This is a genomic window from Mesorhizobium sp. M0410 (assembly GCF_040321435.1).
Lineage (GTDB): Bacteria > Pseudomonadota > Alphaproteobacteria > Rhizobiales > Rhizobiaceae > Mesorhizobium.
The window spans coordinates 1-56,214 of the sequence record NZ_JAMYRN010000024.1 but is presented as its reverse complement, the minus strand read 5'-3'; the positions used below and the strand labels follow the sequence as shown (position 1 = coordinate 56,214).

General features: G+C 62.6%; 53 protein-coding genes, 1 other RNA gene and 3 pseudogenes. 39 read left to right on the top strand and 18 right to left on the bottom strand.

Annotation, left to right across the window (positions count from 1 at the left end):
- Positions 1-155 precede the first annotated feature (155 nt).
- A complete protein-coding gene (locus NKI63_RS25925; protein ID WP_352466944.1) occupies positions 156-353 on the bottom strand; it encodes a hypothetical protein in 198 nt (65 codons plus the stop codon).
- Between the two features lie 164 nt (positions 354-517).
- Positions 518-1,003 (bottom strand): thioesterase family protein, encoded by a 486-nt coding sequence (locus NKI63_RS25920; protein ID WP_352644658.1) that lies wholly within the window; start codon positions 1,001-1,003, stop codon positions 518-520.
- Positions 1,004-1,122: 119 nt separating this feature from the next.
- On the opposite strand from NKI63_RS25920, the gene NKI63_RS25915 reads away from it, so the two are divergent.
- Together NKI63_RS25915 and NKI63_RS25910 are read left to right on the top strand one after the other, a co-directional pair.
- Positions 1,123-2,538, top strand: coding sequence for an FAD-binding oxidoreductase (locus NKI63_RS25915; RefSeq protein ID WP_352752505.1), 1,416 nt, complete (start codon positions 1,123-1,125; stop codon positions 2,536-2,538).
- Positions 2,539-2,634: 96 nt separating this feature from the next.
- Positions 2,635-6,747, top strand: coding sequence for an AsmA family protein (locus tag NKI63_RS25910; protein ID WP_352823881.1), 4,113 nt, complete (start codon positions 2,635-2,637; stop codon positions 6,745-6,747).
- Between the two features lie 11 nt (positions 6,748-6,758).
- On the opposite strand, the gene NKI63_RS25905 is transcribed toward NKI63_RS25910, so the two are convergent.
- Complete coding sequence (locus tag NKI63_RS25905; RefSeq protein ID WP_352687624.1) at positions 6,759-7,196, bottom strand: MarR family winged helix-turn-helix transcriptional regulator; 438 nt, start codon at positions 7,194-7,196, stop codon at positions 6,759-6,761.
- A gap of 154 nt (positions 7,197-7,350) precedes the next feature.
- Between NKI63_RS25905 and NKI63_RS25900 the strand changes: the two genes are divergently transcribed.
- A complete protein-coding gene (locus tag NKI63_RS25900; RefSeq protein WP_352753563.1) occupies positions 7,351-9,144 on the top strand; it encodes a chloride channel protein in 1,794 nt (597 codons plus the stop codon).
- 3 nt (positions 9,145-9,147) lie between these two features.
- Here the strand turns inward: NKI63_RS25900 and NKI63_RS25895 are convergent, their stop codons facing one another.
- From NKI63_RS25895 to NKI63_RS25880, 4 genes are all read right to left on the bottom strand, one after another.
- Positions 9,148-9,369 (bottom strand): ribbon-helix-helix domain-containing protein, encoded by a 222-nt coding sequence (locus NKI63_RS25895; protein WP_254818946.1) that lies wholly within the window; start codon positions 9,367-9,369, stop codon positions 9,148-9,150.
- A 19-nt stretch (positions 9,370-9,388) separates the two neighbouring features.
- A complete protein-coding gene (locus NKI63_RS25890) occupies positions 9,389-9,592 on the bottom strand; it encodes a DUF4169 family protein (protein ID WP_352505635.1) in 204 nt (67 codons plus the stop codon).
- A gap of 18 nt (positions 9,593-9,610) precedes the next feature.
- Positions 9,611-10,147, bottom strand: a complete 537-nt coding sequence (locus NKI63_RS25885) for an SspB family protein (protein ID WP_254818944.1) — start codon at positions 10,145-10,147, stop codon at positions 9,611-9,613.
- Between the two features lie 134 nt (positions 10,148-10,281).
- Complete coding sequence (locus NKI63_RS25880; RefSeq protein WP_352752509.1) at positions 10,282-10,965, bottom strand: TetR/AcrR family transcriptional regulator; 684 nt, start codon at positions 10,963-10,965, stop codon at positions 10,282-10,284.
- Between the two features lie 167 nt (positions 10,966-11,132).
- Here NKI63_RS25880 and NKI63_RS25875 point away from each other — a divergent pair, with 167 nt between their 5' ends.
- Positions 11,133-12,338, top strand: a complete 1,206-nt coding sequence (locus tag NKI63_RS25875) for a multidrug effflux MFS transporter (protein ID WP_023676705.1) — start codon at positions 11,133-11,135, stop codon at positions 12,336-12,338.
- Positions 12,339-12,439: 101 nt separating this feature from the next.
- Positions 12,440-13,303 (top strand): annotated as a pseudogene (locus tag NKI63_RS25870) (LysR family transcriptional regulator); the annotation flags it as partial.
- 24 nt (positions 13,304-13,327) lie between these two features.
- On the opposite strand, the pseudogene NKI63_RS25865 reads toward NKI63_RS25870, so the two are convergent.
- Positions 13,328-14,067 (bottom strand): annotated as a pseudogene (locus NKI63_RS25865) (SDR family oxidoreductase).
- 311 nt (positions 14,068-14,378) lie between these two features.
- Positions 14,379-14,734, bottom strand: a transfer-messenger RNA (tmRNA) gene (gene ssrA, locus NKI63_RS25860).
- Positions 14,735-14,894: 160 nt separating this feature from the next.
- Between ssrA and NKI63_RS25855 the strand changes: the two genes are divergently transcribed.
- From NKI63_RS25855 to NKI63_RS25830, 6 genes are all read left to right on the top strand, one after another.
- A complete protein-coding gene (locus NKI63_RS25855) occupies positions 14,895-15,206 on the top strand; it encodes a DUF2853 family protein (protein WP_254818940.1) in 312 nt (103 codons plus the stop codon).
- A gap of 113 nt (positions 15,207-15,319) precedes the next feature.
- Positions 15,320-16,114 carry a thymidylate synthase gene (locus NKI63_RS25850; RefSeq protein WP_352505637.1) on the top strand — a complete coding sequence of 265 codons (795 nt, stop codon included), beginning with the start codon at positions 15,320-15,322 and terminating at the stop codon, positions 16,112-16,114.
- Positions 16,115-16,395: 281 nt separating this feature from the next.
- Positions 16,396-17,187 carry a molybdate ABC transporter substrate-binding protein gene (gene modA / locus NKI63_RS25845; protein ID WP_502896044.1) on the top strand — a complete coding sequence of 264 codons (792 nt, stop codon included), beginning with the start codon at positions 16,396-16,398 and terminating at the stop codon, positions 17,185-17,187.
- A gap of 16 nt (positions 17,188-17,203) precedes the next feature.
- A complete protein-coding gene (modB, locus tag NKI63_RS25840; protein WP_254818937.1) occupies positions 17,204-17,908 on the top strand; it encodes a molybdate ABC transporter permease subunit in 705 nt (234 codons plus the stop codon).
- Positions 17,905-19,017: a molybdenum ABC transporter ATP-binding protein gene (modC, locus tag NKI63_RS25835; protein WP_352505638.1), complete on the top strand. Its 1,113-nt coding sequence runs from the start codon at positions 17,905-17,907 to the stop codon at positions 19,015-19,017. Before modB ends, modC begins: the two co-directional genes overlap by 4 nt.
- An 81-nt stretch (positions 19,018-19,098) precedes the next feature.
- A complete protein-coding gene (locus NKI63_RS25830; RefSeq protein ID WP_023676697.1) occupies positions 19,099-19,440 on the top strand; it encodes a winged helix-turn-helix domain-containing protein in 342 nt (113 codons plus the stop codon).
- A gap of 33 nt (positions 19,441-19,473) precedes the next feature.
- Here NKI63_RS25830 and cobF read toward each other — a convergent pair whose 3' ends face one another.
- The gene (gene cobF, locus NKI63_RS25825; protein ID WP_352505639.1) at positions 19,474-20,247 is read right to left on the bottom strand and encodes a precorrin-6A synthase (deacetylating); all 774 of its coding nucleotides are present in this window, start codon (positions 20,245-20,247) and stop codon (positions 19,474-19,476) included.
- 141 nt (positions 20,248-20,388) lie between these two features.
- Between cobF and NKI63_RS25820 the strand changes: the two genes are divergently transcribed.
- The 5 genes from NKI63_RS25820 to NKI63_RS25800 all read left to right on the top strand — a co-directional run bounded on the left by NKI63_RS25820 (position 20,389) and on the right by NKI63_RS25800 (position 25,790).
- Entirely contained in the window at positions 20,389-21,399 is a 1,011-nt protein-coding gene (locus NKI63_RS25820; RefSeq protein WP_352505640.1) for a DUF4424 domain-containing protein, read from the top strand.
- Positions 21,399-21,917, top strand: a complete 519-nt coding sequence (locus NKI63_RS25815) for a dihydrofolate reductase (RefSeq protein ID WP_352505641.1) — start codon at positions 21,399-21,401, stop codon at positions 21,915-21,917. The genes NKI63_RS25820 and NKI63_RS25815 overlap by 1 nt, the downstream gene beginning before the upstream one ends.
- Before the next feature lie 161 nt (positions 21,918-22,078).
- The gene (gene hflK / locus NKI63_RS25810; protein ID WP_023676693.1) at positions 22,079-23,173 is read left to right on the top strand and encodes an FtsH protease activity modulator HflK; all 1,095 of its coding nucleotides are present in this window, start codon (positions 22,079-22,081) and stop codon (positions 23,171-23,173) included.
- The gene (hflC, locus tag NKI63_RS25805) at positions 23,173-24,129 is read left to right on the top strand and encodes a protease modulator HflC (protein WP_352505642.1); all 957 of its coding nucleotides are present in this window, start codon (positions 23,173-23,175) and stop codon (positions 24,127-24,129) included. The genes hflK and hflC overlap by 1 nt, the downstream gene beginning before the upstream one ends.
- 143 nt (positions 24,130-24,272) lie before the next feature.
- Positions 24,273-25,790 carry a DegQ family serine endoprotease gene (locus NKI63_RS25800; protein ID WP_352505643.1) on the top strand — a complete coding sequence of 506 codons (1,518 nt, stop codon included), beginning with the start codon at positions 24,273-24,275 and terminating at the stop codon, positions 25,788-25,790.
- Positions 25,791-25,836: 46 nt separating this feature from the next.
- Here NKI63_RS25800 and NKI63_RS25795 read toward each other — a convergent pair whose 3' ends face one another.
- Entirely contained in the window at positions 25,837-26,409 is a 573-nt protein-coding gene (locus NKI63_RS25795; protein WP_352505644.1) for a GNAT family N-acetyltransferase, read from the bottom strand.
- Positions 26,406-27,293: a phosphoserine phosphatase SerB gene (gene serB, locus NKI63_RS25790; protein WP_352505645.1), complete on the bottom strand. Its 888-nt coding sequence runs from the start codon at positions 27,291-27,293 to the stop codon at positions 26,406-26,408. Before serB ends, NKI63_RS25795 begins: the two co-directional genes overlap by 4 nt.
- Here serB and miaA point away from each other — a divergent pair.
- From miaA to NKI63_RS25775, 3 genes are all read left to right on the top strand, one after another.
- Positions 27,283-28,251 carry a tRNA (adenosine(37)-N6)-dimethylallyltransferase MiaA gene (gene miaA, locus NKI63_RS25785; protein WP_352823882.1) on the top strand — a complete coding sequence of 323 codons (969 nt, stop codon included), beginning with the start codon at positions 27,283-27,285 and terminating at the stop codon, positions 28,249-28,251. The genes serB and miaA overlap by 11 nt on opposite strands.
- Positions 28,252-28,355: 104 nt before the next feature.
- Positions 28,356-29,150 (top strand): GGDEF domain-containing protein, encoded by a 795-nt coding sequence (locus tag NKI63_RS25780; protein ID WP_352505646.1) that lies wholly within the window; start codon positions 28,356-28,358, stop codon positions 29,148-29,150.
- A 147-nt stretch (positions 29,151-29,297) separates the two neighbouring features.
- Positions 29,298-29,684, top strand: coding sequence for an ester cyclase (locus NKI63_RS25775; RefSeq protein WP_352703571.1), 387 nt, complete (start codon positions 29,298-29,300; stop codon positions 29,682-29,684).
- A gap of 36 nt (positions 29,685-29,720) precedes the next feature.
- On the opposite strand, the gene NKI63_RS25770 is transcribed toward NKI63_RS25775, so the two are convergent.
- Complete coding sequence (locus NKI63_RS25770; protein ID WP_352505648.1) at positions 29,721-31,547, bottom strand: ATP-binding protein; 1,827 nt, start codon at positions 31,545-31,547, stop codon at positions 29,721-29,723.
- A gap of 151 nt (positions 31,548-31,698) precedes the next feature.
- Between NKI63_RS25770 and NKI63_RS25765 the strand changes: the two genes are divergently transcribed.
- The 12 genes from NKI63_RS25765 (at position 31,699) to NKI63_RS25710 (ending at position 43,975) form a co-directional block, all read left to right on the top strand.
- Positions 31,699-32,265 carry a helix-turn-helix domain-containing protein gene (locus tag NKI63_RS25765; RefSeq protein WP_352823874.1) on the top strand — a complete coding sequence of 189 codons (567 nt, stop codon included), beginning with the start codon at positions 31,699-31,701 and terminating at the stop codon, positions 32,263-32,265.
- Position 32,266: 1 nt separating this feature from the next.
- The gene (locus NKI63_RS25760; protein ID WP_254818924.1) at positions 32,267-32,578 is read left to right on the top strand and encodes a hypothetical protein; all 312 of its coding nucleotides are present in this window, start codon (positions 32,267-32,269) and stop codon (positions 32,576-32,578) included.
- Between the two features lie 22 nt (positions 32,579-32,600).
- Complete coding sequence (locus tag NKI63_RS25755; RefSeq protein ID WP_352505650.1) at positions 32,601-33,125, top strand: GNAT family N-acetyltransferase; 525 nt, start codon at positions 32,601-32,603, stop codon at positions 33,123-33,125.
- Positions 33,126-33,416: 291 nt separating this feature from the next.
- Positions 33,417-35,168: an acetolactate synthase 3 large subunit gene (locus NKI63_RS25750; protein ID WP_352505651.1), complete on the top strand. Its 1,752-nt coding sequence runs from the start codon at positions 33,417-33,419 to the stop codon at positions 35,166-35,168.
- A gap of 66 nt (positions 35,169-35,234) precedes the next feature.
- Complete coding sequence (gene ilvN, locus NKI63_RS25745; protein ID WP_023676680.1) at positions 35,235-35,807, top strand: acetolactate synthase small subunit; 573 nt, start codon at positions 35,235-35,237, stop codon at positions 35,805-35,807.
- A gap of 61 nt (positions 35,808-35,868) precedes the next feature.
- Positions 35,869-36,465, top strand: a complete 597-nt coding sequence (locus tag NKI63_RS25740; RefSeq protein WP_352752521.1) for a LysE family translocator — start codon at positions 35,869-35,871, stop codon at positions 36,463-36,465.
- A gap of 168 nt (positions 36,466-36,633) precedes the next feature.
- Positions 36,634-37,881, top strand: a complete 1,248-nt coding sequence (locus NKI63_RS25735; RefSeq protein WP_352505652.1) for an efflux RND transporter periplasmic adaptor subunit — start codon at positions 36,634-36,636, stop codon at positions 37,879-37,881.
- Complete coding sequence (locus tag NKI63_RS25730; RefSeq protein ID WP_352505653.1) at positions 37,878-41,036, top strand: efflux RND transporter permease subunit; 3,159 nt, start codon at positions 37,878-37,880, stop codon at positions 41,034-41,036. The genes NKI63_RS25735 and NKI63_RS25730 overlap by 4 nt, the downstream gene beginning before the upstream one ends.
- Positions 41,037-41,092: 56 nt before the next feature.
- Positions 41,093-41,698 (top strand): nitrile hydratase subunit alpha, encoded by a 606-nt coding sequence (nthA, locus tag NKI63_RS25725; protein ID WP_352505654.1) that lies wholly within the window; start codon positions 41,093-41,095, stop codon positions 41,696-41,698.
- Positions 41,695-42,354, top strand: coding sequence for a nitrile hydratase subunit beta (gene nthB, locus NKI63_RS25720; RefSeq protein ID WP_352505655.1), 660 nt, complete (start codon positions 41,695-41,697; stop codon positions 42,352-42,354). The genes nthA and nthB overlap by 4 nt, the downstream gene beginning before the upstream one ends.
- A gap of 19 nt (positions 42,355-42,373) precedes the next feature.
- Positions 42,374-42,706, top strand: coding sequence for a nitrile hydratase accessory protein (locus NKI63_RS25715; RefSeq protein WP_352505674.1), 333 nt, complete (start codon positions 42,374-42,376; stop codon positions 42,704-42,706).
- Between the two features lie 141 nt (positions 42,707-42,847).
- Entirely contained in the window at positions 42,848-43,975 is a 1,128-nt protein-coding gene (locus NKI63_RS25710; RefSeq protein WP_023720791.1) for an ATP-dependent DNA helicase, read from the top strand.
- 6 nt (positions 43,976-43,981) lie between these two features.
- On the opposite strand, the gene NKI63_RS25705 is transcribed toward NKI63_RS25710, so the two are convergent.
- The gene (locus NKI63_RS25705) at positions 43,982-44,386 is read right to left on the bottom strand and encodes a SpoIIAA family protein (RefSeq protein WP_352505656.1); all 405 of its coding nucleotides are present in this window, start codon (positions 44,384-44,386) and stop codon (positions 43,982-43,984) included.
- A 115-nt stretch (positions 44,387-44,501) separates the two neighbouring features.
- Here NKI63_RS25705 and NKI63_RS25700 point away from each other — a divergent pair, with 115 nt between their 5' ends.
- The 3 genes from NKI63_RS25700 (at position 44,502) to NKI63_RS25690 (ending at position 49,329) form a co-directional block, all read left to right on the top strand.
- A complete protein-coding gene (locus NKI63_RS25700) occupies positions 44,502-45,242 on the top strand; it encodes a pyridoxine 5'-phosphate synthase (protein WP_352687644.1) in 741 nt (246 codons plus the stop codon).
- A 96-nt stretch (positions 45,243-45,338) separates the two neighbouring features.
- Complete coding sequence (locus tag NKI63_RS25695; RefSeq protein ID WP_352505658.1) at positions 45,339-47,252, top strand: potassium transporter Kup; 1,914 nt, start codon at positions 45,339-45,341, stop codon at positions 47,250-47,252.
- A 157-nt stretch (positions 47,253-47,409) separates the two neighbouring features.
- Complete coding sequence (locus NKI63_RS25690; protein WP_352620193.1) at positions 47,410-49,329, top strand: potassium transporter Kup; 1,920 nt, start codon at positions 47,410-47,412, stop codon at positions 49,327-49,329.
- A 43-nt stretch (positions 49,330-49,372) separates the two neighbouring features.
- Here NKI63_RS25690 and NKI63_RS25685 read toward each other — a convergent pair whose 3' ends face one another.
- Positions 49,373-50,263, bottom strand: coding sequence for an SDR family oxidoreductase (locus tag NKI63_RS25685; protein ID WP_352509621.1), 891 nt, complete (start codon positions 50,261-50,263; stop codon positions 49,373-49,375).
- Between the two features lie 137 nt (positions 50,264-50,400).
- Between NKI63_RS25685 and NKI63_RS25680 the strand changes: the two genes are divergently transcribed.
- Positions 50,401-50,811, top strand: coding sequence for a winged helix-turn-helix transcriptional regulator (locus NKI63_RS25680; protein WP_352466906.1), 411 nt, complete (start codon positions 50,401-50,403; stop codon positions 50,809-50,811).
- 74 nt (positions 50,812-50,885) lie between these two features.
- Positions 50,886-52,124: pseudogene (locus NKI63_RS25675) on the top strand (FAD-dependent oxidoreductase).
- Here the strand turns inward: NKI63_RS25675 and NKI63_RS25670 are convergent.
- Together NKI63_RS25670 and NKI63_RS25665 are read right to left on the bottom strand one after the other, a co-directional pair.
- Positions 52,072-52,797 carry a glutathione S-transferase family protein gene (locus tag NKI63_RS25670; protein WP_352509623.1) on the bottom strand — a complete coding sequence of 242 codons (726 nt, stop codon included), beginning with the start codon at positions 52,795-52,797 and terminating at the stop codon, positions 52,072-52,074. The pseudogene NKI63_RS25675 and the gene NKI63_RS25670 sit on opposite strands and share 53 nt — an antisense overlap.
- Position 52,798: 1 nt before the next feature.
- A complete protein-coding gene (locus tag NKI63_RS25665) occupies positions 52,799-53,104 on the bottom strand; it encodes a Rieske (2Fe-2S) protein (protein WP_352509625.1) in 306 nt (101 codons plus the stop codon).
- Between the two features lie 101 nt (positions 53,105-53,205).
- Between NKI63_RS25665 and NKI63_RS25660 the strand changes: the two genes are divergently transcribed.
- Complete coding sequence (locus NKI63_RS25660; protein ID WP_352509627.1) at positions 53,206-53,658, top strand: MarR family winged helix-turn-helix transcriptional regulator; 453 nt, start codon at positions 53,206-53,208, stop codon at positions 53,656-53,658.
- Positions 53,659-53,694: 36 nt separating this feature from the next.
- Here NKI63_RS25660 and NKI63_RS25655 read toward each other — a convergent pair whose 3' ends face one another.
- Complete coding sequence (locus NKI63_RS25655) at positions 53,695-54,123, bottom strand: anthrone oxygenase family protein (RefSeq protein WP_352509629.1); 429 nt, start codon at positions 54,121-54,123, stop codon at positions 53,695-53,697.
- A 156-nt stretch (positions 54,124-54,279) separates the two neighbouring features.
- Between NKI63_RS25655 and NKI63_RS25650 the strand changes: the two genes are divergently transcribed.
- Positions 54,280-54,933, top strand: a complete 654-nt coding sequence (locus NKI63_RS25650; protein WP_254820704.1) for a TetR/AcrR family transcriptional regulator — start codon at positions 54,280-54,282, stop codon at positions 54,931-54,933.
- 23 nt (positions 54,934-54,956) lie between these two features.
- On the top strand, positions 54,957-55,976 hold the full coding sequence (ilvC, locus tag NKI63_RS25645; protein ID WP_352691922.1) for a ketol-acid reductoisomerase: 1,020 nt from the start codon (positions 54,957-54,959) through the stop codon (positions 55,974-55,976).
- Positions 55,977-56,214 lie beyond the last annotated feature (238 nt).

The following is a 56,214-nucleotide window of genomic DNA, read 5'->3' as shown; positions in this document are numbered from 1 at the left end:
TCAATTGCCAGCGTTTGCTGAAAGAGCGCCGAGGCTGCGGCCAGCCCCTTCTCCCCGTCACTATACGCGGAGAAGATGGCGGCAGCCGGATAAGGGGCAGCGCAAACGTTCCAGAAATGCAAACCGGACGGCCGGTCTGTTTCTTCCCGCACCGTTCAGGCGTGGCCGCGTTTGATCCGCGCCTGCTTCAGGATGGCGCGCCAGCGGATCATGGCGAAGGGAATCGGCTCGTTGTTGTTGGCGATGTGGAAGATCTCGTTGTTGAGGTTCTTCAGCGAGCGCCAGAAATCATAGTCGGTGATGCGTGGATCAGCCGCCAGCCTGTCCGCCTCGACCTTGATGTCGGTTTTCATGCACGTTCCCCGAACCGCTGCTGCTCCGCCGCCCGTATCGCAATTCGATGCGGATGGTTTTCCAACGCCGCGCTGAGTCGTTCAACGTCTCAATTCGGCTTGTTCACGTTAAAACCTCGGTAAGGTTAACGGCGGTTGGCCCGTGGTTCAAGCGCTCTCTTGGTTCAAGCCGGCTTACGACGAATACCGATCGAGCGGCCGGCGCGCTCCGGCATCGGCAGGGCGGCATGGGCGGCGCGCATCGCTTCCACCCTGGCCAGGACGTCAGCGGGGAAGGGCGCGACCCTCGGGCCAGCCATGTCGACATGCAGCGACAGCGTTTCGGAGGTGGCGGCGAGCCAGCCGTCGAGATGGCGGATTTCCTGGTAGGCCCTCAGCCGCTTCTCGTCATGGTCCAGCAACTGGAACGAGACTGTGACCTTGTGGTCGAGATGCAATTCCTGGACGTAGCAGACATGGACTTCCGCGGTGTAGATGGTCAGCCGCCGTTCCCTTACATAGTCCGGCCCCATCCCCATCATCTCGAAGGCTTCGTCGGAGCACCGGTCGAACAGCACGTTGTAATAGGCCATGTTGAGATGGCCGTTGTAGTCGATCCAAGCCTCCTCGATGTCCATGGCGCGAGAGACGAAAGGGGCGGGGATGGGCATCGGAAACTTCCTTCTCGTCATGCCGGGATGAGCGTGGACTGGACAGAGCGTGGTTGGTGAGACTACGCATCCCTAGATGCAGAACAAGGGTGGACGCTGGTCCATTCGCGGAGGAATCGATGGCTCTAAGCGACCTCAATCCGGTCGAGCGCAACGAAGAAGGCATCGCCGCCGTGCTCGGCATCCTCAAGCAGCGGCTCGGCGAGCGATTCCAGACCGGCCAGGCGATCCGCGCCCAGCACGCGCACACCACGACCTATATTCCGACGCAGGCGCCGGACGGCGTCGCCTTTGCCGAGACCACGCAGGAGGTGCAGGAGATCGTGCGCGCGTGTGCGGCACATCGCGTGCCGGTGATCGCCTTCGGCATCGGCTCTTCGCTGGAAGGCCACACCAACGCGCCGGGCGGCGGCATCTCGCTCGATACGTCACGCATGAGCCGCATCATTGCAGTCAATCCGCAGGACCTCGATTGCACCGTCGAGCCCGGCGTGACGCGCGAGGACCTCAATCGGCATCTGCGCGACACCGGCCTGTTCTTTCCGATCGACCCGGGTGCCAACGCTTCGCTCGGCGGCATGGCGGCGACGCGGGCGTCGGGCACCAACGCCGTGCGCTACGGCACGATGCGCGAAAACGTGCTGTCGCTGACCGCGGTGATGGCCGACGGTGAGGCAGTGACGACCGGCAAGCGCGCCAAGAAAAGCTCGGCCGGCTACGATCTGACACGGCTGCTGATCGGCTCGGAAGGCACGCTCGGCATCATCACCCAGCTGACGTTGAAGCTGCAGGGCATTCCGCAGGCGATTTCGGGCGGCGTCTGCCCGTTCCCCAGTGTCGAGGCGGCGTGCAATGCGGTGATCGCGACCATCCAGATGGGCATTCCGGTGGCGCGCATCGAATTGGTCAACGCGCTGCAGATGCGGGCGATGAAGACCTATTCGAAGCTTGATTATCCCGAGAGCCCGTGCCTGTTCGTCGAGTTCCACGGCAGCGATGCCGGCGTCGCCGAGCAGGCCGAAACCTTCGGCATGATCGCCGAGGAAAATGGCGGCGGTCCGTTCCTATGGACCAGCGTCGCCGAAGAGCGGACGAAATTGTGGAAGGCCAGGCACGATGCCTACTGGTCGTCGCTGACGCTGCGGCCGGGTGCCAAGGGCCTCTCGACCGATGTCTGCGTGCCGATCTCACGCTTTGCCGAATGTGTCACCGAGACCGAGGCGGATATCACCGAGATGGGCCTGATCGCGCCGATCGTCGGCCATGCCGGCGACGGCAATTTCCATGTGCTGGTGCTGATGGACGTGGACGATCCGAAGGAGATCGCGCTGGCGGAAAAATTCGTGGCGCGGCTCAACATGCGCGCCATCGCCATGGACGGCACCTGCACCGGCGAGCATGGCATAGGGCAAGGCAAGATCGGCTTCCTGCGGCACGAGCTCGGCCATGGCGTCGACATCATGCGCACGATCAAGCAGGCGCTCGACCCGCTGAACATCATGAACCCGGGCAAGATATTGCCTGGAAAGGACTGATCCTCAGGCCGCTGCCGTGCCCCCATTTGCCTCTTTATCGACACGCTGATGCGGGTAGAGTGCCACTGACTTTCAACCAAAACTATCCAGGAGCTGATGCTCGCACGCCTGTTCGTGATCTTCGGTGGGCTTCTTGTGCTGGTGCTGTGTGCGGCGCTGGTGGTGCCGTACTTTGTCGACTGGACGGGTTACCGTGCCGATTTCGAGCGCGAGGCGAGTGCCGTCCTCGGCCGCAAGGTGACCGTGCAAGGCGATGCGACGGCAAGGCTGTTGCCGTTTCCCTCGGTGACCTTTTCCAACGTCGCCGTTGCCGGTGGCCCCAACGGCCAGCCGGCGATGACCGTCGAAACCTTTTCGATGGATGCAGAACTCGCGCCATTCCTGCGCGGTGAAGTGCTGATCTTCGACATGCGGCTGGTGCGGCCGAAGGCGACGATCGACATCGCCGCCGACGGCACGGTCGACTGGACTATACGGCCATCCTCGCCTTTCGATCCCGGCCAGATCTCCATCGAGAAGCTGACGGTGACGGAAGGACAGATCGCGCTCAGCCACGCCGCCGGCGGGCGCAGCCATCTTATTTCCGAGATCAACTCAACGATCTCAGCCAAGTCGCTGGCCGGCCCCTGGCGGCTGGACGGCTCACTGTTGCTGGACGGGTTGCGGACCACGATCGCCGCTTCCACCGGCAGGGCCGAACCGGACGGGCAAATGCGGCTCAGGCTCAAGGCCGATCCGGATGCCTATCCGCTGGTCATCGAGACCGACGGCAATGTGGGCCTCGTCGAGGGGGCCGCCGTCTATTCGGGCCAGTTCAAGATATCGGGTGCAGACCGGACCGCGGCGCGGCCGCGCGGCACCGGCGGCGAGGCGCTGAAGGTCCGCGCCGGCAAACCGGACCCGGGCTTCAGGCTGAACGGCAAGTTTTCGCTCGACCACCAGAAGCTCGGCGTCGACGAATTCCGCTTCGAGACCGGGCCGCTCGACAATCCCTACACCGCCGACGGCAAGGCTGCGGTCGACCTTGGGCTGAAGCCGCATTTCTCTATCGAGGCCAATGGCGCGCAGGTGCAGTTCGACGAGGCCGTCGGGGCGGCGGCCGGGGCCGGATTGACGCTGTCCGAACGGGTGGCGGCGCTCGAGCAGGCGCTGCTCGATCTGCCGAAGCCGACCATACCGGGCACGGTCGAGGTGAAACTGCCGGCGGTGGTCGCAGGCGACACCACGGTTCGCGACGTGCATCTGTCCGCCGAGCCGGCCGAAGGCGGCTGGGCGGTAAAATCGCTGGCCGCCACGCTGCCCGGCCGCGCCAAGCTGGAAGCCAATGGCATGGTCAGCGTCGAGGACCATTTCGGTTTCACCGGATCGCTGCTTCTGGCGGTGGCGCAGCCCTCCGGCTTTGCCGCTTGGCTGTCGAAGGACGTCGACGAGGCGATCCGCCGTTTGCCGGCCGCCGGCTTCAAGGCCAAGGTGGATTTGAGCGAAAAACACCAGGCCTTCAGCGATCTCGAACTCATCCTCGGCAAGGCGAAGTTCTCCGGCCGCATCGATTCCAACCAGCCCGACGAAACCCGTCCATCGGTGCTGATGCAACTCGAAGGTGGCGAACTCGACGTCGATGGGCTCGCTGCCTTCGCCTCGATCTTCGTCAGCGACAAGGGCGCCAACCGCTTTTCCGATCGCGACCTCGATTTCCAGATCAAGGCCGGGCCGGTCAGCGCCGGCGGCTTGACCGCCGATAGCGTCGATACTGCACTTAGATTGCGTGAGGGGCTGCTTGAGATCGACCGCCTGTCGGTCGGCGGACTTGCCGGCGCCTCGATCAGCGCCACCGGCCGGATCAAGGATTTCCCGGCGAGCCCGACCGGCAAGCTCGACGCCTCGGTGGTCGCCGTCGACCTCAAGCCGCTGATCGACGTCGCCGTCCAGCATTATCCAGACAATGCGGTGCTGAAGTGGCTGGCGGAGCGCGCTGCTGCCTATCCCGAACTGTTCCAGGATGCGCGTATCGACGCGGTCACGAGTGCCGCAGACAATGGCGATGGTACGACCGGACTGGCCATGAGCGCACAGGGCAAGGCCGGTGGCTCGGCCTTTTCGGCGTCGTTGTCCGGCAAAGGGGCGCTCGACCGGCCTCTCGAAGCGCCGGTGACGCTGACCTTCAACGCAAGGAACGCCGACGCCACCGCGCTTCTGGCGCTTTACGGTCTGCCGGCACTGCCGCTCGGCATGCTCGGCGAGGCGACCACCGACGTCTCGGCCAAAGGCACGCTTGGCGGCGGCCTGGCGACACGATTCAGCCTGGCCGGCAATGACTTCAAAGCTGGTTTCGACGGGACAATTGCCGACACGCCTCAGGGCGCGGCCGCCAAGGGCAAGGTCAGCCTTGAAACGGCCGACATCTCGCCATGGCTGATGACGACCGGCGTCGGCCTGCCCGGCATGGAGACCGGCATGTCGACGTCGCTTGCTGCCGATGCCGACTACGGCAATGGTCTCCTGGTGCTGAGCGGACTCAGCGGCGCCGTCAACGAAGCGGCGGTTTCCGGTGACGTAAATATCGACATCAAAGAGGGGCTGCCGCATCTTGCCGGCGCGCTGTCGCTGGACGAGCTGGACCTCGATCCGATGGCGGTGATGCTGTTCGGCGACCAGGCTTTCCTTGTCAATGACAGGACCTGGCCGACGGCACCGTTCAGCCAGAAATCCAGTCTGCCATTTACCGTCGATCTCGATCTGACGGCGGCGTCGCTTGCCGCTGGCCCGCTTGCCACCGCCTATGACGCTGCGCTTTCGCTGCAGCTCGACAAGGAGGGCATCCGTGTTTCCGACCTCAAGGCAAAATTCCTCGGGGGCGAGTTGAGTGGCCTGTTCGAGCTCAAGAACAATGACGGCACCGGGCTTTTCTCCGGTCAGATGAAACTCGCCGGCTCCGATTTGACAGCTGTGCTGCCGGAGGCCGGCATCAGCGGAAGCGGCGATTTCTCGACGGCGCTTTCGACCAGCGGCAAATCGGTCGACGCGATGGTCGCGGCGCTGTCCGGTTCCGGCACGGCGACGCTGAAGGGTATGACTATTGCCGGCTTTAATCCCGATGCCTTTGGCGCACTTATTGCCAAGGCCGACCCGATCGGGCGCGATATCGACGCATCGAAGACTGCCGGTTTTGTGCCGCAGATCGCCGCGGCGGGCAGTTTTCCGGCGCAGGACACCGATATTGCCTTCACCATCGCCGGCGGCACGCTGAGAGCACCGCCGGTCAAATTGGAAAGCCCGGGCGCGACGCTGTCCGCCGACATCACCGCCGATCTGAACACCAGCACCGTCGATGCCAAGGGCGAGATCGCCTATCGACCCGGCGATGAGGCGCTGGTCGGCTCCGAACCGATTTTGAATTTCAGCGTCGACGGTCCGTTCGGCGCCACCAAACGGCAGTTCGACAGCGAGCCGCTGGCCCAGTTCCTGACCCAGCGTGCGCTGGAAAAGGAGCAGCAGCGAGTCGAAGCCATGCAAGCCGCACTGCTCGAGAAACAAAGGCTGCGGCGTGAGGTGCGCTACTACGCTGCCTTGCAAACCGAGCGTGAAAGAGCGGCGGCGGAACGGCGCAAGCAGGAGGAGGAAGCGGCGCGGCTGAAGGCTGAGGCCGACGCCAGGGCAAAGGCCGAAGCCGAGGCTCAGGCCCAAGCCGAAGCGGAGGCGAGGGCGCAGGCTGAAGCCAAGGCGAAGGCTGAAGCGGACGCCAGGGCAAAGGCCGAAGCCGAGGCGCAGGCCCAAGCCGAAGCGGAGGCCAGGGCGCAGGCCGAAGCCAAGGCGAAGGCGGATGCAGCAGCGAAGGCCGAAGCCGAGGCGAGGGCGAAAGCCGAGGCGAAGGCGGATGCAGCAGCGAAGGCCGAAGCCGAGGCGAGGGCGAAAGCCGAGGCGGCTGCAAAGGCCAAAGCGGATGCTAAAGCCAAAGCCAAGGCGGCGCAACAGGCTGCCGAGGAAGCCGCGCAGGCCGAAGAACAGCAACGCCAAAGGGCGGAAGAGGCGTTGCGGATCGCCTCGGAAGAGAAGGCAAGGCTCGACGCCGAACGCAAGGCCGCGGCGGAGCGAGCGGAACGGGCGCCACCGGCCACAAATAACGTGCCACCGCCAGTGCAGCCCCCGCCAAAGCTCAAGTTCGATCCCTCGTCGATCGACGATCTGCTAAAATCGCTGAATGGCGGGTGACGGCGTATCCTTTATATATCGGGTCCAGCAAGCAAGCGCTTCAGCATCGGCTCGATCCGCCCGAGTTCGTCGAGATGAGCGGCTGACAGATCGGCGAGACTGTCGTCGGCGCGCTCGGTCAGCCGCAGCAGCACGCGGCGGTGGTCCTCCTCGTCGTGCTCCCTCGCGACGAGCCCGGCTTCGCAAAGACGGTTGACCAATTCCACTGCGCTGTGATGGCGGATGCGCAGGCGCTCCGCGAGGTCGCCAATGGTCACCGGCCCTCCGCCGGGAAACCCTTTGATCGCAAGCAGGGCCTGATGCTGGCGTGGTGTCAGGCCGGCTTCCTGCGCCTGGATTTGGCTGAATTCGAGAAAGCGGCGGATCAGGTAACGAAATTCGGACAGCCTCTGGTAATCGGCCGGCCCGATCGTTGCGCCGCGCTTTTGTGGCTTCGAAGTGTCTGCCATCGAATCCTTTCCGACAAAGCCGCAAACGGGCCTTGAACATTTATATCGTGTTACGATACAGAACGCACCAACATGGCTCGTGCCCGCCATCATCGGTGGCACGGCCGGCGACCCATCCGCAAGTCGGCATGCCGTCAGAAAGCAAGGTTTGCAAATGAAGTCCGATCACGCCAACCCGGGCCATCTGCGGGATTTTACCACCGATGCCCGGGTGCTGCTCATTGCCGGCATAGCGGTGGTGGTGGCGACGGTGGGGCTGTTTGCCGGCATTGCCCTTTTGAAGCTGATCCGGCTTGCCACGAACATCGCCTATTTTGGCCAGTTCACGCTCGCCGACCTGAAACTGCAGGATACGCCGTTTGGCTATGCCTCGGTATTTGTTCCGGTCATCGGGGCATTGATCATCGGTGTGATGGCTCGCTTCGGAAGCGACAAGATTCGCGGCCATGGCATTCCCGAAGCCATCGAGGCGATCCTGCTCGGACGCTCGCGGCTCGACGCCAAGGTGGCAATCCTGAAGCCGTTGTCGTCGGCAGTCTCGATCGGCACCGGTGGGCCATTCGGCGCGGAAGGGCCTATCATCATGACCGGCGGCGCCATCGGCTCGCTGATCGCGCAGATGCTGCCGGTCAGCGACAATGAACGCAAGACGCTGCTGGTGGCGGGTGCGGCGGCCGGCATGACCACCGTGTTCGGAACACCGATCGCTGCCATCATGCTTGCGGTGGAATTGCTGCTCTTCGAATGGACGCCGCGCAGCTTCATTCCCGTAGCGGTCGCCGCGGTTATTGCCGAGGTCGAGCGCACCATGCTGCACCTGCCGGGGCCGATCTTCCCGTTTCAGGGCGGCATGGAGGTTTCATTTCCAGCCCTTGCCGGCTGGGTGCTGGTCGGCATGGCAGCCGGGCTGCTATCGGGGTTGCTGACCCAGATGGTCTATGCCTGCGAGGACGGTTTCCAGAAGCTGCCCATCCACTGGATGTGGTGGCCGATGCTCGGCGGCCTGGTGGTCGGCATTGGCGGGCTGATCGAGCCGCAGGCGCTCGGCGTCGGCTATGACAATATCGCCGACATGCTGGATGGCCGCATCATAGCGACCACTGCGCTCACCCTGCTGGTGGTGAAGGCGATCATCTGGTCGGTCGCACTCGGCTCGGGAACGTCGGGAGGTGTGCTGGCGCCGCTGCTGATCATGGGCGGGGCGATGGGCGCGGTCCTCGCCGGCTTCCTGCCGGCCGCCGATCCGGGCTTCTGGGCGCTGCTGGCGATGGCGGCGACGATGGGCGGCACCATGCGTGCGCCGCTAACCGCCACCTTCTTTGCGGTCGAACTGACCGGCAACACCCATGTCCTGGTGCCGCTGATCGCGGCAACTGCCACTGCGCATGCGGTGACCGTGCTGTTGATGAAGCGTTCGATCCTCACCGAAAAAATCGCACGGCGAGGGCATCACATGATTCGCGAATACCGTGTCGATCCGTTCGCCCTGACCAGGGTGCGCGAGGTGATGACCAGCGAGGTCGAGAGTGTGCCGGCGACAATGACACTGCACGGCGCGGCCGCGTTCCTGACGGCGCCCGAGACACGGCATCCGAGCTTTCCGGTCGTCGATGAACAGGGCCACGTGCTCGGCGTCATCGACCCGCCGGCGATCCTGCGCTGGAGACGCGCCGGCAAGCACCGCACGACGACGCTTGGCGAACTGCTGGCCGGCAGCAAGGTCACGCTGGCCTATCCGGATGAGTATCTCGAGGGCCTCTCCGACAAGCTGCTGATGGCGAACGTGTCCCATTTGCCGGTCGTCACGCGAGAAAATGCCCGGCTTGTGGGCTATGTCGGCTGGAAGGACCTGATGCGCGTCAGATCGAAGAAACAGGCCGAAGAACGCGACCGCTCGGCTTTGCTGGGCTTCCGTATCCGGCGCAGGAAACAGGATAGCGTTGCCTGAAGGCTAAAACTTGCCGCGCTTGGCCCAATCCAGCACATAGAGCCTGAGCGCCGAGGAGAGGTTCGCATCGCGCGGGCGGCTCTCGTCGATTTCGGCGACAAGCGCGGCGAGCGTCAGTTTTCGCACGGCCGCAATAGCGATCAGGTCGTCGTAAAAAGGCTTTTCGAGCGAATAGCTGGTGCGGTGGCCGCGAATCGTGACCGAGCGCTTTTCGACCGGGCTCACGCGACGATCCTATTCACATTCAAGCATCGGATTTGTCCGAATCGCCCGATTTTTCGCGGCGATGGCCGGCGACGAATTTATCGGCCTTGCCGGCGATCAGGCGGTCGCGATCCCGGCTGGTTTTGGAACGGCCATGCAGCGCCCGGTTCTGCTCGGCCAGGCGCTCCTTCTCGGTTCGCGCCTTCTGCTTGCGTGCCTGACGGAGATTGACGATCTCGGCCATGTCACGCCGCCCGTCGGGTCATTTCTTGCGGAAGGCGTCGAGCGACACCACGTCGGCGCCCTTGGCACCGGCGTCGGCCGCGGCAGGCTTCTTTTCCACCTCAGCGTTTTTCTTCTTCGTCTCAGGCTTTTTCTCGGCGACGATGGCCAGCGGCTCGGGAGCAGGCTTGGCCTTTGTCTCCTGTTCCGCCGGGGTATCGGTCTTGACGTCGAATTCGAGCTCGAAGTTGACGGATGGATCGTAAAAGCCGCGCACTGCCGAGAACGGGATTTCGAGTTTCTCCGGCACGTCGGAAAACGACAACCCGACTTCGAAGCCGGTGTCGCTCACCTTCAGGTCCCAATACTGGAACTGGATGACGATGGTCATCTGTTCGGGATAGCGCTCGCGCAGCCGCGACGACACGCGCACGCCCGGCGCGCCGGTGAGAAAGGTGATGAAGAAGTGATGGTTGCCCGGGAGACCGGTGCGCGCGACCTCGGCCAGGACTTTGCGCATGACGCCGCGCAACGCCTCCTGGGCCAGAATGTCGTAGCGGATGTGGTCGTCGGCCATGTGGCTGTCGGGTTCCGTTGAATCGTCCTGATAGCTGTAATCAAGCTTGAGCGCGGCGTAAACCGGATATAGATCGCCTGCGTGCGGAAGCGAAGCCCATTGGCGACGATTTGATCGTCAAACGGCTTTGATCGTCAAGCGCTGGCGAGCGCGCCCTGTTTACGAGCCACAGGCTGCCGCTTGCGGAAGGCGCGCAGGAAGGTGCGCACGCCATTTGTCGCCGACTGCACCACCTCGTCCTCGGTCGGTGTGCCGCCGAGCATGAACGTCGTCTGCAACTCGGCATTGGCAAGCGCCATGAACTGGCGCGCTGCGACATCGGGATCGTCGATATCAAGGAAGCCGGCATGAGCGAGGCGGGCGAAGCGGGCGGCGATCGCCGGCCATGTCCTGCCCGGTCCTTCTTCGCGCCATTCGGCGAACAACTCGGGATAGCGCCCGCCCTCGGTCTGGATCAGCTTGCGCAGGAATTTGCCGTCGCGGTTGCAGATGCAGTTGTGATTCATCCGCACAGCAAAGGCGATGAGGTCGGCCTCGAGATCCTTCGGCTGATCGGGAAAAGTGGAAATCGTGGCAAAGATGCCGGCGTTACAACGTTCGGTGAGGTCGCGGACGATGGCAACGAAGAGTTTTTCCTTGTCGCCGTGATGATTGTAGATGGTCTGGCGGGAGACGCCGGCCTCGGCGGCAATCATGTCGATATTGGCACCGGCGAAGCTTTCGCGGCAGAAGACCGAGGTGGCGGCATCGACAATCGACATCCGCTTGGCCTCATGGCCCCGTGGCGGGAAAATGTCAGGAGAAACGTTGGCCTTCATGCAAAACTATATAGAGGTGGTTGACGAATTAGACAAGCCTGTCTAAATTTGTGGACAGCACGAAGGGAGTTTCGTTCCGCAGAAGAGTCGGAACTCCACGGGATGGAACGTCCTAGGGTTACGCGCCGGTCCTCGGCGGCAACCAGAATTCGAAAGAGCCTGCTATCATGAACGCCAAATTCCTCCGCATTGCGGTCGTGCTCGGCCTATTGTCCGCGATCGGCCCGTTTGCCATCGACATGTATCTTCCGGCCCTGCCGTCAATCGGCGAGGATCTGCATGCCGGCACTGCCGCGGTGCAGATGAGCCTGCTGATCTTCTTTCTTTCCATGGGCTTCGGCCAGATCGTCGTCGGACCGATCTCCGACATGGTCGGCCGCAAGCTGCCGCTCTACGGCGGCCTGGCGCTGTTCATGGTCGGCGGCGTCGGCTCGGCGCTGGCTCCCTCGATCGAATGGCTGATCGCCTTCCGCTTCCTGCAAGGGCTCGGCGCCAGCGCCGGCATGGCCGTGCCGCGCGCGATCGTTCGCGACCTGCATACCGGCACCGAGGCCGCCAAGTTGATGTCGCTGCTGATGCTGGTGTTTTCGGTGTCGCCGATCCTGGCGCCGCTGACCGGTAGCCAGATCATCGAGAACTTCGGCTGGCGCGCCGTGTTCTGGACGGTGACGGGCGCGGCCGTGCTCGCCACCATCCTGCTGGCGACCTCTCTCAAGGAGACGCGGCCGGTCGAAGAGCGCGCCGGTTCGTCCTTTGGGACGGCACTTTCCGGCTACCGCTTCCTGATGGGCGACCGCAACTTCCTTGGCCTGACAGCCATCGCCGGCTTCGGCATTGCGAGCTTCTTCGTCTATCTGTCGAGCTCGTCCTTCATCCTGATCGACCATTATGGCCTGTCGCCTTCGGTTTACAGCGTGTTCTTCTCGATCAATGCGGTTGCCTTCATCGGCATGTCGCAGCTGACCGGGTTGCTATCGGAGCGGTTCGGGCTGCAGCGTGTGGTGCGCGTCGCGGTGACCGGCTATGCGACGACGATGGTGGTGCTGTTCGCGGTGATGGCATCGGGTGTCGACCGGCTCGACGTAATGGCGGCGCTGCTGTTCATCGGCTACGGCTTTCTCGGCCTGGTCATCCCGACAACGTCGGTGCTGGCCATGGAAGAGCATGGCGAGATCGCCGGCACCGCTTCGGCGCTGATGGGCACGCTGCACTTCGCCATCGGCGCGGTCGCCATGGGCGTCGCCGGCGTGTTTTTCGACGGCACGCCGCTGCCGATGGTGGCGGGCATCACGCTGTGCGCGGCGATCTCCTTCACACTGGCCAAGATAACACTCGGCCGCAGCCGGGACGTTGCGGAAGCGCCGGCGGAATAAGCTTCACCTATCGAGGCAAAAAGGCCGGGCCATGTTCCCGGCCTTTTCACGTTTGCGGTCCCGGTTCAAAGCAGCCTATACCTATACGACGGGTTCAAGACATGCAGCTTAGACATCTCAAGACCTTCGTGGCGGTCGCCACCACCTTGAACATCACGCGCGCCTCCGAGCGGGTTCATCTTGCCCAATCGAGCGTGACCGAACAGATCCAGGCGCTGGAAGCCGATCTGGGCACGTCGCTGTTCGACAGGTCACGGCGTGGCTTGAAGCTGACGGCGGCAGGACAGCGCCTGCTGGACTACGCAAACGATCTCCTCGACCTTGCGGACGAAGCCCGTTCCGCTGTCGCCGACGCGAGCGGTACGGTTGCCGGTCGCCTGACGGTCGGTGGCCCGGAGACGCTTTGCTCGACACGCTTGCCGGCTTTGCTGGGGGAATTCCATCGGCGTCATCCCGATGTGGAACTGGACCTCAGGGCGAACGATAGCAGTGGGTTGCGTGCCGGCGTGACAAGCGGGGCGCTGGACGTATCGTTCCATTTCGGAGCCGTCCCGGCGGCGGCGCCGGATCTGCGAAGCGAGCAGATAGCCGAGGAAGAGCTCGTCGTCATAATGCCGGCAAATCACCGGTTGGCCGGATATTCTGCCATAAGGTCCGACGACCTGACTGACGAGGCCTTCCTCGTCACCCAGCCCGGTTGCGTCTATAGGCGGATGTTCGACGAAACGTTTGCCGCAACATTGCCTGACCGTCCAAAACTCGTCGGCGAGTTCGCCAGCATGGGTGCGATACGGGGCCTTGTTGCAGCCGGTCTTGGATGCGCGCTGGTTCCGCGTCTCGTGACTTCCGCGGCCGACGCCGATATCGGTGTGTTGCCTTGGGCCGGAAGCAGCGCGGTGACGCCAGTCACCATGATATGGCGCCACCGGCGCATTCAAGCGCCGGTGCTGCGGCTGTTCCTCGCAATGGTTCGCGAAATTTGGCCATCGCTAGACCAGCCGCTGGCCACCATCGACATGAAGCACCGTTCCGGTGATGAAGCCGTTATGCATCAGGGACGTGATGGCCTGGGCAATGTCGGCTGCCTGCCCGATCCGGCCGACGAGCAGGCGCTTTGCCATGCCGTCCAGCGCAGCCGTCTTTCCGCTGCCGGCGACGGCATCCCAAATCGGCGTGTCGACCCAGCCCGGCGAGACGACGTTGACGCGGATCGGCGCCAGTTCGACGGCAAGCGCGTAGGCGAGTGAGCCAAGGGCCCATTAACGGCTGCCACCACCGAGCCTTTCGCCGCCGGACGATAGGCGGCGATGCCCGAGGTCAGCGTGATCGATCCCCTGGGCGTCAGACGAGGCGCGCCATGTTTGGCAAGAAGAAGCGGTCCGACGACCTTGGAATCCATCACTTCCCGCGCCAAGGAGATGTCCATCTCGGGAAGCAATACATAGACGCCGGTGACGTCGGCGGCGGTCGAGACGATGTGGTCGAGCGTACCGACATCCTGGAACAGGCGTCGGACCTCGTCCTCACTTGTGACGTCGGCTGCGATCGTCCTCAGCCTTTCCGGGTGAGGCAAGCGCTGCCGTGCGGCCGACAACCGGTCCTGGGAGCGGCCGACGATCGTAACCTCAGCGCCGGCGGCAAGCCGCTGTTTGGCCAGCGAAAGCCCCATGCCGGAACTGCCGCCAACGATCAGGATGCGTTCGTGTTTTGGTGTGGTTTCCTGGTTCATCTTGTCTCCATCAGGTAGCTCGCCGGGCATGACCACACGCGGCGAGAAACTGAGGCCTTGTCCCGCAAAGGCATGAGAGAAGGGAAACAGGAAGATACGAATGCTGCCATCGGAGGTTCCGATGATGGGAAGCCCTTGGGCTTTCGCCTCAGCCTGAGACGCCTCAGCCTGAGACGTTGATGAAACATTCGCCGGTGCGATCGATGCGGTCAGCCAGGGATTGGTATAAACGCCGCGGCGCCTTGGGTCTGTCAGGGCGCATAAAAAAAGCCGCCGGCCAACCTGCAGCTGCGCCTATCAAAAAAGGGAGAAATGGAGGTTTCTGTTGCCAGGTACCTCCGAACCCCGCCTAGAAGTGCGAACCACTAGGGCTTGAATTGAAGCTATCGCACCGCTTACGCGGCGAGACGTGCTTCCGCATAGTTGTCGTTGGCAACTATAAGTTTAGCCCGATAACGGTGGTACAATGCCGGGCAAAAGTACGATCTTTACACCTTCGTCGATCCTATTTCGCCCCCAGCAAAAGCCGCTCCTGAGCAGCGGTTTTTGGTGGAGGCGCCGGGTACCGCCCCCGGGTCCGAACGGCTTATTTCATCGCCTGTTTATCGCCATAGTCGGTCGAGCCGACGAAGCGAATATAGGGACTGGCGGTGGAAAATGAAAGGCCGGAATGCCACTTTCGTCCGTACCAAAGTGGATCATGAAGGGTTGACTTGCAGCCGGTCTCAACCGAAGCTTTGTGGCGGTGAGGAGACCTAGCGCATACTTGCGGCAGCGCGCCACAATCCTCATCAACCGGATCCCGTGGCGCCGACGAGGGGAAATCGATGGCCGATTATCTTGCAGACGTAAAGAAATATGATGCGGCGGCGGATGCCGACGCGGTCGCCAAGATCGTCAAACATCTGGGCATCGCGCTCAGGAACCGCGATTCCTCGCTGGTGTCCTGCACCGACCCGGAGGAACTGAAGCGCGTCAGGAACAGCTGGGTCGCCGGCAAGCTCGGCGTCACCGACGGCGCCAAGGCAGATGCGGCTATCGAAAAGGCCTGCAAGGCGATGGCGGCCGACAACAGCAAGAGCCGGGTGACGTTCTACTACCTTGTCGCCAGGGATCTGGGCATGCTCGGCTCGCTCTGAGCAACCTCGCCGCTGATGCTGGTGAGCCTTCTGCTGGAATCGTCTCGCTTTGCTGTGTTCGGCCGACGGTCATTCGGCTATGATGGCTGACAACCCGAATCGGACCGGAGCCGATGCGCCAGTATCTCGACCTTCTGAAGCATGTGCTGGAAAACGGCGCTGATCGCGGCGACCGTACCGGCACCGGAACGCGCTCGGTATTCGGCTACCAGATGCGCTTCGACCTGGCCCGCGGCTTTCCGGTCACCACCACCAAGAAGCTGCACCTGAAGTCGATTGTCCACGAGCTTTTGTGGTTCCTGGCCGGCGACACCAACATCAAATATCTCAACGATCACGGCGTCTCGATCTGGGATGAGTGGGCCGACGAGAACGGCGATCTTGGCCCGGTCTATGGCAAACAGTGGCGGTCGTGGCCGGACGACCATGGCGGCGCCATCGACCAGATTGCGAATCTTCTGAAGGAGATACGCAAAAATCCTAATTCGCGGCGGCTAATCGTTTCGGCGTGGAACCCGGCCGAGGTGGAGGCCATGGCGTTGCCGCCCTGCCATTGCCTGTTCCAGTTCTATGTTTCGGAAGGCAAGCTTTCCTGCCAGCTCTATCAGCGTTCGGGCGATATTTTTCTCGGTGTGCCGTTCAACATCGCTTCCTATGCTTTGCTGACGCTGATGGTGGCGCAGGTGACCGGATTGAAACCCGGCGATTTCATCCACACGCTCGGCGATGCGCATCTTTACTCGAACCATTTCGAGCAGGCGCGCGAGCAATTGCGGCGCACGCCCAAGGCGTTGCCGACGCTATGGATAAACCCCGAGGTGAAGGAAATCTTTGCTTTCCGCTTCGAGGATTTCCGGCTCGACAACTATTTCGCCGACGCGACGATCAAGGCACCGATCGCGGTCTAGCACCATAGCTGACCGTCCATATCGAAATTGCCTACTGCGGCTACGCCCTTGGGCGTGTCAGCATTCAACTTGATCGGCCGACGTCGACCTGACGCAATCCCTGGTCGCTGTTTTTATGCAATATTTCCTTCGGCCTCGATACCGCTGTATCCAACGAAGATTATCGCAGGCCAGGAAAACCTCAGCCCAGAAGACCGTGGCCGGTAAAGAACCTTTCCTTGTTATGTTCACATGGATATATCGATAGACGGCTTCGGGCGATCCGGGACGAGGAGAGTTTCATGCTGACGCGCAAGGGTTCGACGACGATTGCCAAAGTCGGTCTCGCCGCCATGCTGATGGTCGTGGTGCCGGCGGCCTATGCCGATGACAAGGTGGTCGTGTTTGCTGCGGCGAGCCTCAAGGAAGGGCTCGACGCCGTCAACAAGGCCTGCGAGGCCGACGTCGGCGAGGTGGCAACCATTTCCTACGCGGCGAGCTCGGCGCTGGCCAGGCAGATCGAAAGCGGCGCGCCGGCAGACGTGTTCATCTCGGCCGATCTCGACTGGATGAAATATCTTTCCGACAGGAAGCTGACCAAGCCCGAAACCGAAGTGAAACTGCTCGGTAACCAGATTGTGCTGGTTGCGCCGCGGGATTCCAAGGTCGAGACCAGGATTGAAAAGGGGTTCGCTCTTGCCGGGCTCGTCGGTGACGGCAAACTTGCCATGGGCGATGTCAAGGCGGTGCCGGCCGGCAAATACGGCAAGGCAGCCCTCGAATCGCTCGGTGTCTGGTCTTCCGTCGAAGGCCAAGTGGCGCAGGCCGAGAATGTGCGCGCCGCTCTAAAACTGGTGTCGACCGGCGAGGCAGCACTCGGCATCGTCTATGCCACGGATGCGCATGCGGAGCCTGGCGTGAAGGTGGTCGGCACTTTCCCCGCGGGTACCCATCCGCCGATCATCTATCCAGTCGCCCAGCTTGCGGATTCGGAGAGTAAGGATACCCCGGCATTCCTAAAATGCCTGCAATCCGCCAAGGCTGGCGAACTCTTCAAGGCGCAAGGTTTTACCGTGCTCGCGCCGAGCAATTAGGGCAACGCGCTGACGCATGAACTGGCTGCTGGATCTTACTCCCGACGAATGGAACGCGGTCCGGCTGTCGATCAAGGTGGCGACCGTGGCGATGATAGCCAGCCTGCCGCCGGGCGTAGCAATCGCCCTTGTGCTTGCCCGCGGCCAGTTCTGGGGCAAGACGCTGCTCAATGGTCTGGTGCATCTGCCGCTGATCCTGCCGCCGGTGGTGACTGGCTATTTGCTGCTTTTGACTTTCGGCAAGCGCGGTCCGGCCGGGGCTTTCCTGGCCGAGCACTTCGGCATCGTTTTTTCCTTTCGATGGACGGGCGCCGCGCTCGCCTGCGGCGTAATGGGTTTTCCGCTGATGGTGCGGGCGATCCGGCTGTCTATCGAGGCCGTCGACCGCAAAATCGAGGCGGCCGCCGGCACGCTCGGCGCCAATCCGCTATGGGTATTCGGCACGATCACCCTGCCGCTTATCCTGCCCGGCCTGATCGCCGGTGCGATCCTCTCCTTCGCCAAGGCGATGGGCGAATTCGGCGCGACGATCACCTTCGTCTCCAACATCCCGAACGAGACGCAGACGCTGCCGTCGGCTATCTACACTTTCACGCAGGTTCCCGGCGGCGACGCCGGAGCGCTCAGGCTGACGCTGATCTCGATCGTCATATCGATGGCGGCACTCGTGGCCTCGGAAGTGCTGGCGCGGCGTGTCGGCCGGCGGATGGACATCGAATGACGGTTCAGGTCGACATCAGCCACCGGCTTGGCGGTTTCGCCGTCAATGCCCGCTTCGAGAGCGCCGGGCGGCTGACTGCGCTGTTCGGGCCTTCCGGTTCCGGAAAGACGACGCTCATCAATTTGATTGCCGGGCTGATCCGCCCCGACAAAGGCCGTATCGCGGCCGAGGGCCGCGTGCTGGTCGATAGCGACGCCGGCCTGTTCGTGCCGAAACACAAGCGGCGGATCGGCATGGTGTTCCAGGATGCGCGGCTGTTTCCGCATATGAGCGTGGCGAGCAATCTGCGCTATGGCCGTTGGTTCACGCCGGCTGCCGAGCGCTACGCTGATATCGATGGCGTGGTCGAATTGCTCGGCATCGGTCATCTGCTCGACCGGCGGCCGGCAAAACTCTCCGGTGGCGAGAAGCAGCGCGTGGCAATCGGCCGGGCGCTGCTTGCCAGTCCGAAATTGCTGCTGATGGACGAGCCGCTGGCGTCGCTCGACGAGGCGCGCAAGGCCGAGATCTTGCCTTATATCGAGCGGCTGCGCGACGAGACGAAAATTCCGATCGTCTATGTCAGCCACTCGATCGCCGAAGTGGCGCGGTTGGCGAGTGACGTCGTGGTGCTGATGCAAGGCAAGGTCGCCGCTACCGGTCCGACCGGAGCGATCATGCAGCGTCTGGATCTATTGCCGGCCGAAGAGCGGGGCGAGGGCGGTGCCGTGCTGGATACCGCTGTTCTGCGCCACGACGAGGCGTTTGGCATGACCGTGCTAGGCTCATTGGCGGGCGAGATCCGGGTGCCGCTTCTGGCAACGCCGGTCGGTGCGCCAGTGCGCGTCCGCATCCGTGCCCGCGACGTGATGATCGCCACCGAGCAGCCGGTCGGCCTCAGCGCGCTCAACATATTGCCGGGCACGATCGTGGCGATAGAGCCGGGCGAAGGGCCTACGGTCGAGATCGGCCTCGACTGCAATGGCGCAACCGTGCTTGCCCGCATCACCGAACAGTCACGGCAGACGCTGGGGCTCCAGCTTGGTCGAAAGGTCTTCGCCGTGGTCAAGACAGTGAGCTTCGACCGGGCGAACACCGGCGCCGGGTTCCCGGCCGAGGCGGATGGGTGAGCGGCCGATGATTCGCTATATCGTTTTAGAATAGCGGTATCGCTGCAGAACTTGTAGAATAGCGTCACCGCGGAGGAGCAAATGCCGTCGCTGAGTTTGCGGATAAATCTCGATCCAGATGGCCGCATCGGGCCGGGCAAGATCGAGCTTCTGGAACAGATCGCCGCCTTCGGCTCGATTTCGGCCGCGGCACGCGGCATGGAGATGTCCTACAAGCACGCATGGGATCTGGTCGAAGACATGAACCGGGTGTTCGGTAAGCCGCTGGTTGCGGCACAGACGGGCGGCAAAAAAGGCGGTGGCGCTCAGTTGACGTCGGTCGGGCTTGCTGTGGTCAGCCGCTTCCGCGCGATCGAGCGGGCTGCGTCTTCAGCAGCGGCGGCGCATATGGAGGCGCTGCAGGCCGAGATCGACGCAGCGTGAACTCGGCGGAATTCACGCCGCGCTCGATCCCTGCTACTCCTCCGGCTCGCCCGGCTTGCGCAGCAGATAGGTGTCCATGATCCAGCCTTTTTTCCGGCGGGCCTCCTCACGGGTGCTCACGATCTTGTCGCCAACGTCGCCAATCCGGCCCGAGATGACGATCTCGTCGGGGGTGCCGAGATAGGCCCCCCAGTAGACGGTGACGTCCTTGTCGTCCAGCGTGTTGAAGGCGCATTTGCCGTCCAGCATGACGATGGTGCTGCCGGCGTTTTCGGGCAGACCTTCCTCGGTGAGCCGGCGGCCGGTGGTGATCAAAATGGCGTCGCCAATTCGGTTCAATGCCATTTTGTGGCTGGCGGCGAGTGCCTGGATGGCGGTGATGCCAGGGACGACCTCCAGCTCGAACGCGATATTGCCTCTGAGGCGCACGCGATCCAGGATGCGCAGCGCGCTGTCGTAGAGCGATGGATCGCCCCAGATCAGGAAGGCGCCGCAGCCATCTTCGGGGAGTTCGTCGCGGATCAGGCCTTCGTAGATCACGGCGATCGCTTCGTGCCAGTCGTCGACGGTCGAGCGGTAGGAAGGCGCCGGTTCGGCGCGCACCGGCACCTCGAATTCGACACGGCGCGAGTTCGGATTAGTGACGAAGCGGTCGCAGATCTGGCGGCGCAATTCGGCGAGATCGCTCTTCTTGGCGCCCTTGTCGGGAATGAACAGCACGTCGGCCCGATTGAGGCCGTTGATGGCCTGGACCGTTATGTGCTCCGGATTGCCGGCGCCGATGCCGATGACGAGAAGCTTGCGCATGGGCCAACTCCTGCCCGATCGGAACCGGTGTGTCCAGACCGACACGACATGCCGGCAGGCGCCGGCGCATTTGCCGAAAGGCTTTGAAACGCCACATTGAACAGCTAGAGTCATGTTGGCATTCTCGCCGGGGGAGTCTCCATGTTCCGTTACGTCCTGACCGCAGCCTTGGCGCTCTCGGCTACGCCTGCGCTCGCCAATGATTCGGTCGCCGAACTCGGCACTGGTGGGCTGATCCTTTCGCGCAGCGATGCGGTGGCGATGGAAAGCGAGGATCTCTACATCTCGCCGGAAAAGGTGACGGTCGACTACGTCTTCCGCAACAACACCGACAAGGATGTCAATGCGATCGTCGCCTTCCCGATGCCCGACATCGAAGGCGACCCCGAAGAAATACCGGCAATTCCGGACGCGCAGAGCGATAATTTCCTCGGCTTCGAAGTGACGGTCGACGGGGTGCCGGCAAAGCCGCAGCTCGAGCAGAAGGTGTTCGCGCTCGGCATCGACATCGGCGCTGACCTGAAGGCGCAGGGCGTGCCGTTCTATCCGTTCGGCGATGCGGCCAAGGCAGCGCTGGCAAAGCTGCCGCAAGCGGTCACCGACGACTGGGTCAATCGCGGCATCATCATCGAGGACACCGCCGACGACGGTTCGGGCATGAAGACCGTCTATACGCCGTTCTGGCAATTGCGCTCGACCTATTGGTGGCGCTCGACCTTTCCGGCCAACAAGGCGGTCCATGTCTCGCATCGCTACAAGCCGAGCGTCGGCGGCACCTCCTCGGTCAGCTTCTTCTATGACGGCCAGTTCCAGGGCCAGTATGCCGCCTACAAGACACGCTACTGCATGGACGATGCCTTCGAGAATGCCGTGCGCAAGGCAGCCAAGGACGATCCCGACGGCTACCCCAAATATTTCGAGAACCGCATCGCCTATATCCTGACCACGGGCGGCAACTGGGCCTCGGGAAACATCGGTACGTTCAAGCTGACCGTCGACAAGGGCGATCCGAAGAACCTTGTCTCGTTTTGCGGCGAAAACGTCAGGAAGATCGGACCGACCACGTTCGAGATGAAGGCGCAGAACTTCTACCCCGAGCACGACATCGACATATTGCTGCTGGAGCCATCCGATGGCGGGAACGGCGGCTGATGGATCTCGCGATTTATGTCGCCATCGCCGCGAACGGCGTGATCGGACGCGAGGGTGGGTTGCCGTGGCGGCTTTCCACCGATCTCAAGCGGTTCAAGGCCGATACGATGGGCAAGCCCATCATCATGGGTCGCAAGACCTATGAAGGCATCGGCCGGCCATTGCCGGGCAGGCTCAACATCGTGGTGACACGAGACAGGGCATGGCGCGCCGAGGGCGTCGAAGTCGCGCACTCGATCGAGGACGCGATCACGCTGGCGACGGTGCGCGGGCGCTGCATGGCCGGCGCCGACGAGATCTGCGTCATCGGCGGCGGGGAGATCTACGCTCAGGCGCTGCCGTTGGCTGATCGGCTGCACGTGACCCATGTTCTGGCCACGGTCGAAGGCGATGCCCATTTCCCGCCGATCGATCCGGCGCGGTGGCGGATCGTCCGCTCGCAAGACGTGGCGGCTGGCGAAAAGGACAGCCATGCGACGCGCTATTCGGTTTACGAGCGGCGGCGCGACGTGCATTGAAGACGACAAAGGATCGCGACAGGTCTAAATGGACCCAAAAGGCGGACAGTGGCGGCAGCCGATCGCGTTGAAAGCGTGCCGTTGCATCCCTATAGAAGAATAATATTGGATTTTGCGCCGGTGAGCCGGCGCTTGAGGGAATTCCAAGCGAAAGGACACCCATGCCCTGGAACGACAAGAGCGGCGGCGGCGGCCCGTGGGGCGGCGGCAACAATCAGGGGCCTTGGGGTCAGGGACCCAAGGGACCCAGCGGCCCACAAGGCTCGCCTCCCGATCTCGAGGATATCATCCGGCGCGGGCAGGACAGGTTGCGGCGCGCGCTGCCGGGCGGCGGTGGCGCGAGCCCGGCCGTGTTCGGGCTGATTGCCGCGGCGCTGGTGGTGCTATGGGCGTTCAAGGCGGTCTACACTGTGCAGCCCGACGAAGTTGCGGTCGAGCTCAGGTTCGGCAAGCCGAAGGCGGAGCTCTCGCAGCCTGGCCTGCATTTCCATTGGTGGCCCATCGAAACGGTCGAGACCGCCAACATCGCCGAGCAGCTTGTCAGTATCGGCGGCGGCAGTTCCAGCGGCAATGGCCTGATGCTTTCCGGCGACCAGAACATCGTCAACGTGCAGTTCTCTGTGGCCTATCAGGTCTCCGACCCTAAGGCCTATCTGTTCGACGTGTCCGACCCGGACGGCATGCTGCAGCAGGTCGCCGAAAGCGCGATGCGCGAAGCGGTCGGCCGGCGCCCGGCGCAGGACATTTTCCGCGACGACCGGCAAGGCATTGCAGCGTCGGTGCGTGAGATCATCCAGACGACGCTGGACGGCTACAAGGCCGGCCTCAACGTCAACGCAATTTCGATCGAGGACGCCGCGCCGCCGCGTGAGGTGGCAGACGCGTTCGACGAGGTGCAGCGGGCCGAACAGGACGAGGACAAGTTCGTCGAGCAGGCCAATCAGTATTCCAATCAGAAGCTCGGCCAGGCGCGCGGTGCGGCCGCACAGATCCGCGAAGACGCGGCCGCCTACAAGAACCGGGTCGTGCAGGAGGCCGAAGGCGAGGCGCAGCGCTTCATCTCGGTCTATGACGAATATGCAAAGGCGCCGGAAGTGACGCGCAAGCGGCTCTACCTGGAGACGATGGAGAGGGTGCTGAAGGATTCGAGCAAGGTCATCGTCGAGCAGGGCAATGGGCAAGGGGTGGTTCCCTACCTGCCGCTGCCGGCATTGCAGCAGAAGGCGCCGGCACCGGCCACCGGAGGAAACCAGTGATGGCCAACCGTCTTCCCGTCATTGCGGTCATCGCCGCGGTCATCCTGTTCCTGCTCTATTCGTCGGTCTTCGTCGTCAATGCGCGCCAGCAGGCGCTGGTGCTCAGGTTCGGCGAAATCGTCGACGTCAAGAACCAGCCGGGCATCTATTTCAAGGCGCCATTCTCCTTTTTCGATGCCGACACCGTGCAGCTGATCGAAAACAGGGTGCTGCGCTTCGACCTCGACAACATCCGCGTCCAGGTCTCGGGCGGCAAGTTCTATGAGGTCGATGCCTTTATCGCCTATCGTATCTCGGACCCGCGTGTGTTCCGCGCCGCGGTCTCCGGCCAGATCGAACTGGCCGAGGCCCGGCTGAGGACGCGTCTCGACGCCGCCTTGCGCCGCGTCTATGGCCTGCGAGACTTCGAGGCGGCGCTCTCGGAAGAGCGCGCCGTGATGATGCGCGAGGTGCGCGATCAGCTGAGGCCCGATGCCACCTCGCTTGGCCTGCAGATCGAGGATGTCCGCATCCGCCGCACCGATCTCACGGCCGAAGTTTCGCAGCAGACCTTCGACCGCATGAAGGCCGAACGTCTCGCCGAAGCCGAGCGGCTGAGAGCGCGCGGCAACGAAGCAGCGCAGCGGATCAGGGCTCGCGCCGACCGCGAAGTGGTGGAAATCGTCGCCGAAGCGCAAAAAGAGTCTGAAATCCTGCGTGGTGAAGGTGAAGCCCAGCGCAGCGCCACGTTTGCCGGTGCCTATCAGCGCGATCCGGCCTTCTTCGATTTCTATCGGTCGATGAATGCCTATGGCACGGCGCTGAACAGCACCGGAACGACAATGGTGCTGTCGCCGAATTCCGAGTTCTTCCGCTTTTTCCGCGACCCGGACAGCAAGGAAACGCCTGCGGCACCGGCGGCACCACCGCCTGCCGCTCCCGCCGCACCGGCGGCACAGCCAGGCACCGGCCAGTAGGGCCGGTGCAGGGGCGCCGGCGTAACGGAGGATTTATCCTCTGGCCGTAGCCATAGCCGCAAACGTGCCTTATTTCTTGCCAACATGACGCGGACCGGCATTTTTGCCGAAGCGGTTTTTTCAGAACACCCGGAGGCCTTTCGATGACATCCACCACCCTTCTGCGTGCAGCGAGGCGGACGTTCATCGCCGGGGCCGCTGCGCTTCTGGTCGGCGCCGTTGCCGTTCCCTCGTTCGTGGCGCCGACGATGGCAGCCGACGGGCCGCCCTCGGTTGCCGATCTCGCCGCCGGCCTGCTTGGCGCCGTGGTCAACATCTCGACGTCGCAGACTGTTAAAGGCACTGAGGGGCCGGGCGCAGTGCCGATGCCGCAGCTGCCGGAAGGCTCGCCTTTCCAGGACTTCTTCGACGATTTCTTCAAGAACCGTGGCGGCGACAAGGGCGGCGGCGGGCAAAAGGTGCAATCGCTGGGCTCCGGCTTCGTGGTCGACGCCGAGCAGGGCATCGTGGTGACCAACAACCACGTCATTGCCGATGCCGACGACATCGAGGTGAATTTCTCCGATGGGGTGACGCTCAAGGCGACGCTGGTCGGCACCGACACCAAGACCGACGTCGCGGTGCTGAAGGTCGATCCGAAAGGGCACAAGCTGACGGCTGTGAAGTTTGGCGATTCCAACAAGATGCGTGTCGGCGACTGGGTAATGGCGATCGGCAATCCGTTCGGTCTCGGCGGCACGGTGACGGTCGGCATCGTCTCGGCGCGCAATCGCGACATTAATTCCGGTCCCTATGATGATTTCATCCAGACCGATGCCGCGATCAACCGCGGCAATTCAGGTGGACCGCTGTTCAACAGCAGCGGCGAGGTCATCGGCATCAACACGGCAATCATCTCGCCGTCGGGCGGCTCGATCGGCATCGGCTTCTCGATCCCGTCGCAGCTTGCCACGGGCGTCGTCGACCAGCTTCGCCAGTTCGGCGAGACGCGGCGCGGCTGGCTTGGCGTGCGCATCCAGCCGGTGACCGACGACATTGCCGAGAGCTTGGGCATGGCGACCGCCAAGGGCGCGCTGGTCGCCGGCGTCATCAAGGGCGGGCCGGTCGACAACGGCACCATCCAGGCCGGCGACGTCATCATCAAGTTCGACGGCAAGGACATCCATGAAATGCGCGACCTGCCGCGCGTCGTGGCGGAGAGCCCAGTCGGCAAGGCGGTCGACGTAATCATCGTGCGCAAAGGGGTCGAGCAGATGGTCAAGGTGACGCTCGGCCGGCTCGAAGACGGCGAAAAGCTCGCCAGCGGCGGTGAAAACGGCAACACCGACCAGGACGACGCCGACAAGGCGCCTGCGGTTTCGACGGCTTCCGTGCTCGGCATGACGATCGGCGAGCTCAACGACGAGACGCGCACGAAATTCGGCATCGCCGCCGACATCTCCGGCGTCGTCGTGACCGACGTCTCAAAGGATTCGGCGGCGGCCGAACGCGGCATCCAGCCGGGCGAGGTGATCACCGAGATCGCGCAGGAATCGGTCGCAACGCCCAAGGACGTCATGGACCGGATCGGCGCGCTGAAGGAGCAGGGGCGCAAGAACGCGCTTTTGATGCTGGCGTCGAAGACCGGCGAGCTGAGGTTTGTGACAATCCGGATGGATTGAGTCCGGAAGAGCCTGCAACACTCTGATGTTGAAAGGAAAAGGGCGGCTAGCGGGCCGCTCTTTTTCTTGCCTGCCAGTCTGTGCGTGACAGCCTGTAGAAGACATGTCGCCTGAGTGCGGTGTGGTTGTCCGGAACACCTGGATAGTTGAAGTCGGAGGCGGGGTCGGCGATCATGCCCAGGCGCTCCATGACGGCAGTGGACCGGCTGTTATCCTTGACTGCGAAGGACACGATTTCGTCGAGGCCAAGTCTTTCAAAGCCATAGGTGAGCCAGGCTTCGGCTGCTTCGGTGACATAGAAGCGGCCCCAGAATTCGGGTGCCAGCCGCCAGCCGATCTCGATCGTGCCGGGCGGCAGGAATGGCAAATGATCCGTTCGGGTTATGCCGACGAAGCCGATGCATTCACCTGTGGCTGCGATCTCAGCGGCCGCGAAGCCGAAGCCGTCGCGATCGATAGCCACGCGCAACTCCTCCATCTTGGCGTCAGCCTGGGCGCGGTCGCGGCGAAACGGAAAGAATTCCATGACCAACTCGTCGGAATTGATGCGATGGAAGAGCTCGCGGTCACGATCTTCCCAGTTGCGCAGGATCAGGCGCTCGGTGCAGATCGGCGTCATTCGACAAATTCCTCCCGGCGATAACCCTGCAGATAAAGCAAGGCGGTGAGGTCGCCGTAGTCGATGCGGATCTTTGCCGCGGCTGCCACGGCCGGCTTGGCATGCAAGGCGACGCCGATGCCGGCAAGACGGATCATGTCGAGATCGTTGGCGCCATCGCCGACGGCAATGGCATCGGCAGGTGTCAGGCCGAGGCGGCCGGAAATCTCGATAAGGGCTTCGGCCTTGGCGGCGCGGCCGAGGATCGGTTCGGCGACCAAGCCGGTGAAGCGGCGATCCTGCTCGATCAGGCGGTTGGCGCGATTTTCGTGAAAGCCGAGCAATGCCGCGATGCGGCTGGTGAAGATGTCGAAACCACCGGAGATCAGCGCCGTCCAGGCGCCGCGGGCCGCCATCGTCTGGACGAGCGTGCGGCCGCCGGAGGCAAGCGTCAGGCGATTGTCGATGATGCGGTCGATGATTGCGGCATCGAGACCCTTGAGCAGCGCTACGCGCTCGCGCAAGGCCGGCTCGAATGCGATCTCGCCGTTCATCGATCGCGCGGTGATGGCGGCGACACGATCCTTGACGCCGATCTCGTCGGCAAGCTCGTCGATGCATTCCTGGTCGATCATCGTCGAATCCATGTCGGCGATCAGGATCTTCTTGCGCCTGTTCTCAGCCGGCTGGACGGCCACGTCGATCGGTTCGGAAGCAAGCGCGGCATGCAGGCGCGCCGTTATTTCGGAAGCGTCGGCGGTCTCCGGCAAGTCGAGCTCGCAGGCGATGTCTTCGGCCAGCCAGCGAACAGCGCTTGCGCCGACCGACCGCGAGGCCATATTCGCTAGCGTCGGCGTCAATGCGCGGCCAGCGGGATGGGATAGAAGCGTGGCGATCAGCGGCATCGAAAATTCCAGCGGACAGGCGGGCGAAGGCCGCCTGAAGAACGCGATCCTGATAGCCGGGCCGACCGCCAGCGGCAAGTCGGCGATCGCACTCGACCTCGCCGAGCGCAATGGCGGTGTCATCGTCAACACCGATTCCATGCAAGGCTATTCGGTGCTCGACGTGCTGACGGCGCGGCCAGGTCCTGCCGAACTCGCCCGCGTCCCTCACTTTCTTTATGGACACGTCGATCCGTCCACCGCCTATTCCACCGGCGCCTGGTTGCGTGATGTCACGAAGCTGATGGACGACGGCACGCTCTCGGAGCGGCCAGTGATTTTCGTCGGCGGTACCGGGCTTTATTTCCGGGCGCTCACGGAAGGTATCTCGGAGATGCCCGACATTCCGAAGTCGATCCGCGATCGCTGGCGCTACGAACTCCAGGAACAGGGCGCAGTGAGATTGCACCGCATCCTGTTGCGCGAGGATTCTGCGGCCGGCATGATGCTGAGGCCGACGGATGGCCAGCGCATCGTGCGGGCGCTGGAGGTGCTCGACGCATCGGGCCGTTCCATCCTGGAATGGCAGGCCGCGCGTGGCCGGCCGTTGATCGACAGGAGCAGCGCGCGCTTTTTCGTCATCGAGCCGGAGCGAGCGGCGCTGGTGGAGCGGATCGATGCCCGCTTCGACAGCATGCTGGACAAGGGGGCACTGGACGAGGTGAAGCAGCTTTCGGCGCTCGGCCTCAATCCCGACCTGCCGGCGATGAAGGCGATCGGTGTTCGCGAGCTCCAGGCCGCGCTGGCCGGCGCCATCAGTTTTCCCGAGGCCATCGAGCGCGCGAAGATCGCGACGCGGCAATATGCCAAACGGCAGACGACCTGGTTCAGGCACCAATTGGGCCCGGAATGGCGGAGATTGCGTCCGGGTGAGGGGATCGACTCGATGCCCTCACCCCCTCCTTCGAGCGCAACCTGAAAAGTCGACACCGAGGGGCCATTTCGCGTTGAAGTTGTCCAGGTTAACTGTCCGTAAGTTCCCGCATGCCATAAGATCGATAGGAACTTTCCAACGGGGAGCAGATGCGTTTCCACAAGGCGGAATCAGCCTTTTTCGTCTTTATTTTTGTGATCCTGGCCGCCGGCCTGGTGACGCTTTACGCCTATGGGCTCCTGCAAACCTTGGCCGCCGACATTAGCAATACGCCTTCGGAACTCGATGAAATCATCTATCTCAACAAGCTGCTGTTTGTGACCGGCGTGCTGCTGGCGACTGCGCTGTTCTTCGGCATTTTCTTCATCTACCCGCTGATCCGAAAGCAGGCGACGGAAGAAGGCAAGCTGCGTGCCATGACCGTTTCGCTCAGCGCGCGTTCAGAGACGCTGGAGCATGCGGCGCTCACCGACAGCCTTACCGGCATGCAGAACCGGCGCTACTTCGACGATGCGCTGAAGGAATATCTCGAAGAGTTCCGCCGCATCGAGAAACCAGTCGGGCTGATGATCCTCGACCTCGACCATTTCAAGCAGGTCAACGACAGCCACGGCCACGATGTCGGCGACGAGGTGTTGCGGGCGGTCGCCAACTGTCTCAAGGACATGACACGCTATCACGACGTGGTGGCGCGCCTCGGCGGCGAGGAGTTCGCGGTGGTCACGCCCAATATGGATGCCGAGCTGCTATCCAAATTCGCCGAGCGCATCCGCAAGGCGATCGCCAACATGTCGGTGCTGACAGGTAATGTCCGACTGAAAATCACCACCAGCGTCGGGCTTGCTGTCTGGGATCGCAAGGAAACCGCCGAGGAGTTCTATCGCCGCGCCGATCGCCAGCTCTATGAGGCGAAGAGGCAAGGGCGCAACCGCGTCTGCGCCTGAAATTCCGTCGTCAAATTCGTGATGTGGAAATTCGTGATGCTGGCCGTCTGGTATCCTTTTTTGCGTTTCCGGTGCACGCAGACCGACGTCACCCAGTCAAGCTGAGATGCTGCCTTTGTGGGGCTTGTCGGAAATAGAGGTGTTGCCGTGACTAAATCCGACCTCTCAGATCGTTATCGGGGCTATATTGCATGTCTAAACAAGCAGGATTGGCCAAACCTGGGGCGGTTTGTCCATGATGAAGTGACCCACAACGGTCGCAAGCTCGGATTGTCCGGCTATCTCGAAATGTTGGTGAGAGACTTCGACCAAATTCCGGACCTTTACTTCGACATTCAGCTATTGGTTGCCGATCCGCCTTATGTAGCGAGCCGGCTAAGCTTCGACTGCACGCCAAGGGGAATGTTCCTTGGGCTCGATGTGAGCGGGAAGAGAATTTCGTTTGCCGAGAACGTATTCTATGAGTTTCAGAGAGGGAAAATTCGCGAGGTGTGGTCAATTATAGACAAGACAGCCATCGAAGCTCAGCTGTAATATCTGCGAGCGCTGCCTAAAAGTCGCTCGGCTCGATCATTCTGGCGGACGCAGCCCGAAGGTCGCCGGCTTGAGGCCGTATCGCAAGTCGAAATCGTCGTTCCGCTGGGTGCGTGCGGCCGACGGCTTGCGATAGTCCGAATCGCCGGCCTGCCGGCCCGGATCGACGACTTCCGCGAAAGGCATTGCCTGCTGTGATTTCGGCATGTTGCGCAGCCGTTCGACGATCGCCACTAGGTCGACCTCGTCGCCGGTTTCGGACGGCAAGGCATTCTCGCGTTTGGCGGTGCCTGGGATCAAATCCTCGGAGAGTTTTTCGAACTTCATCCGCATCGTCGTCGCCACGCCTTCTCCGAAGGCGATGGCCTCGCGCTGGCCCATGGAAGACAGGAACGCCAGCGTCGAGGCCGAGGAATCGGCGATCGCCGAGCGGATGATCGCCTGGTCCTGCTCGTTGGCGAGCCGCATGGCAAAGAACGTCGAGCACTGCGACAGGATGGTCGGTTCGAGTTCGCCCGGGCGCTGGGTGACGACGCCCAGATAACAGCCATATTTGCGGCCTTCCTTGGCGATGCGCGACAGCGCGTGCCGCGTCGGCGCGAAACCGAGGCGCGGATCGGCCGGCATGTAGCGATGCGCTTCCTCGCACAGGAAGAGCAGCCGCAAGCGGCCTTCGCTCCACAATGCCAGGTCGAAGGCCAGCCGCGCCAGCACCGAGCAAACGGAATTGACCACCTCGGACGGCATGCCGGCCATTTCGAAGCAGGTTACCGGGCGGCCGTGATGCGGCACGCGGAAAATGTTGCCGATCGTCTCGTGGATGGTGTCCTCGATCAGGCGCGAGTTGAACATGAAACGGTAGCGCGGATCGGATGCCGCCGATTCGATACGTGCCTTCAGTGACCTGAGGGTCGGGCGATCGTTCTTGCTTTCCAGCAATCCCATGCGCTCGTCGACCAGCTTGATGAGGTCGGCAATGCGATAGGGCACCGGCGCGTCGGCGGTCAGCGCGTCGGTGCTGCGCCGTAGGTAGTTGCCGGAGTTCGGATTGCGGTAGAGGTTCTTGGCCGCGGGGATGAGATCGCGCAAGGCGTCGACCTCTTCCGGGACCGTCTCGCGGCCGCGAAACAGCACCTCGGCAAATTCCTCGAGCTTGAACATCCAGAAGGGCAGGTCGAGCGTCGTCGAATCGACCCTGACGCAATGTTCGGGCAACGATGCGGCGAACTCATTGTGTGGATCGAGGATGAGCACGCGCAGATCGGGCCGGGCGGCGATCGACTTGCGCAAGAGCAGCGACACGGCGGTCGATTTGCCAACTCCAGTGGTGCCGACAATGGCGAAATGGCGCGCCAGCGTATCATCGATGGCGATATTGGCGTCGATGGCCTCGTCCTGCGACAGCGTGCCGATGGTGATCGAATGACGACCGGCGAGATCGTAGACGGCCTGCAGGTCGCGGCTGCGGATACGATGGGCAATGGCGCCGATATGCGGGTAGGTTGTGATGCCACGGTCGAAGATCGGCTTCGCGCCGGGTTCGGCACCGTCGCGCACCTCGCCGATCAATTCGATGCTGACCTCGATCGGATTCTGGCCCTCGCTGCTCCAGGCACGATCCGACTTGCCGATTTCATAGACAAGGCCGACGGTTCGTGATGTGCCGAGATTGATCGAGATCATCTTGCCGACGCTCCACAGGCCGGTGACCGTGCCTTCGATGTCGTCGGCATAGGCGCTGATGGTGGCGCGCGCGCCGTCGCATTGCACGACATTGCCCAGAATGCGCTTGTCGTTCTGCTCCGCCCTGCGGCGCTCCAACAAAGTCGGTTCCCCAATGGAGGCTTCGCGTTCAACGAGCATGGACAGGCCGGTCCCCTTTTCCCAAGCGATGAGCCTAGGCGAACGGGGTTAAGGTGGGATGAGGCCGGATGGTTTAGCGGACATTAAGGAGTTTGCGAAAACTGGACGAAACGGTTGTTGCCTCGCAGAAAAATTTCGATATATTGGATTAATGGATGATATAGCGAACGATTTATCCTCGACTATCGGCAGAAGGATACACACCGAAAGGGTGGCTCGCAGCTGGTCCCTGGCTGAATTGGCGGAGCGGTCCGATGTCTCGAAAGCCATGCTGAGCACGATCGAGCGCGGCATGACCAGCCCGACGGCGGCACTCCTCGTGCGCATTGCGGCCGCCTTCGGCATGACGCTGTCCACATTGATCGCAAGGGCGGAATTGCAGGGCGGTGGGCTGCTTCGCGAAGGTGACCAGCCGCTGTGGCGCGATCCGGCTACGGGTTATGTGCGGCGGCATCTTTCGCCGGTCTCCGACATGCCGCTCGAACTGATCCGGGTCCAGTTGCCGGCCGGCGCCAAGGTAAGTTTCCCGGCGGCGTCCTATGCCTTCATCAGGCAACAGATATGGCTGATCTCCGGGCGCCTCGAATTCACCGAGGGCGACATCGTTCACAAGCTCGAAACCGGCGACTGCCTGGCGCTCGGCGCGCCATCAGATTGCGTCTTCCACGCTCCGGGGCCGGACGCCGCCGACTATCTGGTTGCGTTGGCCAGGCGCTGAGGTGAAGGCACGCCGTCCGAAACGCTCCGACAATGGTGGGCCGCCGCTCGACGACTATGACGGTCCGCCCTGGGGCAAGGGCGATCCCTATGTCTTTCTTGCCTGGCGGACCGCCCATGCCCAGGCATGGAAAGCGCCGAGCCGCGAGATCATGCTGATGCGGCTGGACAAGGCCGAGCGGCTGGGCCTGACCTATGAGGAATACACGCTCGAACTGCTGGAACGCGGGCGACATCTGCAAGAGGAAGACGCCGATCGCATCGCGGAAATCCGCCGGGCCAGGAAGCGGAAGCGGACCAGTCATTTCGACTGACGGGCGGCGAAGGAGAAACCACATGAGTTCGATCGAAATCAGGCCACTCAGCAATACTGACGGAACGCAAAAAATGCTGGCGGATCTGCTGATCGGGACAGTCGCTGCCGGCGGCTCGGTCAGCTTCATGCATCCGCTAGCGCCGGAGATGGCCGCGGCCTTCTGGAGCAAGTCGCTTCAGGCGGCCGCCAAAGGCGAAAGGGCGGTGCTTGGGGCTTGGAACGGCGAGGCTCTGGTCGGTACAGTCACCTTGCTGCTCGACTGCCCTCCCAACCAGCCGCACCGGGCCGAGATCGCCAAGCTGATGACCCGCCTCGATTGCCGCGGCAAGGGCATAGCAACCCGCCTTATGGAGGCGGCGGAAGTCGTTGCCGTGGAGAAAGGCCGCACGCTGTTGGTCCTCGACACGGCAAAAGAGGAGGGGGCTTCCGGCCTCTATGAAAAGCTCGGCTTCACGCTGGCCGGCGAAATACCGGATTATGCGCTGAAGCCGCATGGCGGGCTCACAGCCACCCTCATCTACTGGAAACGCATTGGTTCAGCCTGATCCGGCCCGTGCACATTCGCCGTTGACAGCGGCGTCAAACCAATTCTATTGTCCGCCACCATGAAAAAGGCACTCATTCTCGTAGGTAAGCGCGTGGGCGAGGCGGTGTAACCGCCGGGCGATGACCTCCCATGCGCAAGACACAGGCTCCCTCGGGGGCCTTTTTTATTGCCCGAAACACGACTAAACGACGAGCAATCGCCTGATGGCGAACAGTACGGGACCAGACCGATGAGCAGTGGACAGAATGAGCGGCGCGACATGCCAAGAACTGAAATGCCAAGAACTGAAATGACTGGCGCCGAAATGGTGGTGCAGGCGCTGAAGGACAATGGCGTCAAGCATGTTTTCGGCTATCCGGGCGGCGCGGTTCTGCCAATCTACGATGAAATCTTCCAGCAGGACGAGGTCGAGCACATCCTCGTCCGCCACGAGCAGGGCGCGGGCCATGCGGCGGAAGGCTATGCGCGCTCGACCGGCAAGGCCGGCGTGATGCTGGTGACCTCAGGGCCGGGCGCCACCAACGCGGTGACGCCATTGCAGGACGCGCTGATGGACTCGATCCCGCTGGTCTGCCTGACAGGCCAGGTGCCGACTTCGCTGATCGGCTCGGATGCGTTCCAGGAGTGCGACACGGTCGGCATCACGCGACCCTGCACCAAGCACAACTGGCTGGTGAAGGACGTCAACGAGCTCGCGGCAACGATCCACGAGGCCTTCCATGTGGCAACGACAGGGCGCCCCGGTCCGGTCGTCGTCGACATTCCGAAGGACGTTCAGTTCGCCAAGGGTATCTATGTCCCGCCGCAGACGGCGCCGCGCACCAGCTACCAGCCGAAGGTCCAGGGCGACCTGGAAAAGATCAAGGCGGCGGTCGAGCTGATGGCCGGCGCCAGGAAGCCGATCATCTATTCGGGCGGCGGCGTCATCAATTCCGGCCCGGAGGCGAGCCATCTGCTGCGCGAGCTGGTCGACCTGACCGGCTTTCCCATCACCTCGACGCTGATGGGCCTCGGCGCCTATCCGGCGTCGGGCAAGACCTGGATGGGCATGCTCGGCATGCACGGCACGTATGAGGCGAACATGGCGATGCACGATTGCGACGTCATGCTCTGCATCGGCGCGCGCTTCGACGACCGCATCACCGGGCGGCTGACGGCGTTTTCGCCGAATTCGAAGAAGATCCACATCGACATCGACCCGTCGTCGATCAACAAGAACGTCCACACCGACGTGCCGATCATCGGCGATGTCGGGCGTGTGCTGGAGGATCTGGTGCGGCTGTGGCGGGCAACCGCCAAGGCCGACAAGAAAGCGCTTCACCCGTGGTGGGAGCAGATTGCCAAATGGCGCGCCCGCGATTCGCTCGCCTACAAGATGAACCACGAGGTGATCATGCCGCAATATGCCGTCCAGCGGCTCTATGCGCTGACCAAGGACCTCGACACCTACATCACCACCGAGGTCGGCCAGCATCAGATGTGGGCGGCGCAGCACTATCATTTCGAGAAGCCGAACCGCTGGATGACCTCTGGCGGACTGGGCACGATGGGCTACGGCCTGCCGGCCGCGCTCGGCGTGCAGATCGCGCACCCGGATGCGCTGGTCATCGATATCGCCGGCGACGCTTCGGTGCAGATGACGATGCAGGAGATGAGCGCCGCGGTGCAGCACGAGGCGCCGATCAAGATCTTCATCCTCAACAACCAATATATGGGCATGGTGCGGCAATGGCAGCAGCTGCTGCACGGCAACCGGCTGTCGCACTCCTACACCGAGGCGATGCCGGATTTCGTCAAGCTCGCCGAAGCCTATGGCGGCCACGGCATTCGCTGCGACAAGCCGGACGAGCTCGACGACGCCATCAAGGAGATGATAGCGGTCAAGAAGCCCGTCCTGTTCGACTGCCGCGTGGCGACGCTCGCCAACTGCTTCCCGATGATCCCGTCCGGCAAGGCGCATAACGAGATGCTGTTGCCTGACGAGGCGACCGACGAAGCTGTGGCCAACGCGATCGACGCCAAGGGCAGGGAACTGGTGTAGCCTGGTTCGAGGAAGCTGTGCGGAAACAGCAGATTAGCGCAAAAGTTTTAAATCGAGATTCATGTCATGAACGCACAGTTGCAACCGACCGGCTCGGCCTATTTCATCGCCAAGGAGACGGAAAAACCAGAGAACCACACGCTTTCGGTCCTGGTCGACAATGAGCCGGGCGTGCTTGCCCGGGTCATCGGCCTGTTTTCCGGGCGTGGCTACAACATCGAGAGCCTGACGGTCTCGGAAACCGAGCACGAAAAGCATCTGTCGCGCATCACCATCGTGACGCGCGGCACCCCGCATGTGCTGGAGCAGATCAAGCACCAGCTCGAGCGCATCGTGCCGGTGCACCGCGTCGTCGATCTCACCGTGCGGTCGCAGGAATTTGGACAGGAGCGGCCACTGGAGCGGGAGCTCGCGCTGGTCAAGGTCGCCGGCACCGGCGAAGCCCGCGTCGAGGCGCTCCGGCTTGCCGATGCATTCCGCGCCAGCGTCATCGATGCCAACACCGAGCATTTCATCTTCGAGATCACCGGCAAGGGCTCCAAGCTCGATCAGTTCATCGCCATCATGAAACCGCTCGGCTTAGTCGAGATCTGCCGTACCGGGGTGGCGGCGATGAACCGCGGCCCGCAAGGGATGTAGTCATCCAGCTTGGCTCTATCTCGTCGCTTTGCCACCGATCGCATTGATTTAGGGAAACGGCATGACCTTCGATGCATTTTTCGCCTTGCTGGTTTATGCCTTCGTGACCTCGGTCACGCCGGGTCCGAACAATTTCATGCTTCTGGCCTCGGGTGTGAATTTCGGCTTGGTCAAGACCGTGCCACACATGCTCGGCATCGGCTTCGGCTTCCTCGTGCTGTTGCTTGCCGTAGGCTTCGGGCTTGGCGCCGTGTTGACGGCCTTTCCGGTGCTGCATACCGGGTTGAAGATCGCCGGCGGCCTTTGCCTGCTTTATCTCGCCTGGAAGATCGCCATGTCGCGCTCGCTCGGCGGCGAAGGCGAGGCGAAGGGCCAGCCGATGCGCTTCATCGAGGCTGCGGCTTTCCAGTGGGTCAATCCCAAGGCCTGGGTGATGGCGATTACGGCCATGGCCGTCTATACGAACCCGGAACGCCCGTTTGTGTCCGTGGTGCTGATCGCGGCTGCGTTCGCCGTCGTCATGCTGCCGAGCATTTCGACCTGGGCCGGTTTCGGCATGGCGCTGCGCGGTTTTCTGGCAGATGCGGTGCGGCTCAAATGGTTCAACATCGCCATGGGCATGATGCTGGCGGCGACGCTGTGGCCGATGCTGCGTTAGCTGCCGTTTTATTGTGCACTGCACATTAAATCTTCGTAATGACGGGTTTTGGCCCTTTTTCGCCTTCGGCATCCTCTATTATCTGGCAAAAGCGCGGCAATCGGCTGCGAGTTGAGCTAGACTACGGCCACCGGATAGCGGCGTGTCGGATCGAGAGGCCTTTTGTCGATGCGCGGAACGATCGTATTTGCGGTGATCGCTGCAGCCTGCGTTGCCGCGGCGTGGCTCTATCTTTCGCCCAGCGCAATGAGCGATCTTCAGCATCTGCTGTCGGCGAAGCAGACGGCGGCGGCGGACAAACCCGCTGCAGCGGCAAGTGCCGCGCATTCGACTTCGGTGGTTGCCGCCACCGCCTCGACGGCCGATTTTCCGGTCCGGCGCTATGCCATCGGCTTCGTGTCCTCTCCTGCCGTAGTCAGCATCAACGCACGGGTCTCGAGCCAGATCGTCGCAATCGCGGTCAAGGACGGACAGATGGTGAAGGCAGGCGACCTTCTGTTCTCGCTGGACGATCGCTCGTTGAAGGCGCAATTGGCACGTGATCAGGCGACGCTCGCAAAAGATCAGGCGCTGCTTGCCAGCGCCACGGCCGATCTTCAGCGGGCCAAAAATCTTGTCGCCAGGCAGGCCGGCACACAGCAGACCTACGATCAGGCTGTCGCGGCGCAGAAATCCGCAGCGGCCACCGTCGACGCCGACAAGGCAACGATCGATGCGGACCAAATCCAGCTTGGCTTCGCCACGATCAGGGCGCCGATCTCCGGCAGGCTTGGCGCGGTCAGCGTCGCCGTCGGTGATCTCGTCACCACCAGCAACGGCAGCAGCACGTCGACCCCGCTGGTGACGATCACGCAGGTCGACCCGTTGCAGGTGAATTTCAATCTCCCCGAAAGCGATCTTGCGTTACTGCACAAAGCGCTGGCCGCGCCGCAGCAAGGCGCGGTGACGCTGACCAAGGATGGCGACCCGAAGCCGATCGGCAGGGGAACGCTGGATTTCGTCGATTCCTCCGTCGATACCGCGTCCGGCACGATCGCAACGCGGGCCAGCGTGCCCAACGCCGATCTTTCGCTGTGGCCGGGCCAATATGTCAATGTCGTGCTCGATGCCGGCATCATGCCGCAAATGACGTCGGTTCCGACGGTCGCCGTCCAGCCCAGCCAGAAGGGACCGTTCGTCTATGTGATCAAGCCGGACAACACCGTTGAAATGCGGCCGGTGCAGGTCACGCTGACAGAAGGCGCCAACACCGCGATCAGCCAAGGATTGAAAAGCGGCGAGCGTGTCGTCGTCGAAGGCCAGACCAAGCTGAAGAACGGTGCGGCGGTGCGCGAAGGCAAGGCTTCGACCGGCACCGGCGACCAGGCGGCTCCGAAGGTCGCCGAGGCTGACCGGACGGGCGGAACACAGCCATGATTTCCGAATTCTGCATCCGCAGGCCCGTCGCAACGCTGCTCATGTCGTTCGCTCTGGTTCTGGGCGGGCTATTTGCTTACAAATTCCTGCCGGTGGCGGCACTGCCAAGCGCGGAATTTCCGGTGGTCAACGTCTCGGCCTCGCTGCCCGGGGCCTCGCCGGAAACCATGGCGACCTCGGTGGCAACGCCGCTGATCAAGCAGTTTGCCACCATCGCCGGCATCGATTCGATTTCGACGACCAACTCGCTCGGTTCGACCTCGATCGCCATTCAGTTCGTGCTCAACCGCGACATAGACGACGCCGCCGCCGACGTGCAGGCGGCGATCGCACGCACGCAACGACAATTGCCGCCGGAGATGACCAGCCCGCCGAGCTATCGCAAGGTCAATCCAGCCGACGCGCCGATCCTGCTGATGTCGCTGGTCAGCGACACCATTCCGCTGACCGATCTCGATGCCTTTGCCGAGAATGTGATTTCGCCATCGCTGTCGACAATCGATGGCGTTGCGCAGGTTTCGATCTACGGCCAGCAAAAATATGCCGTACGCGTCCAGATCGATCCGACGGCGCTCGCCGCGCGCGGCATCTCGATCGACCAGCTGCAGACGGCCATTGCCTCGGCCAACAGCAACACGCCGCTCGGCGTGCTCAAGAACAACAAACAGCAACTGACGATCACCGCGAACACGCAGCTGACCAACGCGGCGGGATTCTCCAACATCATCATCGCAACCAAGAACGGACATCCGGTGCGGCTCGGCGAGGTGACCCGCGTCATCGATTCGGTCGAGACCACAACGACGGCAAGCTGGTACGACGGCACCCGCGCCATCATCATGGCGGTGCAGCGTCAGCCGGATGCCAATACCGTCGACGTCGTCGACCGCGTCAAGGCGATGCTGCCTTCCTTCGAGGGTCAGATGCCGGCGGCGGCGAGCATCCAGTTGCTCAACGACCGCTCGACGTCGATCCGCGAGGCGGTGGACGACGTGCAGTTCACGCTGCTGCTCACCATCGCGCTGGTAGTGATGGTGATCTTCCTGTTCCTGCGCCGGGTGACGGCGACGGTGATCCCCGCCGTGGCGGTGCCGATCTCGCTCATCGCCACGCTGGGCGTGATGTACCTGTTCGGCTTTTCCATCGACAACGTCTCATTGATGGGGCTGACGCTGGCGGTCGGCCTTGTCGTCGACGATGCCATCGTCATGCTGGAAAATATTTTCCGCCATATGGAGGAGGACGGGCTCTCGGCCCTCGAGGCGTCGCTCAAGGGCGCGCGCGAGATCGGCTTCACCATCATCTCGATCTCGATCTCGCTGGTCGCCGTGTTCATTCCAGTGCTTTTGATGGGCGGCGTGATCGGGCGCATCTTCAACGAATTCGCGGTGGTGGTGACGGTCGCCATCCTGGCGTCGATGTTCGTCTCGCTGACGCTGACGCCGATGCTGTGCTCGCGGCTGCTGTCATTATCGAAAGCCGAGCAGAAAGCAGCGCATGGCGGGGACCACAGACAAAACGTCTTCATACGGGGCTATGACAGGCTGCTGACATTCTGCCTGCGCCACAATTTCCTTGTCTTCCTTGTCTTCCTCGTGACCGCCGGGCTGTCGGTGTGGCTGATCCAGATCTCGCCGAAGGGCTTTTTCCCGCAGGAGGATATCGGCCAGGTCTCAGTAACGACCATTGCGCGCCAGGATATTTCGTTTGACGCCATGGTGAAGCTGCAGGGGCAAGTGGCGGATGTCTTCACCCATTCGCCCTACGTCGCGCATGTCGGCTGGTCGGCGGGCAGTGGAAGCAATGCGCTCAACCAGGGCCAGCTGTTTGTGCAGCTGAAAGACAAGGACCAGCGACCGAACATCGACAAGGTGCTTTCGGATCTGCGGCGCCAACTTGCCAACGTGCCCGGCATCGAAACCTACATGCAGCCGGTGCAGAACCTGCGGCTCGGCGCGCGTTCTTCGGCGAGTGCCTACCAGCTTGCCGTGCAGGGCCTCGATACCCGCCTGACGAACGTCTGGGCGCAGAAGCTGACGGACGCGATGGCTGCCGATCATGCTGCCTTCACCGACGTCACCAATGACCTGCAGAACAACGCACTGCAGGCGACGCTGGTGATCGACCGCGACAAGGCGGCGACGCTCGGCGTCGATACCGACACGCTGCGTTCCAGCCTTTATGGCGGTTTCGGCACCCAGCAGGTGTCGACCATCTTCGGCTCGGCCGACAGCTATGACGTGATCATGGAACTCGACCCGAAGATCGAGTGGTCGCCCGAGCGGATGCTGGCCATCAAGGTGAGAACGGCGAGCGGCAGCCTGGTGCCGCTCGGCGCGTTCGCCCGCGTCGATCGGACCGCCGGTGCGCTGACCGTCAACCAGCTCGGCCAGCTTCCGGCTGTGACCATCTCCTACAATCTGCCGCAGGGCGTAGCCCTCGGCGACAGCGTGAGCCACATCAATGCGCTGAAGGAAAAGATCGGCATGCCGCCGACGATCTCGACCACTTTCTCGGGCACGGCGAAGACCTTCCAGGATTCGCTTTCCAACCAGGGACTGCTGATCGGTGGCGCGATCCTCACCATCTATATCGTTCTCGGCATGCTCTATGAGAGCTTCATCCATCCGCTTACCATCCTGACCGGGCTTCCGTCGGCGGTGCTTGGCGCGCTGGTGGCACTGCGGCTGGCGGGGATGGACCTGTCGGTGATCGCGGTGATCGGCATCCTGATGCTGATCGGCATCGTCAAGAAGAACGGCATCATGATGATCGACGTGGCGCTCGAGCTTAGGCGCGAGGGGTTGTCGCCTGTCGAATCCATCCACAAGGCCTGCCTGATGCGCTTCCGACCGATCATGATGACCACGCTTGCCGCGCTGATGGGTACCATCCCGATCGCGCTCGGCACCGGCGCCAGTGCGGAACTGCGCCAGCCTCTCGGCGTGGCGGTGGTCGGCGGTCTCGTCGCCTCGCAGGCACTGACGCTGTTCGTCACGCCCGTCATCTACGTCTACATGGAGCATTTTTCCGGCTGGCTGGTCAGGCTGTGGGCGCGGCGCCGGGGCGAGCCGAGGCCGGTCGAAGCGGTCGACCAGCCGTCACTGTTCGACGAGGAGGAAGAACCAGTGCCGCAAAAGGCGGCAGCCGAATAGCGCTGGCCCAAGCCGTGGTGCTTGCGGCCGGGGGTCCGCGATCGTAATTTGACGCCATGCCGCATAATCACCACCATGACAACGAGCTTGATCCTTTTGCGGCGCGCGTGCGCGCGCTGGAGACGATTCTCACCCGCAAAGGCCTGATCGATCCGGCGGCGATCGATGTCATTGTCGACACCTACGAGACCAAGATCGGGCCGCGCAACGGCGCAAAGGTGGTGGCGAAAGCCTGGGTTGATCCCGCGTTTGCCGCATGGCTGAAGTGTGACGCGACGGCAGCAATCGAATCGCTCGGCTACACCGGCCGGCAAGGCGAGCACATGCAGGCGGTCTTCAACACGGCCGACACGCACAACCTCGTCGTCTGCACGCTATGCTCCTGCTATCCGTGGTCGGTGCTCGGCCTGCCGCCGGTCTGGTACAAGGCGCCGCCCTACCGTTCGCGCGCAGTGATCGATCCGCGCGGCGTGCTCGAGGAATTCGGGCTGATCTTGCCGGCGACGACAACAATCCGGGTGTGGGATTCGACCGCCGAGCTTCGCTATCTGGTGGTGCCTATGCAGCCAAGGGGCACCGAGGGCTGGGATGAGGCACGGCTCGCCGATCTTGTGACGCGCAATGCCATGATCGGCACCGCGTTGGCGCGGGAGCCGGCATGAACGGGCCGCAGGATCTCGGCGGCCAGATGGGTTTCGGGCCGGTCGCGCCAGAACCGGACGAACCCTATTTCCATACCGATTGGGAAAGGCGGGCGCTGGGCGTGACGTTGTGCGCCGGCGCCATGGGCGCTTGGAACATCGACGAGAGCCGGCACGCGCGGGAATCGCTGCATCCAGCGGATTATTATGCCTCCAGCTACTACCAGATATGGATCAAGGCGCTGGAGGTGCTGCTCAAACGCCATGGTTTCGTCGGCGACCGCGACCTGGCCACGGGCGACGCAGTCGACCCTGCAGCGACACCCAAACGGGTGCTGAAGGCTAAAGATGTTCCGGCGGTGCTGGCCAAGGGCGGGCCTTGCGACCGGCCGGTCGCTACGCCGGCGCGGTTCAAGGCGGGCGACACTGTGCGTACGAAGAATTTCCATCCGACGGGCCACACCAGGCTCCCGCGCTATGCACGCGGCAAGCAAGGTGTCGTCGAGGCTGTGCGCGGCGGCTTTGTTTTTCCCGACACAAACGCGCACGGCCAGGGTGAAAACCCGCAATGGGTCTATACGGTGGCCTTCACCGGCAGCGAAATCTGGGGCGAGGGCGCCGACCCGACACTTGTCGTTTCGATCGATGCGTGGGAGAACTACCTTGAGTCGGCGTGAGACGAGCTCAATCGCCGCTATGTCGCCAGCCGGTGTCGAGGCGCCTGTGTTTGCCGAGCCGTGGCAAGCAGAGGCCTTTGCCATGACGGTAGCACTGCACGATAACGGGTTGTTTTCGTGGAGCGAATGGGCGGATGCTTTGTCGGCAGAGGTGAAGCGGCCGGGCGCCGCGCGCGACGGTCGCGATTACTACGAGCACTGGCTGGCGGCGCTGGAAAAGCTGCTGTCGGCCAAAGGCATTGCCGGCAAGAAAGACGTGGACACCATTGCCGCTGCCTGGGAACGCGCCGCGCACGCAACGCCGCATGGCAAGCCGATCCTGCTGGAGAACGATCCACGGCGGGTTCGGTAAGCTGCGGTCGCCTGGTTTGTTCTCTTTACGTTCCTGTTCGTCACTGATAATCCTGTCGCAGCGGCGCAGTTGCCGGCGGTGAAATTTGATGGTGATGGCACTCGCCTTGTCTTTCCCTCGCGAATCCGGTCTGTCGCGCTGATGGAATTCTCTCCTCAACAGGACGAGGCGCTGAAGGCAGTGGCCGGCTGGCTGAAAGCCGGCAAGCCGCAGCTGTTCCGGCTGTTCGGCTATGCCGGCACCGGCAAGACGACGCTGGCGCGCTATTTCGCCGAGCATGTCGACGGCCAGGTGCAGTTCGCCGCGTTTACCGGCAAGGCGGCGCAGGTGCTGCGTTCCAAGGGCGCGGTCAATGCCCGTACCATCCATTCGCTGATCTACCGGCCGAAAGGCGAGGAATCGGTAGCGGACGAGGTGACCGGCAAAACCTCGATGTCGCCGACCTTTTCGCTTAACCGGCAAAGCCCGATCTCGCGGGCCAAGCTCGTCGTCATCGACGAATGCTCGATGGTCGACGAGCAGCTTGGCCGTGACCTGATGAGCTTCGGCACGCCGATCCTGGTGCTTGGCGATCCCGGCCAGTTGCCGCCGATCTCCGGCGGCGGCTTCTTCACCGACCACGAGCCGGACATTCTGCTCACCGAAATCCACCGCCAGGCGCGCGACAACCCGATCATCAGGCTGGCGCTCGACGTGCGCGAGGGCCGCGAGTTCATGCGCGGCGACTATGGCGCGGCGCAAGTGATCGGCAAGGAAGACGTCACCCAGGAACTGGTGCTGAAGGCGGACCAGGTGCTGGTCGGTACCAACCGCACGCGCCGCCGCTATAACCAGCGGCTGCGCGAGCTGAAGGGGTTCAACGCCGATTATCCGCAAGCCGGCGACAAGCTGGTCTGCCTTCGCAACGATCCGGCCAAGGGACTGCTCAACGGCTCGCTGTGGAAGGTGATGACCTCGTCGCGCGAGACGGTCAAGCCCGGCATCAATCTGCTGGTTTCGCCGGAGGAAGACGACCCGGATCGCGGCGTCGCCAAGATCAAGCTGCTCAAGGCGGCGTTCGAAGATCCGGACGCCGACATTCCCTGGCAGCAGAAGAAGCGTTTCGACGATTTCGACTATGGCTACGCGCTGACCGTGCACAAGGCGCAGGGGTCGCAGTGGAACGAGATCGTGCTTTTCGACGAAAGCTGGGCGTTCAAGGAAACCCGGCAGCGTTGGCTCTACACCGCCATCACGCGCGCGGCCGAACGGCTGACGATCGTCCGATAGGCCGCATCAGCGCTGGGCGATCGGGTTGGCGCCAAGCCATTCCCAAGCGGCGGCCTCGTCCTTGGCCTCGAAATGCCGGAGTTCGATAGGCACAGAGGCAGGCAGAAAGGCTCTTGCCTCGGCTATCCAGTTCGGCTCACCGACCGCGGCGCAGCGGCCGATATGCTCCACTGCATGAGCTATGCCCTGTTCGATCGTCTCGTCCGATACGTCGGTCCAGTCGACACCCTCATGATCGATCAGGCGCACCAGCACGTCGATTTTCGAGTGCAGCGCGTAGGCCGCTTCCAGCAATCCAAACAGGTTTTCGGCGCCGGCCGCTGCGACATGGCCGACGACATCGATGGCGAGGAGGTCTTCGCGATCGGTATCGATGCGGCGGATCGCGGGCACGGCATCGAGAAAATTCAACAGGCAACTCCTTGCGCTCGATTTTCTTAGTTCACCTTGGAACACCTGAAACCCTCTGTCTGTTCCCCTTAAAGGCGGTATAGATGCGCGCCGAGATCAGCCTGGAACCGTGCAAATGCCTGCAAAGCTTTCCGTCAACCTCAACGCCATCGCCATGCTGCGCAACCGGCGGGACCTGCCGTGGCCAAGCGTGACCGGGCTTGGACGCATTGCCCTTGCCGCCGGCGCGCATGGGCTGACGGTGCACCCGCGACCCGACGAGCGGCACACCAGGCATTCCGATCTGCCGCAGATCAGGGCGCTGATCGACGACGAGTTCCCGAATGCGGAATTCAACATCGAGGGCTATCCGACCGCGGAGTTCCTGGCGCTTGTGGAAAAGCATCAGCCCGAGCAGGTGACGCTGGTGCCCGACGACCCGGCGCAAGCGACTTCCGATCATGGCTGGAACTTCGCCGCCGAGGCTGCGTTCCTGACACCGGTTGTCAAGCGCCTGAAGAAGGGAGGCTTTCGCGTGTCGCTGTTTTCCGATCCTGACCCCGATGGCGTGAAAGCTGCTCGCGACACCGGCGCCGACCGGATCGAACTCTATACGGGTCCATACGGCAGCTATCATTCCGATTCGGCAAAAGCGGCGAAGGAATTGGAGAAATTGGGAAAGACGGCGGATGCCGCGCTGGCCGCAGGGCTCCAGGTCAATGCCGGGCACGACCTTGTGGTGAGCAATTTGCCGGCACTGGCCAGGCGCATCCCGGCATTGGCCGAAGTGTCGATCGGGCATGGGTTGACAGCCGATGCGTTGGGGTATGGCATGGCTGGAACGGTCAGGCGGTTTCTGAAGGCTTGTGGCTGGTAGAGAGAGGCGAGCCGATAGCCCTGCGTTCCCGGCACGGCAGCGCGCCCTTTCCATCCCCGCAGCATAGAGCACCGAACGTCTATGGGAGTGTCGTCCATGGCCCTTGCCAACGCTGGTAGCGAGGCAGAACCCATCGAGCAATCCAGCCACTCCACCGTCGAGCAGCACAGCACCAAGGTGCTGATGCTGGGCGCGTTGGGCGTGGTTTACGGCGATATCGGCACCAGCCCAATTTACGCATTTCGGGAAGCACTGCACGCGTCGTCGGGACCAGTAGCGCGCAACGACGTCCTCGGTGTGCTGTCGCTTATCGTCTGGGCGCTGACGATCATCGTCACGATAAAATACGTCGCTTTCGTCCTCAGAGCCGACAACAAGGGCGAGGGCGGCACGCTGTCGCTGATGTCGCTTGCGCGTAGTGCTTATCCAAAGGGAGCCCCGTTCATTCTGGGGATCGGACTTTGCGGCGCGGCGCTTTTTTTCGGCGACGCGATAATAACGCCCGCCATCTCCGTGCTTTCGGCTGTCGAGGGCCTGGAAGTGATGGCTCCGACGCTCGAAACCTTTGTCGTTCCGATCACTCTTGTCATCCTGGCAATGCTCTTTGCCGTGCAACGGTTCGGCACCGGCAGGGTGGCGGCCGTGTTCGGGCCGGTGACGGCAGCGTGGTTCCTGGCAATCGGCGCCGCCGGGGTCTACCATCTGCTTGACGATCCGTCGGTCCTGCTGGCGGTCAATCCCTATTACGCGGTCGCTTATCTAGCCAATACGCCCACCGGCGCTTTCGTCACGGTCGGGGCGGTGTTCCTGGCGGTCACCGGGGCCGAAGCCCTCTATGTCGATCTCGGCCATTTCGGGCGCAGGCCGATCGTGCTGGCATGGTTTGCTGTCGTGTTTCCTTGTTTGCTCCTCAACTATTTCGGACAAGGCGCGTTCGTTCTTGCCAACGGCGGCAAACCCACCAATCCATTCTTCCAGATGCTGCCGGATTGGGCGCTAATGCCCATGGTTGGGCTGGCCACGGCAGCGACGGTGATCGCCAGTCAGGCGGTGATCTCCGGCGCTTTCTCACTGACGCGTCAGGCGGTGCAGCTCAATCTGCTGCCACGTATCGAGGTGCAGCATACTTCCGAGATGCAGTCCGGCCAGATCTACATGCCGCGGGTCAATCTGGTGGTCGCGCTGGGCGTGATGTTGCTGGTGGTCGGCTTTGGCAGTTCGAGTTCGCTAGCTTCCGCCTATGGCATTTCGGTGACTGGCGAAATGCTTATGACGACCATCCTGCTGTTCGTGGTGATGCGGTTCCGGTGGAAATGGCAGCTTGCACTGGCGGCCGCGCTCACACTGCTGTTCGGCACGATCGATACCGGATTTTTCCTCGCAAACGTCGTCAAGATCCTCGAAGGCGGGTGGGTGTCGATCACGGTTGCCTGCGGCATGGGGCTGATCATGTCCACATGGATCCGCGGCACCCGCTATTTGTTCGACAAGACCCGCCGGAACGAGATCCCGCTCGATTTCCTCGCCGGCAATCTGCTGAAGAAGAAGCCGCATCTGGTGTCGGGCACCGCGGTGTTCCTGACCAGCGATCCGCTGAGCGCGCCGACGGCACTGATGCACAGCCTCAAGCACTACAAGGTGCTGCACGAGCAGAACGTCATCCTTTCGGTGGTGACGGCGCCGCAACCGGTCGTGCCCGACAGCGAGCGGGTGAAGATGGAGACCGTCAACGAGCTGTTCATGCGGGTGACGCTGACCTTCGGCTACATGGAGCAGCCCAACATCCCGCGTGCGCTGGCGATCTGCCGCAAGCAGGGCTGGAAGTTCGACATCATGACGACCTCCTTCTTCCTGTCGCGGCGCTCGCTCAAGGCCTCGCCCAATTCCGGCATGCCGGTCTGGCAGGACAAGCTGTTCATCGGGCTGGCGCGCTCGGCGGCCGATGCAACGGAATATTTCCAGATCCCGACCGGACGCGTCGTCGAGATCGGGACGCAGGTGGCTATTTGAAACGTGTCCGTTGCGACATTCCAGGTAGTCTGCCGATGGGACTGAGTCTGCCAAGTCGTGGAGGACTCGCAATATCGGGACGGAGCCATTACGTGACGGCACTTGATATTGCAGCGCAGCAAGCGTAGAGCACCGCGCGCTTATCGGAGTGTCGTCCATGGCCCTTACCAATGCTGGTAACGAGGCAGAACCTGTCGAACAATCCAGCCATTCTGAGGTCGAGCAGCACAGCACCAAGGTGCTGATGCTGGGCGCGCTCGGCGTGGTTTACGGCGATATCGGCACCAGCCCGATCTATGCATTCCGAGAGGCGTTGCATGCATCAGCCGGTGGCAATGTCGCCAACCGTGGCGACATCCTGGGCGTACTCTCGCTGATCATCTGGTCGCTGACGATCACCGTCACCATCAAATACATCATGTTCGTGCTCCGTGCCGACAATCGAGGCGAAGGCGGGGTGCTGTCGCTGATGGCGCTGGCGCGCAACAGTTTTCCGACGCGCTCGGCGGTGATCCTCGGCATCGGCATCGTCGGCGCGGCGCTTTTTTTCGGCGACGCGGTCATTACGCCGGCGATCTCGGTGCTATCAGCGGTCGAAGGTATGAATGTCGTCACGCCGACATTTCAGCCCTATGTGGTGCCGCTGACACTGGCCATCCTGGCGATCCTGTTTGCGGTACAGCGGTTCGGCACCGGCGGCGTAGGATTGGTGTTCGGGCCAGTCACGGCGCTATGGTTCCTGGCCATCGGCCTTTCCGGCATTAACCACATCATCGCCGATCCGGAAATCCTGCTGGCGATCAGCCCGCATTACATCGTGTCGTTCCTGGTCAACTCGCCCGACGTGGCCTTCGTCACGGTTGGTGCGGTCTTCCTCGCCGTCACCGGCGCCGAGGCGCTCTATGCCGATCTCGGCCATTTCGGCCGCAAGCCGATCGTGCTCGCCTGGCTGGCAATCGTGTTCCCTTGTCTATTGCTCAACTATGTCGGGCAAGGCGCCTTCGTGCTGGCAAATGGCGGCGTTGTCGGCCATCCCTTCTTTGAGATGAACCAGGGCTGGACGCTTATTCCGATGGTCGTGCTGGCGACGGCGGCGACCGTCATCGCCAGCCAGGCGGTGATCTCCGGCGCTTTCTCGCTGACCAGGCAGGCGGTGCAGCTCAACATGCTGCCGCGTTTCGTCATCCAGCACACGTCGGAAAAACAGTCGGGCCAGATCTATCTGCCGCGCATCAACCTGATGCTGGCGCTGGTCGTGATGTTGCTGGTGGTCGGCTTCGGCGAATCCAGCCGCCTGGCCTCGGCCTACGGTATTTCGGTGACCGGCAACATGCTGGTGACGAATGTGCTGCTTTTTGTTGTGATGACGCGCATCTGGAAATGGCCGCTTGGCGTCGCGATCGCCTTGATGGCCGTGTTCGCCTTCGTCGATACCGGCTTCTTTGCCGCCAACATAGTCAAGGTGTTTGAAGGTGGCTGGGCATCGCTTGCCATCGCCGCAGTTATCGTGATGACTATGTGGACATGGATCCGCGGTAGCCGCTATTTGTTCGACAAGACCCGCCGGAACGAGATCCCGCTCGATTTCCTCGCCGGCAATCTGCTGAAGAAGAAGCCGCATCTGGTGTCGGGCACCGCGGTGTTCCTGACCAGCGATCCGCTGAGCGCGCCGACGGCACTGATGCACAGCCTCAAGCACTACAAGGTGCTGCATGAGCAGAACGTCATCCTTTCGGTTGTGACGGCGCCGCAGCCGGTCGTGCCCGACAGCGAGCGGGTGAAGATGGAGACCGTCAACGAGCTGTTCATGCGGGTGACGCTGACCTTCGGCTACATGGAGCAGCCCAACATCCCGCGTGCGCTGGCGATCTGCCGCAAGCAGGGCTGGAAGTTCGACATCATGACGACCTCCTTCTTCCTGTCGCGGCGCTCGCTCAAGGCCTCGCCCAATTCCGGCATGCCGGTCTGGCAGGACAAGCTGTTCATCGGGCTGGCGCGCTCGGCGGCCGATGCAACGGAATATTTCCAGATCCCGACCGGACGCGTCGTCGAGATCGGGACGCAGGTGGCTATCTGAACAAATGGTCGTGCCCTTCGAAGGGCACGACCATTTGTCAGGCTTAGCTCACCAGAGCCGCCTTGTTTGCTTCAAGAAATTGCTTCAGCGGCCGCGGTCTCCTGCCAGACAGCGTCTCGATCGCGTCCGTCACCATGCTGATGCGGCCGGAGCGGGTATTGGTGTCGAAGGAAACGATGACCGGGGCGAAACCTTCGGGGACGCCGGCTGCCTTCAATCCCCCGGTCAGCGCTTCGTCCGAAAGCTGGACGACCTCGATTGGCTTGCCGGTAACTTCGGTGACGAGGGCCGCGATTTCAGCGACCGTATAGGCCTGCGGACCGGTCAGCGTGTATGTCGTGCTTTCGGTTGCCCCCGATGCGAGACCGGCGGCGATTGCCGCGGCCATATCGTCGCGCGCGCCATGGGCAATACGGCCGTCTCCGGCGGATGTGTACCACTGCCCCGAGGCGATGGCGTGCGGCAGCGCCATGAACAGGTTCTCCTGGTACCAGCCGTTGCGGAAGATGGTGTAGGGAATGCCGCTCGCCTTGATCGCCTGCTCGGTGCCGTGGTGATCGGGCGCAAACAGCACCGGCGATCCTGGCTCCGGATTGGGCATCGATGTGTAGAGCAGATGCGAAACGCCGGCGCTTTTTGCGGCGGCGACCGCGGTCTCATGTTGCTTCAGGCGCTTGCCCGGAAGGGCAAGCTCGTTTGTCGAAATGATCAGAACTCTGTCGGCGCCGGTAAATGCACTGGCCAACGATGCGGTGTCGTCGAAGTCGGCCGCCCTGATAGTGACGCCGCGCGCTGCCAGATCGGCCAGATTTTCGGGATTGCGGGTGGCGGCGATGATGCGCTGAGGGGAGATCTTGAGCGTGTCAAGCAGATGATTGATGACGCCGCGGCCAAGCTGGCCGGAGGCGCCGGTGACAAGAAGGGTGTCGGTCATGAAGGGTCCTGACGTTGCGCCGGAGCGGCGGGTGCATATGTTAGTCTCAAAAAGAGACCAGCACTAAAATAGGAATTGACCCATCCTCGTAAAGAAGGCAGTTTTGCGGGAGGTAGGCACACCCAAGGGAACCAGCCATGGACGGCAAGATCGTTAATCTGAGATCGAAGCTCGAGATATACAAAGCAGGCAGCGGGGGCGGAAACCTTGCGGATTGCCCGGTTCGCGACGTGATCCAGGGGATCAGCAACAAATGGAGTTCGCTGCTGATGGAGGCCTTGGCCGAGAAGCCGTACCGCTTCGGCGAGTTGCGGCGCCTCGTGCCCGATATTTCACAGCGCATGCTCACCCAGACGTTGCACGATCTGCAGCGCGACGGCTATGTCCATCGCCAGGTCTTCCCGACCAAGCCGCCGAGCGTCGAATATAGCCTCACCGATCTCGGGCGCTCGATGTTTGGACCCTTGCATCAGCTGATCCAATGGGCCGAGCTCAATCACGGCGCTGTACGCGAGGCGCGGAAGGTTTTCGATGCTGCCGAAGGCTGAGCCTCCAGGCCGAGACGGCGCCTTGATTTAGCGACAGCGCTGAAGGATTGTCCGGCCTGGGTTGGGGCGGGCAGATGGGCAATTCTCTGGACATCGCGATTGCCGGCGCCGGGCCGGCTGGACTTGCCGCCGCGCTCTATCTCGAGCGCGCCGGACATAGGGTCACGATCTTCGAGCGCTTCGACCGGCCAAAACCGGTCGGGTCCGGGCTGATCCTGCAGCCGACCGGGCTGACGGTGCTTGCCGATCTCGGCCTGCTTGAAGACATTCTGGCGCTGGGCTGCCGCATAGACCGCCTGCATGGTGCAGATGCCAAGACCGGCCGCACAGTGCTCGACGTCCGCTACGATGCCCGGCGTGGCGGCCGTTTCGGGCTGGCGGTACATCGCGCGGCTCTGTTCGGCGTGCTTTTCCGCGCCGCCCGGCGCCAAGCGATCCACATTGAGACAGGCATCGAGCTTGAGACGCTGGAAGCCGGCGAACGGGCAACATTGATCTGCCGCAACGGACGACGGATGGGGTCGTTCGACCTGGTAGTGGATGCCAGCGGTTCACGCTCCAAACTGCGGTGGTGCGTGAACAATCCGGGCGAACCGCGATCGCTCGCCTATGGCGCGTTCTGGGCGTCGCTTGGCTGGCGCGGCGAGGGTTTCGACGAGCACGCGCTGCTGCAGCGCTACGACAGCGCAAGCGTGATGATCGGCGTGCTGCCAATCGGCCGGCCCGAGCCGGATGCCCAGAAGATGGCGGCATTCTTCTGGAGCCTCAAGCCGGCGGATGCCGAGTACGTCTGGGCGGCAGGTCTCGAGGCATGGAAGGCGAGATTGGTCGGGCTGTGGCCTGAATGCGCGGCCTTCATCGACCAGATCGACAGTTTCGAGCAGCTTTCGCTGGCGCGCTATGGCCATCACACGATGAAGACGCCAGCCGGACGGCGATTGGCTGTTATCGGCGATGCGGCCCATTCAACGAGCCCGCAGCTCGGCCAGGGCGCGAACATGGCGCTGCTCGATGCAGCCGCGCTCAACTACGCACTCATAGGAACGGACCGTGTCGATACTGCACTGGAGGCCTATGTCCGGACGCGGTGATGGCATGTGCGGGTCTTCCAGGCGCTGTCGCTGGTGCTGACGCCGTTTTATCAGTCGGATTCGATTGTGATGCCGTTCGTCCGCGACAGGCTGGTGGCGACGCTGGCAAAAGTCCCGCCGGCGCCGCAGTTTCTTGCTTCCATGGTTACAGGAACGGTGATCAATCCATTCAAGCCGATAGGGCTTGCGGAAGCGCTATGGCCGGATCGCCTTGGCGGGTGATTTCGGAAAGGTGCGAACCCTTAGCCTGCAAGAATGCATGGAGGCGTTGCGGATAATCGGGAGCGACCGCGCCCTTCACGGATGGGCGTTTGCGCAACGCCTCGCGCCACACCTGGACATGCGGCTTTCCGTCCAGGATGCCGAAATCGTCGATCCGGTCGAAGACGTCGAAATAGCGGAAAATCGGGCCGTAGACCGCGTCGACCAGTGAAAAGCGCTCGCCGTCGAAGCATGGCCCAGCCGCGCCATTCGCCCGTTCCACTTCCAGGCGATCGAACATTGCCGCTAGCGTCGCGCTTTCAGCGAGCAGCGCGGCTTCCGTAGGCGCTGAATAGAAGCGGGCGACGGCATTGAGGATTGCCGAGCCGAACTCGATCCAGCCGCGATGCCGGGCACGGACATAGGGGTCGGTGGGATGCAGTGGATTTGGCTGGGTTTCCTCGAGGAATTCGAGGATGACCGCCGATTCGAAGATCACCGTTTCCTGGCCGTCATGCTGAACGCGAAGCAGCGGCACCTTGCCGAGCGGTGATATCGCCTTGAACCAGGCAGGCTTGTTGGCGAGATCGACCGTGATGCGTTCGAACGGCACGCCCTTTTCGCGAAGTGAAATCGCCGCGCGCTGCACATAGGGACAAAGATGGTGGCTGACGAGGATGAGCTTACCGGTCATCTCACTCTCCCCAGACATAGTTCAAGGCGCCGTCCTCGACGCGGGTGGAGAGGAACATCAGGCGGGAGCCCTTCGGCGCCGGGCCTTCGAGGCGATCACCGTTCGCCATGTCGAACGAGGCGCCGTGCCACTGGCAGATGAGCTTGCCGTCCTTGCAGTCGAGCGGGCCACCGAAATGCAGGCAGACGTTGGCGGCAGCGCGGATACGCTCGCCGCTGCGGTAGACATGGACCTCGCGGCCGAAGAACGGAGCGATCAGGCTGCCTGTTTCCGGAACGTCGGCGATCCTGCAGATTTCATACTTCATCGGAATTTGCCTCTCACGATTGATGCGACTGCATCTATATAGATGCATTTGCATCGATCGTCAAGCTTGATGCAATTGCATCTATCCCCTATGATGCAATCATGACCGGGATTCCTACACCTCCAGCAATCAAAGCCTGGGCCCGCCTGATGCGGGTTTCGCGCCAGTTGTTGGAACGAGCCGAGGACGCGCTGAAGGACAGTGGCCTGCCGCCGCTTGCGTGGTACGACGTCCTGCATGAGCTTGCCGAGGCGGGCGAGGGCGGATTGCGGCCGTTCCAACTCACCGAGCGCACCCTGTTTGCGCAGTATAACATCTCCCGGCTGCTGGCGCGGCTGGAAGCCGACGGGCTGGTCGAGAAGCTTCCCGTTGCCGATGACGGCCGCGGGCAAACCGTCCGTGTCACCGACAAGGGGCGCGAGACGCGTCGCCGCATGTGGGCTGTCTACGGCCGCTCGATCGCGGAGTTGGTCGGCTCCCGGCTTTCCAATGATGAGCTCGATGCGCTGTCAGCTCTGCTTGGGCGCCTGCGAGTTCCGCCCGCCCTGGAGTGACACGCCTTCATGGCGAAGATGCGCCGATTTGCGAGGTCAGGCACTGCCCCAGAGGAATGCCAATGTCGCCAGAACGCCAAGCCCGACGCGGACCATATGCAGATTGCCCCATTTGACGATCAATGTCCGAGCTTCAGCATTGATGGTGTTCGCGTCCATCGCCTCCAGCAACCTATTTGCCGGCATCATCACCAGCAGCGTCCATGGCCAAGGCAGGATAATCAGCACGGCGCCGGCCAGATAAGCGAGATTGCTGGTCAGCCACCACGCGACGAGGCCTAGAATACAGGCGACGACGGCGATCGAGGCCTGCATGGCGGCGCCGCGCTTGTAGGAAGGCTGCCATTCCTGCAGCAATGCTTTGTCCTCGAGGCGAAGCCGCGCCGGCTGTTCGGCGACGCTGACGTAGATAGCCGCGCCTGCGAACACTGCGGTAACGGTCAAGGCAAGCAATCCGGCGAGCATGATCTGTGTCTCCCCTGATGCCCCGCATGGAGCAAGCTACAGAAATAAAGGCTTGCGCCGGGTCGGGCAATACGCCATAAAGCCGAACCGTAACGTACGGTACGCTATCGAGCTCCTATGTGAACTGCGGGTGAGTTCGCCTCCTGAGGAAAGACTGTGTTGCACGCTGTAACCGATATCGACACCAGCGAGACGCTGACGGAGCGGCAGAAAGCCGTGCTCGACGCTGCCCTTCGCCTGCTGGTCGAAGAGGGCGATCAGTTGACCATGACCGCGGTGGCGCGGCGGGCGAGCTGCTCTAAGGAGACGCTCTACAAATGGTTCGGCGATCGCGACGGGCTGTTGACGGCAACGGTGCAATGGCAGGCGTCCAAGGTGCGGGTAGTGCCAGTTGATCGCAAGGGGCTCGACCTTGCTTCGCTGACGGCGAGCCTCGAACGCTTCGCTTCGGACTGGCTCAAGGTAATTTCGAGCGACACCTCGATCGCGCTGAACCGGGTGGCGGTCGGCCATGCTAGTTCGGGGAAAGACGATCTCGGCGCCATCGTGCTGGAGAACGGCCGCTTCGCACTGGCCAGGCGCCTTAAGCCGGTGCTCGAGGCAGGCAAGGAAGCTGGTTTCCTCGAGTTTTCCGATGCTGAGACGGCGTTCCGCACTTTTTTCGGACTGGTCGCCCGTGACGTGCAGATCCGCCTGCTGCTTGGCGACCGACTGGAATTGACTGATGCGGCGATCGGCGGCGATGCCGTCCGGGCGACGCAGCAGTTTCTCGCTCTTTACGGAGCAAAAACCGGGCCGCGAGGCCTCTGAATTCAAAACGGGAAGGAAGAAAAATGCGTGTCTATTACGATCGCGACGCCGATCTCAACCTGATCAAGGGCAAGAAGGTCGCCATCATCGGCTATGGCAGCCAGGGCAGGGCGCATGCGCTCAACCTCAAGGATTCCGGCGTCAAGGACATCGCCATCGGCCTCAAGGCCGGCTCGGCGACCGCCAAGAAGGTCGAGGCCGACGGGCTCAAGGTGATGAGCGTGGCCGATGTCGCCAAGTGGGCCGACCTGATGATGATGGCCACGCCCGACGAGCTGCAGGCCGACATCTACAAATCCGAGATCGCGCCGAACATCCGCGATGGCGCAGCGATCGCCTTTGCCCACGGCCTCAACGTGCATTTTGGCCTGATCGAGCCTAAAGCCTCGGTCGACGTCGTGATGATCGCGCCGAAGGGGCCCGGCCATACGGTGCGCGGCGAATACCAGAAGGGCGGCGGCGTGCCGTGCCTGGTCGCGGTCAACCAGGATGCTTCGGGCAATGCGCTCGATCTGGCGCTCTCCTACGCCTGCGGCGTTGGCGGCGGCCGTTCGGGCATTATCGAGACCAATTTCCGCGAGGAGTGCGAGACCGACCTGTTCGGCGAGCAGGTGGTGCTGTGCGGCGGTCTGGTCGAATTGATCCGCGCCGGCTTCGAGACACTGGTGGAAGCCGGCTACGCGCCGGAAATGGCCTATTTCGAGTGCCTGCACGAGGTCAAATTGATCGTCGACCTGATCTACGAAGGCGGCATCGCCAACATGAACTACTCGATCTCGAACACCGCCGAATGGGGCGAATACGTCTCGGGCCCGCGCATCATCACCGCCGAGACCAAGGCCGAGATGAAGCGCGTTCTGAAGGATATCCAGACCGGCAAGTTCACCTCGGAATGGATGCAGGAATACCGCGCCGGCATGTCGCGCTTCAAGGGCATCCGCCGCAACAATGACAGCCACCAGATCGAGGAAGTCGGCGCCAAGCTGCGCGCGATGATGCCGTGGATTTCCAAGAACAAGCTGGTCGACAAGGCCAAGAACTGAAGGAAATTCACATTCGTTTCGTTGCGCGTCCTCAGGCTTCGCGCTGCGGGCGCGCGGGGGATTTCCAAAACAAGCTGGTCGACAAGGCCAAGAACTGAAGGAAATCCACATTCGTTTCGTTGCGCGTCCTCAGGCTTCGCGCTGCGGGCGCGCGGGGATTTCCAAAACAAGCTGGTCGACAAGGCCAAGAACTGAAGGAAATCCACATTCGTTTCGTTGCGCGTCCTCAGGCTTCGCG

Bases quoted from the DNA above. Each gene is read 5' to 3' on its own strand.
- NKI63_RS25925 (WP_352466944.1), bottom strand. From the start codon at position 353: ATGAAAACCGACATCAAGGTCGAGGCGGACAGGCTGGCGGCTGATCCA.
- NKI63_RS25920 (WP_352644658.1), bottom strand. From the start codon at position 1,003: ATGCCCATCCCCGCCCCTTTCGTCTCTCGCGCCATGGACATCGAGGAG.
- NKI63_RS25915 (WP_352752505.1), top strand. From the start codon at position 1,123: ATGGCTCTAAGCGACCTCAATCCGGTCGAGCGCAACGAAGAAGGCATC.
- NKI63_RS25910 (WP_352823881.1), top strand. From the start codon at position 2,635: ATGCTCGCACGCCTGTTCGTGATCTTCGGTGGGCTTCTTGTGCTGGTG.
- NKI63_RS25905 (WP_352687624.1), bottom strand. From the start codon at position 7,196: ATGGCAGACACTTCGAAGCCACAAAAGCGCGGCGCAACGATCGGGCCG.
- NKI63_RS25900 (WP_352753563.1), top strand. From the start codon at position 7,351: ATGAAGTCCGATCACGCCAACCCGGGCCATCTGCGGGATTTTACCACC.
- NKI63_RS25890 (WP_352505635.1), bottom strand. From the start codon at position 9,592: ATGGCCGAGATCGTCAATCTCCGTCAGGCACGCAAGCAGAAGGCGCGA.
- NKI63_RS25885 (WP_254818944.1), bottom strand. From the start codon at position 10,147: ATGGCCGACGACCACATCCGCTACGACATTCTGGCCCAGGAGGCGTTG.
- NKI63_RS25880 (WP_352752509.1), bottom strand. From the start codon at position 10,965: ATGAAGGCCAACGTTTCTCCTGACATTTTCCCGCCACGGGGCCATGAG.
- NKI63_RS25875 (WP_023676705.1), top strand. From the start codon at position 11,133: ATGAACGCCAAATTCCTCCGCATTGCGGTCGTGCTCGGCCTATTGTCC.
- NKI63_RS25855 (WP_254818940.1), top strand. From the start codon at position 14,895: ATGGCCGATTATCTTGCAGACGTAAAGAAATATGATGCGGCGGCGGAT.
- NKI63_RS25850 (WP_352505637.1), top strand. From the start codon at position 15,320: ATGCGCCAGTATCTCGACCTTCTGAAGCATGTGCTGGAAAACGGCGCT.
- modA (WP_502896044.1), top strand. From the start codon at position 16,396: ATGCTGACGCGCAAGGGTTCGACGACGATTGCCAAAGTCGGTCTCGCC.
- modB (WP_254818937.1), top strand. From the start codon at position 17,204: ATGAACTGGCTGCTGGATCTTACTCCCGACGAATGGAACGCGGTCCGG.
- modC (WP_352505638.1), top strand. From the start codon at position 17,905: ATGACGGTTCAGGTCGACATCAGCCACCGGCTTGGCGGTTTCGCCGTC.
- NKI63_RS25830 (WP_023676697.1), top strand. From the start codon at position 19,099: ATGCCGTCGCTGAGTTTGCGGATAAATCTCGATCCAGATGGCCGCATC.
- cobF (WP_352505639.1), bottom strand. From the start codon at position 20,247: ATGCGCAAGCTTCTCGTCATCGGCATCGGCGCCGGCAATCCGGAGCAC.
- NKI63_RS25820 (WP_352505640.1), top strand. From the start codon at position 20,389: ATGTTCCGTTACGTCCTGACCGCAGCCTTGGCGCTCTCGGCTACGCCT.
- NKI63_RS25815 (WP_352505641.1), top strand. From the start codon at position 21,399: ATGGATCTCGCGATTTATGTCGCCATCGCCGCGAACGGCGTGATCGGA.
- hflK (WP_023676693.1), top strand. From the start codon at position 22,079: ATGCCCTGGAACGACAAGAGCGGCGGCGGCGGCCCGTGGGGCGGCGGC.
- hflC (WP_352505642.1), top strand. From the start codon at position 23,173: ATGGCCAACCGTCTTCCCGTCATTGCGGTCATCGCCGCGGTCATCCTG.
- NKI63_RS25800 (WP_352505643.1), top strand. From the start codon at position 24,273: ATGACATCCACCACCCTTCTGCGTGCAGCGAGGCGGACGTTCATCGCC.
- NKI63_RS25795 (WP_352505644.1), bottom strand. From the start codon at position 26,409: ATGACGCCGATCTGCACCGAGCGCCTGATCCTGCGCAACTGGGAAGAT.
- serB (WP_352505645.1), bottom strand. From the start codon at position 27,293: ATGCCGCTGATCGCCACGCTTCTATCCCATCCCGCTGGCCGCGCATTG.
- NKI63_RS25780 (WP_352505646.1), top strand. From the start codon at position 28,356: ATGCGTTTCCACAAGGCGGAATCAGCCTTTTTCGTCTTTATTTTTGTG.
- NKI63_RS25770 (WP_352505648.1), bottom strand. From the start codon at position 31,547: ATGCTCGTTGAACGCGAAGCCTCCATTGGGGAACCGACTTTGTTGGAG.
- NKI63_RS25765 (WP_352823874.1), top strand. From the start codon at position 31,699: ATGGATGATATAGCGAACGATTTATCCTCGACTATCGGCAGAAGGATA.
- NKI63_RS25755 (WP_352505650.1), top strand. From the start codon at position 32,601: ATGAGTTCGATCGAAATCAGGCCACTCAGCAATACTGACGGAACGCAA.
- NKI63_RS25750 (WP_352505651.1), top strand. From the start codon at position 33,417: ATGACTGGCGCCGAAATGGTGGTGCAGGCGCTGAAGGACAATGGCGTC.
- ilvN (WP_023676680.1), top strand. From the start codon at position 35,235: ATGAACGCACAGTTGCAACCGACCGGCTCGGCCTATTTCATCGCCAAG.
- NKI63_RS25740 (WP_352752521.1), top strand. From the start codon at position 35,869: ATGACCTTCGATGCATTTTTCGCCTTGCTGGTTTATGCCTTCGTGACC.
- NKI63_RS25735 (WP_352505652.1), top strand. From the start codon at position 36,634: ATGCGCGGAACGATCGTATTTGCGGTGATCGCTGCAGCCTGCGTTGCC.
- NKI63_RS25730 (WP_352505653.1), top strand. From the start codon at position 37,878: ATGATTTCCGAATTCTGCATCCGCAGGCCCGTCGCAACGCTGCTCATG.
- nthA (WP_352505654.1), top strand. From the start codon at position 41,093: ATGCCGCATAATCACCACCATGACAACGAGCTTGATCCTTTTGCGGCG.
- nthB (WP_352505655.1), top strand. From the start codon at position 41,695: ATGAACGGGCCGCAGGATCTCGGCGGCCAGATGGGTTTCGGGCCGGTC.
- NKI63_RS25715 (WP_352505674.1), top strand. From the start codon at position 42,374: ATGTCGCCAGCCGGTGTCGAGGCGCCTGTGTTTGCCGAGCCGTGGCAA.
- NKI63_RS25710 (WP_023720791.1), top strand. From the start codon at position 42,848: ATGGAATTCTCTCCTCAACAGGACGAGGCGCTGAAGGCAGTGGCCGGC.
- NKI63_RS25700 (WP_352687644.1), top strand. From the start codon at position 44,502: ATGCCTGCAAAGCTTTCCGTCAACCTCAACGCCATCGCCATGCTGCGC.
- NKI63_RS25695 (WP_352505658.1), top strand. From the start codon at position 45,339: ATGGCCCTTGCCAACGCTGGTAGCGAGGCAGAACCCATCGAGCAATCC.
- NKI63_RS25690 (WP_352620193.1), top strand. From the start codon at position 47,410: ATGGCCCTTACCAATGCTGGTAACGAGGCAGAACCTGTCGAACAATCC.
- NKI63_RS25685 (WP_352509621.1), bottom strand. From the start codon at position 50,263: ATGACCGACACCCTTCTTGTCACCGGCGCCTCCGGCCAGCTTGGCCGC.
- NKI63_RS25680 (WP_352466906.1), top strand. From the start codon at position 50,401: ATGGACGGCAAGATCGTTAATCTGAGATCGAAGCTCGAGATATACAAA.
- NKI63_RS25670 (WP_352509623.1), bottom strand. From the start codon at position 52,797: ATGACCGGTAAGCTCATCCTCGTCAGCCACCATCTTTGTCCCTATGTG.
- NKI63_RS25665 (WP_352509625.1), bottom strand. From the start codon at position 53,104: ATGAAGTATGAAATCTGCAGGATCGCCGACGTTCCGGAAACAGGCAGC.
- NKI63_RS25660 (WP_352509627.1), top strand. From the start codon at position 53,206: ATGACCGGGATTCCTACACCTCCAGCAATCAAAGCCTGGGCCCGCCTG.
- NKI63_RS25655 (WP_352509629.1), bottom strand. From the start codon at position 54,123: ATGCTCGCCGGATTGCTTGCCTTGACCGTTACCGCAGTGTTCGCAGGC.
- ilvC (WP_352691922.1), top strand. From the start codon at position 54,957: ATGCGTGTCTATTACGATCGCGACGCCGATCTCAACCTGATCAAGGGC.